Genomic DNA, 56,839 nt, shown 5'->3' on the forward strand with positions numbered 1-56,839 from the left:
CGGGTCGCGGCGGCGTGCCGCCCACTTCCCAGCGCACGTCGTAGTCGCGCCCGAGCACCGCGCGCACCGCCGACCGGACCGCCTCCAGATTCCGCGGATCGGACAACCGCTGCGCCAGCGGGGCGTGCTGATGCGCGAACACGATGACGTCGCCCTCGACCCGAGCGACCGACGCACCAGCGAGCATCGCTTGCACGGCCGCGCCGAACTCCCGCACCTTGGCCCGGATGTCCGCCCAGGCGGCTTCCACCTCACGCAGCAGCTCACCTGGGGCGGCCGGCGGCGGTTGCGCGGCTGCTTGCGGTGCCGGGCTCACCGGCGATGGTTCGGCCTGCGCGGCATGAGACTCCCGCGCATCAACCCGGTCGTCGCCGCGACCGCGTGACGCGCCAGTCCCTTCGCCGACACCGGCACGCCGTGCATCGGTTGGATCGACAGCTCCTGAATCTTGCCCAGCCGCCGGATCGACCGTCTCGGCGCCGCGTGCGAAATCCAGGTCAGCAGGCACGAAACCAGGCGAACCAGTCAGGTCGTCACGGGAAATCTCCCGTGCGGCAGCGGGTCCCGCACCGGGCGAAGCGGGTTGGACGTTCCCCGTCGCGCCGTGCGCAGGCGCGCCATGCCCTGATCCGGGCCTGCCGCCGGACATGGAATCGGTCGGATCTCCTGCCGTCTCTTCCGGAGCGCCAGGGACACCCGGCGCTGCGGCCGGATTCGACCCGCCCGGGATCGGGAACGCCGACACCTCGTCGGACTCGGCAGGGGGCGCCGGTGCGGCAGCCGACGCGATCCGGTCTGCCGCACCATCCACGCCCCTGATCGACGCCCCGGATTCCGCACGGCCGGACAACCCGTCACCCCGCGAGGGCTCCACCTCACCGGCGGGCGCTGGGCGAGTGGATGCCGCGTCAGCGGCGCGCGCGTCGCCTCCAGGCGCCGCGGCAGTGGAACGGGCCGCATCGGAAGCCGGGCCCTCCGCCAGTGCGTCACCTGCAACGGGCGCCGACCGAGTTGCGCCGCCGGCGTCGGCGACCGCACCTCCAGTGGACACGACATCGCCACCGCCGGTTTGCGCCGGGTCACCAGTGGACGACACATCACCGGCTGCCCTTGCCTCCCGCGAGCTGGGTGCCGACCCGGTGTCGGAGCGACCACCCCCACGGCTCCCGCGGATCGCAGCCAGCGCCTCCGCCCCTCGGCGACGCGGCGGTTCGGACGGCGACGCACCCGCCTGCGCGGGCTGGGACGAGGCGGCGGGCGGTGCCGAGGAGGCCGCAGGCGCCGCACCGAAGGAGCCACCGGCCAACCCCCGCTCCAGCCGTTCCAGTCGCTGTAGCGTGGCGGACTCCGCATCCGACACCGAGGGCAGCAGCATGCGGGCGCAGACCACCTCGAGCAGCAGTCGCGGCGCCGTGGCGCCGCGCATCTCGCCGAGCCCTTCATGCAGCAGTTCGGCGTAACGGGTCAGGGTGGCCGGGCCGAGGCGCTCGGCTTGATCGCGCATCCGGTCGAGCACGTCACCGGGGCCGGTGACCAGACCGCGCTCGGTGGCATCGGGCACCGCGCGCAGCAGGATCAGATCGCGGAAACGGTCGAGCAGGTCGACGGCGAAACGGCGCGGATCGTGGCCCGCCTCCATCACCCGGTCCACCGTGCCGAACAACGCGGATCCGTCGTCGGCGGCCAGTGCCTCGACGGCGTCATCGATCAGCGCCACATCGGTGACGCCGAGCAGTGCGACCGCCCTGGCGTACGTGACCCCCTCGGGGCCCGCGCCGGCGAGCAGTTGGTCGAGGACGCTCAGGCTGTCGCGCGGGGAGCCGCCACCCGCGCGAATCACCAAGGGGTACACCGCTTCGTCGACCGGCACCTGCTCCTGCTCGCAGATCCGGCCGAGCAGGCCGCGCATTGTGGCGGGCGGCAGCAGGCGGAACGGATAGTGGTGCGTGCGCGAGCGGATGGTCGGCAGCACCTTGTCCGGCTCGGTGGTCGCGAAGATGAAGATCAGATGGGCAGGCGGTTCCTCGACAATCTTCAGCAGCGCGTTGAAACCCGCGGTGGTGACCATGTGCGCCTCGTCGACGATGAACACCCGGTACCTGGACTCGGCGGGCGCGTAGAAGGCGCGATCACGCAGCTCACGGGTGTCGTCGACGCCGCCGTGGCTCGCCGCGTCGAGTTCGATCACGTCCAGGTTGCCCGGACCGCCCGGGCCCAGCGCCACACACGACGGACACGCACCGCACGGCGTCGAGGTGGGGCCCTGTACGCAGTTCAGCGATCTGGCGAGAATGCGGGCCGAGGAGGTCTTGCCGCAGCCGCGTGGACCGGAGAACAGGTAGGCATGACTGATCCGCCCGGTGTCGAGCGCGGTACTCAGCGGGTCGGTGACGTGCTCCTGACCCACCACCTCAGCGAACGTTGCCGGTCGGTACTTCCGGTACAGAGCCACGGCCAGAGGTTACCGGCGCCCACCGACAAACGACATGCCCGCCCGGTACGACGGATTCCAGGCCGTAGATGTGATCTATGTCACAACATGCCACGCGCCTTCTTCGGCAACCAACTACTCCCCACTAGATGGCAATGATCTAGCAATCGCATATGCGGCATGGGGCAATACGGAAGTCGGTCGCCAGATCACCCCTCCTGACCACGAAAATATGGACGCACACCCCGATTGACGCCGACTTTCCGGAGATAACGAATCCGTCACCATGAGTGACACGATGCAATCCGCTGGCTAACGTGGCTGTCGGCAACTTCGGTAGCCAAACCTTCATCAGGTTGGTGACCCCGGCCGGTCCCTCATCCCGACCGGGGCACAACCAAAGCTCGGCCCACGGGTGACCAGCGCCAATTCCCACACTTCCACCGGAGGAACTTCCACCGTGCCGTCGTGTGACGACATCGCCACAGCCTGGCTGTCCAGCACCGATTTCGCCGGCGACCACTCCGCCGTAGCTCTGTTGAGTCGCGCGATCAGCCCGCAGGATTTCGCGATCAAGCGTGATTCACTGCCGGTGACCGCTGCGGCCGATCCGGCCACTTCCGCCGCCATCCTGGAACTCCTCGAACGCGGCCAGGTCCCCACCATGGCCGCGATCCGCACCCTGACGGCGCAGAACGAGATGCGCCGCGAGGCCGAACGCATCGAACGCCTCGGCCGTCGCGCGCAACGCAGCATCGACGACTTCGGCAGGGCGCTCGCCAAACTCGCCGACGCGCACTGGACCACGTACGGATACGGACCCACCCGCCGCGACGTGCTGTGCAGCGAGCAGATCATGACGCTGATCCGCACTCGCGTCGGCGATATCGCACCATCGGCGGTCAAGCATCTGTGGCTGATCGAACGGGCACAGCGCGCCGGCTGGATCGCCTCCAACGCCAACCCGCGATCCCTCTGTGCCGCACGGCGTTTCTACGCCGCCCAGTACGGCAATCGGGTATCGCTGCGCCCGGTGAACACAATCGGCACCGCCATCGCGACCTACCTCGCCGACTATCTGGCCGAGCACGGCCGCCCACCGCGGTGGTCGGTGGTCGCACAGGAACTGCGGGACGACCGCGGCCGCCGGATCTTCCACAACACCGCCGATGCCCGTGCGCAGCAGCTCTGGCTGACCACGGCGGAATGGGTCGCCATGCGCGACGATCTGCCCGTGCCCGGACGCCGGGGCCTGCGGGCGATCCGCAAGTCCCGCGGCTGACCTCCGGCTCGTCCAGCGGCCTCGACAATGCTTGGTTAGCGGCGTTACCCTAACGCCGTTAACCTACGAGGAGAAGCCGCGATGCTGACCCGGATAGCCCGATTCACCACCCGCTCCCCGCGCGTCGTGCTCGCGACCGCGTTCGCCCTCGCCGTGCTGTTCGGCGTCTTCGGTGCGACCGCGGCCACCCATTTGAAGTCCGGCGGCTTCACCTCCGACGACGCCGAATCCGCCCGGGTCACCCAGCTCATCGCCGACAATTTCGGCGGCGCCGCACCCAACTTCGTGCTGCTGGTCAGCTCGGACGCGGGCGCCGACGATCCGGCCACCAAAGCGACGGGCATCGGACTGGTCGATGCGCTGAAAGCCCGCTCCGGGGTGCAGGGCGTCCAGTCGTACTGGACCGCACCGCCGTCCCTGGCGAGCGCCCTGCGGAGCACCGACGGCAAGAGCGCCTTGGTCATCGCCTACCTCGATGGCGATGAATCCCAGATGCAGCAGACCGCGGGCGAGTTGGAGCAACAGCTCGCCCGGGACACCGGCAGCGTCACCGTGCGCCAGGGCGGCATCGCCTCGATTTATCACGACGTGACCGAGCAGACCACCCGGGACCTCGCCTTGGCCGAGGGCGTCGCGATCCCGCTGTCGATGATCGTGCTGATCCTGGTGTTCGGCAGCCTGGTCGCCGCCGCTCTTCCGCTGGCCATCGGCGTGTTCGCCATCCTCGCCACACTGGCGATCCTGCGGCTGTTCACGCTGTTCACCGACGTCTCGATCTACGCGCTCAACATGACGACGGCAATGGGCCTCGCGCTGGCCATCGACGCCAGCCTGTTCATCGTCAGCCGCTTCCGGGAGGAGCTCGGCAACGGCCTCGACACGACCGCGGCCACCATCCGGTCCGTGCAGACCGCCGGACGAACCGTGCTGTTCTCCGCGCTGACCGTGGCGCTGTCGATGGCCGTGCTGAGCGTGTTCGACCTGTACTTCCTGAAGTCCTTCGCATACGCGGGTGTCGCGGTCGTCGTCGCGGCGGCGGCCGCCTCGATCGTGGTTCTGCCCGCCGCGCTGGTGTTGCTCGGCCCTCGGGTGAATTCCCTCGATCTGCGGGTTCCGCTGCGGCGCCTGTTCCGCCGCGGCGCGCCCGAGTCCGGCCCGCGGGCGCCGGAGGACACCGGCTGGTATCGCATGGTCAGCTGGGTGATGCGGCACGCGGCGCCGGTCGCGATCGTCATCATCGCGGTGCTGCTGGCGCTCGGCGCTCCGTTCCTCTCGGTCATGTTCGGTTATCCCGACGACCGGGTGCTGCCGACCAGCGCCTCCAGCCGTCAGGTCGGCGACGCACTGCGCACCCAGTTCCCGCAGGCCGACCCGGTTGCCAATACCACGATCGTGCTGGACGGATACCGCGGCGACACCGCCGCGATCGGCACCTATGCCGCCGAGCTGTCTCGGGTCGACGGCGTACCGGCGGTGCTGTCCAGTGCCGGGATCTACGTGTCCGGGGCCCGCCTTGCCGCGCCGCCACCCGGCATGGCCAACGACACCGGGACATATCTGAGTATCGCGACCAAGCTCGATCCTTTCTCGCCGGCCGGTGACCAGCAGCTGCAAGAGATCCGGGCGATCCCCGCACCGGGCCCCGCGCTCTACGGCGGCGCGGCCGCGGCCAACGCCGACTCGCTGCACGCACTGGCCGCCCGGCTGCCGCTCGCCCTCGCGCTGATCGCGCTGACCACGTTCATCGTGCTGTTCCTGTTCACCGGCAGCGTGGTGCTGCCGATCAAAGCCCTTGTGCTGAACACTCTTTCGCTGGCCGCGGCATTCGGCGCGATGGTGTGGGTCTTCCAGGAGGGCCACCTGTCCTGGCTGCTCGGCTTCACCCCGGTCGGCTATCTTGTGCCGACCATGCCGATCCTGATGTTCTGCCTGGCCTTCGGCCTCTCGATGGACTACGAGGTGTTCCTGCTGTCGCGGGTGCGCGAGGAATGGCTGGCCACGCACGACAACACGCGCGCGGTCGCCATCGGCGTGGCCCGCACCGGCCGGATCTTCACCGCGGCCGCCGTGCTGATGGCGATCGTGCTCGGCGCCCTGGTGACCTCCAAGGTGTCGTTCATGCAATTGCTCGGCCTCGGCCTCACGCTCACCGTGCTCGCCGACGCCACGATCATCCGCGGCCTGCTCGCGCCCGCACTCATGCGGCTGCTCGGCAAGGCGAACTGGTGGGCGCCCGAACCTTTGGCGCGCCTGCACGCCAAGATCGGGCTGACCGAAGGCGAGGAGACCACCTCGTCCCGCACGCTGGAAACCGCGGGACGGACATGATCGGTGGCCGACGTCCGCGATCGCCGCGCGGTTCCGGAGCCCAGCTGCGCGAGGAGATCCTGCGCGCCACCGCCGAACTGCTCGCCAGAACCGGCCATGCCGACGCTGTCTCGATCCGGGCGGTGAGCAAGCTGGTCGGGGTGAGCGCGCCGTCCATCTATCGGCACTTCGCGGACAAAGACGAGCTGATCGAGGCCGTCGTGGCCCAGGTCTTCGAGGACCTGGCCGAGGCGATGCGGGCGGCCACCGATCCGGCCACCTCACCGGTGACCCAGCTGCGCGACCAAGGCATGGCCTACGTCCGTTTCGCCCTCGCCCATCCGGAGCAGTACCGGCTGGCGACCGCGCCCACCGAGACCTCGGGCGCGGTGGACCAAGTCCTCACCAGCGGAGCGTTCCAGCATTTCGCGGCCACCGTAGGCAAGTGCATGGACGACGGAACGATGGCGACCCGCGACCCGCTGCCCGTCGTGCTCGAGCTCTGGTCGGTTGCCCACGGCATCGCCTCGCTACTGATCGCCAAGCCTTTCCTGCCCTGGGGCGACGCGGAAGCGGTCGCCTCGCGCGTGATGAGTGCCGCGTGCATCGGCTACAGCGTGTTCGACCTGGTCGGCGCGGATCCACCCACACCGGACGCGGTCACCGCCTGGGTGCAGCACCTTCGCCAGGATCCGATCCCGGACTGACCGAACCTGCCGCGTTCCAGCCCGCGCGCAGATGTTCGGGGCGGTACGCCGTTGGATCGGCGGAAATCAGCTCACCGAGTTCGCCGACGCGGTGAACGTATTGCACTGTGCCGCACGGTTCTTGTCCAGCCCCGTCTCGAACCACTGCCCGCCGTTCTCGGACGAACCGTGGTCGCGCATGTCGCCCGCCTGGTCGCCACGGCCGTAGGCATCCCTGCGCGCGAGGGTGAGCTGCGAATCGGTCAGCGAGCCGCCCTCTGACGAGGACGAGATGTACATGCCGTCGAAGCAGTTGGCCTGCAGCTCGACTCGGCGCGACAATTCCAGCCCCTTGGCGCTGCGGGGGCCCACGTCGGCGCGCTCGCTGTTCGCCCGGCGCAGGATGCCCGACATCGCCTGTATGTGATGTCCATACTCGTGTGCGAAGACCGACAGATAGACCACCCAGTTGTCCTTGAAGTAGTCGGTCTGCAGCTGGCTGATCGGCATGTAGATGGTCTTGTTCGCCGGGCAGTAGAACGCGGCGAAATTGCTCGTCGAGCCGGTGCACGGCGTGGTGATGCCGGACGTGGTGGCGCTGACGTTCAGCGTGGGTGGCTGGAACGGCAGATTCGCCTTGCGCAGCACCGGCTTCCACGCCGCCTCCAGGCACGACGCGGCGCTTTCGAAGAACTTGCGCGCCGCGTCCACCTGGGTGCCCCACGGGGAGTAGTCGCACCGCGCCGGGAGCAGCGTCGCGTTGGGGTCGGTCAGCAGCGGGTTGGCGCCGGTCTCCGAGGGTCCGGTCGAGCCGTCCGCCTGGGGGTCGAAGGTGAAGCTGGGCTGCGGGCCCGACGCGTCGCTGTCGCCACGTCCGACGGAGATCGCGTTGCGCACCAGTCCGCCCGCGACCAGGAACACGATCACGACCAGCAGCACCACCCAGCCGCCGCCACCGCGTTTGCGCGGCGGCGGATACGGCGGACGTCCAGGCGGACCATAGGGCAACGGCGGCGGAACTTGTGGGCGATGACCCGGCGCACCATACCCGGGCGGCGGGCCATACCCGGGCGGCGGGCCATATCCAGGAGCCGGGGCATATCCCGGCGGAGCGCCGTAGGCAGGAGGCGGGCCATAACCCGGCTGCGAGCCCACGGGCGCACCATAGCCGGGCCGCGGCGGAACCGGGCGCCCGCCATGCGGGACCGGCCCGTGTCCGTACGGTGGTTGTGTCACGCCCCCGAACCCCTCGTCTCAGTGTTAGCCGACAGCCGCTGACGCAGAATAGCAAGCTGTCTAGAGTAGGCAGCCATGCTGACTTTTCGGGGGGCCGCCGTAGGCGCGCTACTACTCGCCTCCGCGGGATTGCTGGCGTCGGCCCCGGTGGCCCACACGGAGCCCGCACCGAACGGTGTGACCATCACCGCCGATCTGAAGCTCAACCGCGAGGGCGTCCTCGAGGTGGTCGAGCAGGTGGCGGTGCCGCCGGACGGCTCGTTCCGGATGTCACTTCCGCTGCGGCTGAAGGTGAGCGACGACGCCGAGCGCGTCTTCCAGGTCACCGACGTGGATACCGAGGGCGCCGGCACCGCGACGGTGGCGAACGACCAGTTCACCATCGAGGCGAAGCCGGGCGAATCCACCTTCAAGTACTCCGTGCGGAACACCGTCAGCGATGCACCGGGCACCCAGGTGTTCCGCTGGCTCGGCGTGCTCAACGCCGATATCGCCGCGATCAGCGCGACGCTGATCAGCCCCAGCTTCGAAATGGGCATCGTCGACTGCAAACTCGGCCCGCCCGGCAACACCCGGCCGTGCGCCGATGTCAAGGTCGAAGCCGACGGAGTGCTCTTCCTGGAGCAGACCGACCTGCACAAAGGCGATGCGATCGATCTGACCCTGCAGCTGCCGCCCGGCACCGTGCCGAGCAACGCCGATGTGCGCGACAGCGGCGCAACGGGGCCCTTCGCGATCACCGCCCCGGTGCTAGTCGCGTTCGGCGTCCTGCTGCTCGCTCTGGCCGGCCTGGCCGCGTTCGTACTGCGTGCCCGTCGCCAGGACGCGGCCGCGGGCAGCGGTTCGGAGACGATCGACCCGTTGTTGCGCGAGAGCGATCGCGTGCAGTTCACCTCGCCGGACGGCGTGCTGCCCGGCGAGGCGGGCCTGCTGCTGGACGGGCATGTCGACCCCATCGATATCGCCGCCACCGTGGTGGATCTCGCGGTGCGCCGGTACATCCGGCTCGCTCCGCTCAGCGACCGGGACTGGCGGATCACCCGCGTGAACGCCCCCGACGACCAGCTGCGCGACTACGAGAAGGCGGTCTACCAAGCGCTGCTGCCCGCGGGGACCGATGTGGTGACGCTCGCCGAACTGCGCGCGCCGGGCCGGGTCGCCGCCGGGCCGGTACGCGCCGCGCTGCTCGCCGACGCTGTCGCTCGCGGCAACTTCCTGGATCGCCGCCGCCCGGGCCCCGCCGTGTGGCTGGGCGGTGCGCTGGTCATCGCGGGTATCGCAGCGACCGTCGCGCTCGCCCTGACCGTAGGGCACGCCCTGGTCGGCGTGGCCATCGCCCTCGGCGGCGTCGCGACCTTGCTGCTGCCGAAGTATCTGCCGGTCCGCACGGCTCGCGGATTGGAGCTCACCCGCCAGATCCGCGCGCTGCAACGCGGGTTGGAAGCGACGCGGCGCGAACAGATCCCGCCGATCGACCAGGAGACGGTGTTCTCCCGTGCCCTGCCGTTCACCGTAATCGGCGGGCGAGTCGACAACTGGATCCGCGTCTTCCGCGACCTCGATCCGTCAGCCGACGCGCAACCCGGCCTGTACTGGTTCGCCGGCTTCGAGCGCGAGCGCAACCTCCAGCGCTTCGCGAGCCACTTCCCGTTCTTCATCACCGCGCTGGAAGGGCTGTTCGCGAGCGCGGGCGATCCGCACCGCTGACGTTGGGCGAGCACCCTCGAAAAGGGCGACCAGCCACGCGGCCGGTCGCCCTCTCTCGTATCGCTCAGTCGCTCGATGCGGTACGCCGGATGGCGGCGAGCGGATCGGCGTAGAGGACGCTCAGCGAGGTCACCACCGCGGCGAATTCCTGTACCTTCCCGCCGAATCCGCTGATCCGTATATCGGTCGGCGGCAGCATGGAGCCCCGGTTGAACGCGCGAGCCACATGGGCGACCGCGGGCCGGTAGGCGGTGAAGGCTTGGCCGCCGAGGACGACCCGATCCGGGTTGAGCATGTCGCGGACCATGGCCACGGTATGCCCGAGGATGGTGGCTCGTTCTGCCAGCAGTTCACGCGCTGGTTCCGAACCCGCCTCCGCTGCCCGGTACAGGTCGGCGATGGTCGAGCCCGCGGTTCCGTTGTGGGCCGGGATGATGCCGCGACCAACCGCCCTGGAGTGCAGCGAGCGATCGCCCACCGTCGCCTCCAAGCAGCCGCGACGTCCGCAGGCGCATTCGACGTTCGAGCCGGTGGGCAAGTGCGCGATCGACCCGGGGCCGTTACTCGGAGTGTGCACGCGACCGTCCAAAGTCACCGCGACACCGGCGGTTTCGCGCACATAGAAGTACAGGCTGCTGCCGCGCTCGACCCGGGCCTGGTCCTTCGGTTCGCCGGTGGGCAACAGCAGCTCGGATGCGGCCATTGCCTCGACGTGCGGCGCCACCGACACCGGCAGCTCCAGTACCTCGCCGAGCACCGAACCGAGTTGTGCGGCACGCCATTCCAGCTTCGGATGGTCGACGACACCGGTGAGCGGGTCGACCCGGCCGCCGATCGCGACGCCGGCCCACAACGCCTTGCGCCGATGCCAGCGCTGCAAGAACGCTTTCGCGCTGCGGGCGACGGTGGTAGTGGCGAACTCCTGCCCGGTCTGCGGGGTGGCGATGGCCAGCCCGCCGAGAATGCGGCCGCGCAGATCGGCGGCCACGATCTTGGTGACCGCGGCGCCGATGTGAATGCCGATGGTCAGGTAGGCGTCGTGATCGATCTCGAACGGGACGCGGGGGCGCCCGACCGCACCCGAGGCCGTCAGGTCGGGGCGCTCGCGCAGCAGCCCGGCCGCGAGCAGCGCGGAAACCTGGCGGTTGACCGTCGCAATACTCAAACCCGTTGTACGCGCGGCATTGTCTCGGGAAACGGGGCCGCCGGTCGCGGCGCGCAGCACTGCGGCCGCCGGATTGTCGCCGATACGGAGCTCGGGAGCGACCACGGGCCGCTGAACTCGGACACGACCGCTGGCAACCCTGGAAGCGGACCGATCAAGGGTAGGAAGGGACATTGTGCAGATCCTTGCTGAAGTCCCGCTATCCAACGGGACTTGCCTACATGGGCGGCGAGGCAGCAAATGAGCAGGAAAAGCGGCTCAGTTGCAGCAAGAAAGGCGACACAGTTCGCGCGTCAAAGGCAGCCGCAGACCCAGCGCGGCGGTCACATAAGTGACTCGCGGGAGGTTCCATCGGCTGGCAGACATGTCATCGAAATTAACACCGACATCCGGGACGCACCAACCCCCGACTCGCCGTTGTGCGCGCACGCACATTGTTTCCCCAGGTCGTCAGCGCACGAAAAGGACCCCGATCCGCCGAGAGGCCCTCGGGGCGGGGTCTTTTCACGCGACGGACTACTTCGGCGCGATGAACGGCTGATTGATCGTCGTGAAGTATTGGATCGCGGCGCCGATCGCCACCGGAGCGGTGATCAGAATCTGGCCTGCGAGGGTACCGAGCGCACCGACCGCGACGATGCCGCCGAGGCAGCCGATGGCGGCGGCCGGGATGAACGCGCCGAACAGGCCGACGATCGCCGCGGAGGCGACGGTCGCGCCGGCGATGCCGCCGAGCACGCAGCCGACCGCCCCGCCCGCCAGGCCGCCGACGAGCGTGCCGATTGTCGCGCCCGCGCTGATCGTGCTGGTCAGACGGGTCCAGGCGGCGACCTCACGGTCGTACTCGGTCTTCCACGGCGCCTTGTCCTCGTACGGCAGGGCGACCGGCTTGTAGACCGCGTGCTCCCGATCGAAGATCGGGGTCAGGGTGGCGCTGCGGCCGGAAATCTGTGCGGCGATCGGGAACTCGAAATCGTCGAACTGAAACCGCAGCGGTGTGGCCGCCACCACGCTACCGTCGGAAGCCTTCACCTTGAACAGTTCGTCCTCGACGACCAATGAACCCGCGTCGGTTTCGATGATCGACTGGGCATCGGTCGCGTGCGCGGTGAAATTGATCGTGCTCTCGGCGGTTTCCTCCGCCGGTGCGGCACCAGCCGTCCCCGCGGCCACTCCGGTCGCCACGGTCACCAGCGCCGCGAGCACGGCGAGCTTGCTCATCCTCATGTCCTGCAATCCCTCATCTCAGGTGGAGCCGTTCCAGCCGAAAGCATCGGGCACAAACTCCGGAAGAACGAGGGAAAAACGCAGGTAGATTTCAAAGAGGCAACCTGCGAGTTACGTCCGCTTCGCTAGGTCGTTTTGGCGGCCGCTTTCGCCTGCTTTTTGAATTCCCGCACCTGCGCGAGGGATTCGGCGTCGGTCACGTCGGCAACCGATCGGCGCGAGCCCTCCTCGCCGTACGCGCCCGCCGCCGCGCGCCACCCCTCGGGGCGCACTTCGCGCTGCTTGCCGAGCAGCGCCAGGAAGATCTTGGCTTTCTGCTCGCCGTAGCCGGGCAGATCCTTCAGGCGGCGCAGCACCTCCTTGCCATCCGGGTCGCCCGCGGTCCAGATGTTCTCGGCCTCGCCGTCGTAGTGCTCGATGACGTAGCGGGCCAACTCCTGGGCCCGCCGGGCCATGGAACGGCCGTAGCGGTGGATGGCGGGCGGCGTCGCGGCGAGGTCCTCGAACTCCTGCGGATCGGCCTCGGCGATGCGGTGGATGTCGAACCCGCCCATCCGGTCGGCGATCTTCTTCGGGCCGCGGAAGGCGTGCTCCATCGGGTACTGCTGGTCCAGCAGCATCCCGAGCAACGTGGCGAAATGGTCCTCGGTCAGAAGCTTGTCCGCCTCGGCGTCCTGCGCCAGACACAGCGTGCGAGACATCGCCTACCTCCTGCTCGGTGTACTCCGGACCGGTTCGATCATCCCACCAGTGCCGACGCCCCGGGAACGCCCCGTTCATCGACCATGCGGAGTGATGCGAGTCACATGCCGTACGCGCGGGTAGACGACACGCCGCGTAGGCTCCAGGCCATGCCTCAGATGACGGCGACCCCGACAGACACGACGGCAACGGCCAGGGACGGACACGGGCCCATGAACACCTACGGATTGCGCCCAGATCGGTTCGACCGAGCAGGTCAGGACCAGCTTGTCGACGTGCGCGACCTGCAGGCCGCGCTACCCGGTATCCGCCGCTTGCGCACCTGGGCGCATGAAGCGCTCGCGCTGCGCCCCGGCGAACACGCCGTGGACATCGGCTCCGGCACGGGCACAGAAGTCATCGACTTCGCCGAAGCCGTCGGCCCGAACGGCAGCGCGGTCGGCGTCGAGCCCGACCCGCACCTGCTCGCGTCCGCGGAACGCCGGGCCACCGAGGCGGGCTCGACCGCCAAATTCCACTCCGGCGACGCCTACGGCGTGCCGTTCGGCTCGGACAGCTTCGACGCCGTGCTGTGCGAGCGCGTCTTCCAGCATCTGACCGCACCGGCTCGCGCCGCCAACGAGATCGCGCGAGTGCTGCGGCCCGGCGGACGCGTCGTGGTGGTGGACAGCGACTGGGGCACGGCGATCATGCACCCCGGCGACCGGCGGGTCGTGCGCGAGGTGATCGACACGCTCATATCGGCGACCACCAACCCGCTGTCCGGCCGCCGCATCCCCGGCCTGCTCACCAGGGCCGGTCTGGTGATCGACGACATCAGCTCGCAAGCCCTGGTGCAGAACCGCAGCGTCGGCGCCGGTTCGCTGGTCACCAGGATCTCCGCGATGGCGGTCGCACGCGGCGCGATCACCGAGCCGGAGCGCGATCGACTGCTCGCCGACCTGGAGGCCGGCGCGGCCAGTGGCGACATCCACCTCTCGGTCACCATGTTCGCCGTCCTCGCCCACAAGCCACGCTGAACCGGGCCGATGGCCGTCGACGTCCTGACCGAAATCGAGATCGACCGCTCACGCGAGCTGGTCGCGACCTTCGCCGGCGACCCGGCCCATGCTCCCACCTGGTACTCGCGCATCCGCAGCGCCACCTGGCAGACGGAGCCGCCGCTACGGGTCGGTTCACGGATCGCATTCGTCGCCCACTTCCTGGGGCGTCGGCTGGCTTACACCTACGAGGTCGTCGACAACGTGCCCGGCGAGCGGCTGGTGATGCGCACCTCGGAGGGCCCGTTCCCCATGGAAACGACCTACACCTGGGCAGACACCCCGGAGGGCGGCACCCGCATGACGCTGCGCAACCGCGGCGAGCCCAGCGGGTTCGGGAAACTCGTCGCGCCGCTGCTGGAAGCGGCGATCCGCCGGGCGAACCGTGCCGACCTCGCGCGACTCAAGATGCTGCTGGAGACCGGGTAGGTGGGCTGCCTCGCCTTCGCTTCTGCGGCTACCTCAGGCTTCGCTATCCATACGTCAGCAGGTCGGCGACATCTGGGTGCGCCGCGGCTAGACCTTGGTCGAACGTGACGAGTCGTCCCTGCTGCGAACGCGCAAGCTGCGCGAGGTACGCATCGGTTACCTGACGATGTCCAACGACCGCATCCATTCGAACACGAGCGAAAGGGACTGAGTCAGGCCAGAACTCATGGCGATCATGTTCGGTGACTCCGGCCAGGATTTCTACGGCCGTACGCGCGCTTTGCCCTTCACGGATCAACAAACGCAACAGGCTGCCCTGAGTTATGGGACAGGTGGCGAAGTTGCCATCCGAACCGCCGAACCAGCTCTCCGCCGCATCATGATGCGCATGATCGGTGATTACCAGCGCTATGAGGACGTTGGCGTCGAGCAGGGCCGTCATTCATCCTCCAACGACCGGACGTCCTCCGAGGTGATCACCTTGCCGAGTGCGATCGTGCGCAGGCCGGTCTTCGAGCTTCTTACCTGCTCACCAGCACTGGTTTGCCCCAGCCCGCGCCGGATGAGAAAGGCGACGGTCTCACTCAGCGTCCGGTGCGTGTCACGGGCAATCGACACCGCCTGCCGGTGCAGGTCCTCGGGAAGATCGATCGTGGTGCGCATACACGCATCATAACATCATGATGCAGAATGAGGCCCGGCCAATCGCGCCGGGCGCCGCTGAGTGCGATTTTTGTTCCGACTACTTGCCGAGCAGCTTCTCGGTGGCCGCGAGCAGCACGCAGGTGGCCAGGCCGTCCATCGCCTTCTCCAGCTCCGGCAGCTTCGGGAAGCTGGGCGCGATGCGAATGTTCTTGTCCTCGGGGTCTTTGCGATACGGGAAGGCGGAGCCCGCCGCGGTCAGCGCGATGCCCGCGTCCTTGGCGAGTGCGATCACCCGCGCCGCGGTGCCCTCCAGCACATCCAGGCTGATGAAGTAGCCGCCCTTCGGCTCGGTCCACGACGCCACCTTGGACGCGCCGAGGCGGTCTTCCAGGACCTTCAGCACCAGTGCGAACTTCGGCTCCAGGATGGCGCGGTGCTTCTGCATGTGCGCGCGCACGCCGTCGGCGTCCTGGAAGAAGCGCAGGTGGCGCAGCTGGTTGATCTTGTCCGGGCCGATGCTCTTCTTCGCCGCGTGACTCAGATACCAGCCCAAGTTGGCCGTCGAACCACCGATGAAACTCACGCCTGCACCGGCGAAGGTGATCTTCGAGGTGGAGGCGAACACCAACGGCCGGTTCGGGTTTCCGGCCGCGGCGGCCATGCCGAGCACGTCGAGCACCGGGGCCGCGGTGTCGGTGAGCGGGTGCACCGCGTAGGCGTTGTCCCAGAACAGCCGGAAGTCCGGCGCCGCGGCGGGCATCGAAACCAGTTCCCGGACAACCTCTTCGGAGAAGGTGACGCCGGTCGGGTTGGAGTAGTTCGGCACCGCCCACAGACCTTTGATCTGCGGATCGTTCGCCAGCAGTTCGGCGATGGCGTGGACGTCGGGGCCGTCGTGGCGCATCGGGATCGGGATCATCTCGAAGCCGAGCGCCTCGGTGATGGCGAAGTGCCGGTCGTATCCAGGGGCGGGGCACAGGAACTTGAGTGTGTCCTCGGCGGCCCAGCGCCGCTCGGAGTCGTTGGTGCCGTAGAGCATCGCGTAGGTGATCACGTCGTGCATCAGCTCGAGGCTGGCGTTGTTGCCCGCGAGCAGGTTGTCCACCGGGATGCCGAGCAGCTCACCGAAAATCGCCCGCAGCTCCGGGAGACCGTGCAGGCCACCGTAGTTACGGCAATCGGTGCCGGTGCCGTCGCGGTAATCGCCCTCGCCGGGCAGGTCGAGCAGCGCGGCGGACAGGTCGAGTTGTTCCGGGGAAGGTTTTCCCCGGGTCAGGTCCAGCGTCAGCTTCTCGGTCCGGAGCGTCGCGTAGTTCGCGGTCTGGGTGTCGTGCTCGTGCACGAGTTCCTCATGGCTCATCAAACCGATCTGCGTTTGCCGGGGCATCCTGGGCAGCCTTTCAAGCAGCGAAGGGACGATGGGTTGGCCGGACCGATGTGCGGCGGCGACCGAACGTGTGTCATGCAGACGCACGTGCATCCGCGGACGGTGTTCACGTTACCCGTGCGCTGCCCGGAATTGGAGGCGTTATCCGACGGCGGATCCCCCGTCCGCGCGAGCCCTCTGAAAGGGGACCCCGCGCACCCGGCAGAGCCCGTTGACCCTTGCTGCCTTCCGGCCCTGGGGGAGTTCACAGGATGCGCGCCGCGCGGGATCCGTCGGCCAGTGTACCGGCTCCTGTCCCAACCCCCATCCCCCGGGTCTGCCACCTGGCCTGACCAGGCGCTTCACTCAACCCCCCGCCCCCTATTTGGCGACCGGCCGGGGCCTACCGGTATGCTGCTCCACGGAGGATTCGCCTAGTGGCCTATGGCGCTCGCCTGGAACGCGGGTTGGGTTAACGCCCTCAGGGGTTCAAATCCCCTATCCTCCGCCACGGCAAACGCCCCTGATCACACGATACCAGCTGGTCAGGGGCGTTTTGCATCCCAGCCCATCCTCAGTGGCGATCCTTCAGCTCCATCGACCGTAACGTCTGGTCAGGGCGCCTTCCGGAGCGGCGACAGTCGTTTCCGCAGGTAGACGGCGCATTGACCGCGTCGACAAGTCTCGGGACAGGGGATCATCTCCCCTGATCTATCCTCGGCGCCGGTGACAATCCGCGTTGGAGCGTCGCGGTGGCGATCTCGATGAAGTCGCGGAGTAGCTTCTCGCGTCGGTCCGCGACGACGGCCAGGCAAGTTTCGACCCCTGGGGCGTCGGTCACGCGAAGGTGGACGAGGTCGGGTCGGACATAGGACTGCGCGACGCTCAGCGGAACCAGCACGATGCCGTGCCCGGACGCGATGAGCTCGAACTTCTCCTCGAGTGACAAATTGCGCCTCGTCGGTGCGTCGAGCATCCGCTCGCCGTCGAGGTCCGCCCGGGTGAGCTTGTGGCGGCCGGCCAGCGGGTGCGTTGCGGGCATGGCGGCGACCCTTGGCTCGTGCCCGACCGGGACTACCCGTAACCCCGACTCGTCGAACGGCCTTCGCAGATAACCGATCTGAGCACGGCCGTCTCGAAGCGGCGCGTCCCGCTCCCACCAGCGCGCCGGGACGACGTCGGTCTCGACGTCCGGGTGGCGCGCGGTGAACGCCCGGATCGCCCCCGACACACGCAGTCCCGGGGAAAAAGCGATCACGAGCCGTTGGACGCCGTGATCGACATCGCGCACGCGCCGCACCGCCGCGTCGACGGACGCGAGAATCCCCTGCGCCTCCTCGTAGAGTTGCTTGCCGGCGGCGGTCAGCTCCACGCTGCGGGTGGACCGCACGAGCAGCGTGCAGTCCAACTCCTGCTCGAAAGCCTTGATCTGCCGGCTCAGCACCGGTTGAGCGATATAGAGCTGTTCCGCCGCGCGGCCGAAGTGCCGTTGCTCAGCCACCGCGACGAAGTAGCGGAGCTTGCGCAGATCGAGATCCATACCTTCAAGGTATCAATCGCCGGGAAGGGTATTGGACGGACGCAGGTGGACGCCCCGAGACTCGAAGCATGATCGTCATCACCGCCCCCACCGGCAACATCGGTGGTCGACTTCTGGACCTCCTGCTCGACGAAACAACCACTCGCAGTGAAGAATTGCGCGTCATCGTGCGCGACCCCGCCAAACTCTCCGACGCGGCCCGCGCCCGCGTCGACGTCGTCACCGGCTCACACGGTGACGCCGACGTCGTCGACCGGGCCTTCGCAGGCGCGGACGCCGTCTTCTGGCTGGTCCCACCAGATCCGGAGGCACCGAACTTGGACACGATGTATTCCGAGTTCACCCACGCCGCCGCAAAGGCATTCACTACCCTGCCCGCGGCCTCAGCAGCGCACTCGCACAGGGTTACGTCGACATGATGCGCGCGAAGGACAACGGCCTCGACGACGGCGTGCAACGCACCCCGCAGACCGCGAGCGCGACGACCTTCCGACAGTGGTGCGCAACGGTCCTCGCACCGGCGGTCCACGCCTGAGCCCGGGGACCGCTGACACGAGCAACTGGCAGTTGGTGACAACCGTCGCCGGTAACGCCCCGCCGGAAGCGGTGGTCGACGGCCATGGAAGCGCCGCAAGCAGTAGTGGACGACCTGCGCGTGTTCTTCCGGAAGCTGGGGAATCCGCTCGTGGTGCCGGTCAGTCCGGCTGGTCGAGAAAGTTGGTGACGTCGATCGCGAAGCGCTTGTGCTTGATCGTGCCCATGTGACCGGCGCCGGGATAGACGATGAGGCGGGAGTTGGGGATTCCGTCGGCGGTGCGGCGGAAATTGGCGATGCTGTAGCCGGCATCTCGTTCGCCGCCGATGACGAGGGTGGGCGCTTGGATCTCGCCGAGGCGGTCGGTGAGGTCGAATCCGTCTTCGGCGTGAATGAAGGCGTGCGTGTCGGCGGGGTTCTGCGGGCGAGCCAACGGGTCGAACAACCACATGGCGGCCGCGGCGACACGGACGGCCACGGGTGAGGCGAAAGCGCTGGCCGCCAAGTGGTGCATCGCTCGGCGCCCGCGCAACGCCGCTTCGGCATACCGCAACTGGCCTTCCTTGGCGACCGGATCCAACCGGCACCCGGACGACGCGATGACGAGGCGGCGCAGGACTTCCGGATGATCGGCGGCAAGTTGCAATGCGACCGAACCACCCGACGAAATGCCGAGCACGTCCACCGGCTCGCCGAACTCGACATGCAGCGCATCCGCGTGCTCGGCCGCGATCTCGCCCATCGTGGTGCCCTCGTGCATGCCGGGCGCCCGGCCCACCGCGTAGACATGGAAGTTCCGGGCCAGCGGCTCCAGCACCTTGATCTCGGAGTCACGCATCCAACCGCGCGGATTCGCGTGATCGGGAGTGAACCACCGGAGAAACACCAAGGGCCGACCGGAACCTATCGCGAAGTACGGCATGCCGTGCTTCAACACACCCTCGGTAACCTCGAGCTCTGCCCGTCCGGCTCTGCCCACGATCCGCTCCAAATCTGCCGAGAACCATCCGCCGAACCGACGCTATCGGAGCGCACCGACTTCCGCGACAACCTCCGTCGTTCCACCCTTGGTTGCCGCTGAACGCAACAGTGAACCCCTCATCGCCGCCAGCAGAGGAGCAGATCTGTCCTCCGCTGAAACGGGATCGCCACTGCTCGCGCGATCCCGCTCCGGCATCTCCGCTCTCTATGCGGTCTTGTCGAAGCGCACGGAGAGCGCCTGCACGCCCGCCGGAGCCCGCCAAATGAGGTCGACTATCGCGAGGTCATTTCCTGCACTGCACGAGGAATCGCTGAACAGGTAGGCCGAGTCGGAGGTGCCGTTCTCGAACCTCACCGCACCACCTTGAAGCTGCAGACAGGTGCCGCTCGCCGGACGATCGACGTGGATGAGCTGTCCGTCCGGGGTGATGTAGGAGAACCTGCCGACTGCCGCATGCGCACCGCCGGGCGTCAACGCAAGCAACGCAAGCGCCGCTGCGCCCGCGAAGACCGCTTTCCTGAGCCAGTTCGACAATCCCATGATCTTCCCTCTCCCTTGCCGCCACTCGGCCGAAGCCGACACTTTCCTCCCACAGAGTCTTCCATCACACCGCATTTCAGATCTGTGACTCCGTGGACCTTGCGAGCTTCGACTGTTGAATACCGAGGCGACGATCCGAGCGATGGCGGGCGCGCCTGATCCCCGAGGAAGTCCGCCGCATTCGTTGACCGAACGTCGACGCCCGTCAACTGGCTGTGTATACGTCCGCGGCTTCGCGTGCGATCTCCGGTGGCGCGGTCGCGATAACTGCGTTGAGGGCGCTGCGAGCGGCCTCCAGCTCACGGATGCTGGAGCTGATGCGTTCGCGTTCGCGGTACAGGTCGATCAGCAATTCCGGGCAGTCGGCGATGAGCCGTCCGCCGTCGGAACCCATGCAGGGCAGCAGATCGGCGATGGTGGTCGTGGACAGGCCGGCGGCGAGCAGATTGCGAATGTGCAGGACGGTCGCGACGTCCGATTCGCGGTACTCGCGATAACCCGACGCCTGCCGGCTCGGTCGAAGAAGGCCCTGCTCCTCGTAGTAGCGCAGGAGCCGCTGACTGACCCCGGTTCGCCGTTGCAACACTCCGATTCGCATCGAAACCTCCCGAGCACACTTGACCCTCACATAGATGTGAGACTTTAGCGTAACCGGCATGACCGATCGAGAACCGTTGCATGAAGCACGGATCCAGCCCCTGCCCGCCGGTCCACGCCAATGGATCGGTCTCGCTGTGCTCGCCTTGCCCACCTTGCTGCTGGCCATGGACGTCACCGTGCTCTATCTGGCCATGCCGCATCTCACAGCGGACCTGCGGCCCACCGGCATCGAGCAACTGTGGATCGCCGACATCTACGGGTTCATGATCGCCGGATTCCTGATCACGATGGGCACCATCGGTGACCGTATCGGCAGGCGCAAACTGCTGATGCTGGGTGCGACCGCGTTCGGCGCCGCCTCCGTGCTCGCCGCGTTCGCGTCCAGTCCCCTCCTGCTGATCGGCGCACGCGCGGTTCTCGGCATCGCGGGGGCCACCCTGATGCCCTCCACCCTGGCGCTGATCAGCAGCATGTTCCCCGACGCCAGGCAGCGCGGGATGGCGATCGGCGTGTGGGCCACATGCCTGTCCGCCGGGATGGCTGCCGGTCCGATAATCGGCGGTGTGATGCTCGAGTCGTTCTGGTGGGGTTCGGTCTTCCTGCTGGGCGTGCCCGTGATGGCGCTGCTGCTGATAACCGCTCCCGCGCTACTGCCGGAATACCGGGACAGCGCGGCGGGCAGGGTCGACCTGCCCAGCGTGGTTCTGTCGCTGTGCGCCATCCTGCCCGTCGTCTACGGCATCAAGAAGCTCTCGGAAGCGGGCCCGTCCGCCATGCCTGTTGCGGCGATCGTGACCGGCGGCGTCTTCTGCTGGATCTTCAGCCGCAGGCAACGCGCGCTCACCGAACCACTCCTGGATCTGCGCATGTTCCGCGACCGGTCGTTCTGCGCGGCGCTGCTGATATTGCTCGTCAGCCTTGGCTTGGTCGGCGGAATCTATCTATTCATCACGCAGTATCTGCAATTGGTCCGCGGGTTGTCTCCGCTGGGAGCCGGATTGTGGCTGTTGCCCTCGGCATTCGCGCTGATCGTCACGTCGATCCTGACGCCGGTCATCGCCCGCAAAATCGAGCCCGGTTACATCGTCGGCGCAGCCCTGGCCATCGCGACGATCGGCTACCTGATGCTCGCCTTCGTCGACAGCGCGGGGGGACTGCCGATGCTGGTGGCGGGTTTCGTTCTGGTCTACATCGGCACCAGCCCGCTGATGGTGCTCGGCACCGACCTGGTCATCGGGACCGCCCCGCCGGAAAAAGCAGGCTCGGCAGCGGCGATGTCGGAGGCCAGCATGGAGTTCGGCGTTGCCGTTGGCGTCGCCGTCCTGGGTGTCCTCGGCACCACGATCTACCGCGCCGAAGTCGCCCGTACCAGTCCCGCCGGGATTCCGATCACCGCTGACAACGTGGCCGGGAATTCTCTTGCCGGTGCCAGCGCCGCCGCGGCGGACCTTCCCGGGCAACTCGGCGACGCGCTGCTTGCTTCGGCCCGCGAAGCGTTCACGAACGGTCTCAACACCACTGCCCTCAGCTGCGCCGCAGTCGCCGCTCTACTCTCCATCGCGGCCGTTGGATTGCTCCGGCACACGCGCTCCGGGGAAGGCAAGTCCGAGGACGCGGAGCCGAAAGCTCCTCGACTTGCGGATGATCCGTTAGCGGACCTCGGCGGGTAGCGGGAACAGACTCGGGTTCGGGTTCCTCGGCGATTCTGAATCGTGCGATCGAGACTGTGCGACTTCCGATTACGATGCGATGATCTCCCCGTGACTCAGTGGCTTCCACTCTTCGGTTCCCTCATCGTCGCCGTTGCGGCATTGGTCGGCGTGCTGGTCAACAACCGCACGAATCGCGCCGCGCTCACCGCCGCGGACGAGCGGAACCGGGTCACGCTCGATGCCGCGCAGCGGAATGTGGAGCTGACGAACGCGGCGGCGGAGCGCCGGGAACACGACAAGTGGCGGCGGGAATCCGTGCTGACCGCCGTCTCTTCCGTGCTGGCGATCTCCAGCGAGGTCCGTCAGCAGTTGATGCACTGCGACCGCTGGGCGGACGACGAGCTGGATCGGATCGGTGCGGAGCTGCGCCAAACCATCGCCGGTTCGGTGGGTTTCATCAGCAGCCTGCGCGTGGTGGCGCACCGGAAGCTGCCCAATCGCTGTGCGGATCTGATGCGCACGCTCAGCGCGGCGCTGAACATCACCCTGCAGCGCAGGGGCATCGAACTCGACGGCGAGGCCACCGGCGCGGAGATCTCGGAAATCCAGGCGCTGTGGTCGCGGGCGATCGAGAACACGGTCGAGGAAGAACGCTCCGTGATCAGCGCGACGCGGATCGAACTCGAGATCAAGGTCTCCAGCGAACTCGCGCATGCCGCGCCCCAACCGGCCCTTGCCCGAGCCTGATCCTCGCGTGCGGAGCCGGTCCGTCACTCACAGTGCGGCGATGACTTCTTTCATGCCGGAGCGGAGCAGGTCGGCGTAGGCGTCGACATCAGCTATGACCTCGGAGTCGGCGTGCACGGAGACGGTGACGGTGTCGCCGAGGCCGTGCACACCATGGGTGAGATGCATAACAGAGCCCAGAGCCGGGAAGCCTGCGGTGAACCGGACCTGGCCGCCGCCGAAGGCGAGATCGGCGGGACCGCGGTCGACGCTGGAGACGACGGTGTGACCCGCGATCGAGTCGGGGACGGTGTCGACCGGATAGCGGTCGACGTCGCGGCGCAGCAACGGCGCCGGGATGGCCGCGGTGACCCGATCCTGCGCGGACAGCAGGGGGTGCTGAGCGCGCAGCCGTCGCTCGGCGAGCGCGGCGGCGATCTTGTCGGCGCGCAGGCGCAGGTCCGGCTCGTCGGTGAACAGGTCGACGCCGAGACTGCGGTAATTGTTGCGCGGGTGGATGCCACGCTCGGTGGACGACTCCGGCAGGGCCATCGGCACCTGTGCGCCCAAGCGCCGCGCGGATCCTTCTCGATCGGCCAGATAGCGAACGAGCGCCAACGACACCGCCGTCAGGACGACAACGGTCACGGTGCGACCGGGTACCCGCAGGTCTTCGGCGGAGAATACGAGCATGCGTACCGCATGCCGCGAGATCCCCTCGGCCACGGGCCGATTCACCGGGCTCGGCGGGAAACCCGCTCCGGGTGGGGGAAGTCGGCCGCTCTCGGTCAATTGCGCGAGTTGCTGCTGCGCCCGAAAGGCTTGGTGACCCCGGACCGCGGTCGACGCCAGCCGAACCGGCACACGCAGCAGGCCTAGAGCCGAATCGACCAGTACACCGCCACCTCCAGGTACCAACCTCGCGCGACGACCGACCCGAGACACGACATCCTCGTCCAGGGCGGACGCGCTGAACAGCGCACGCGCGATCGCCGAGGCCCGCCGTCCATCGGCAAGCGCATGCGACATCTGCAGCACCGCCACCAGGGCGGGACCGTTCCCCGGCCCTGGCGCATCGACGATCCCGCGGAACACATGCAATCGCCACGGACGCACTGCGGCATCGACACCGGTGCCGAGTACATCGCCGAGCGCATCCAGCAACCGCGACCAATAAGGCTCAGGCAGTTGGTGTTCCACGAATTGCTGGGCGTCGAATTCGCAGGGGGTCCAGGACGGGTAATCGATGTCCGCGGGCAGTTCGCGCAGGCGCACCCGCAGGTCTGCGAGCCGTTCGCTACGTTCGGCGACAGCGGCGCGCAGTTTTTCGGTCGGTTGTCCAGAATCCGCGAAGCAATACAGCAGAAACAGATCATTGCGCGTGCGCCGGGACAACCAGTACATCGCCGCGTCCTGCGGTGCCATCGCGCTCACAAGTAAAACGATATCGACTCGCTTGCGACCACATCCGGCAAGCCCGGAGTAAGTGTGCACGATCTTGTTCCACAACCGGCCGGAAAACCCCATCGATTCCACCGCCAAGCTCTGCTACCGTCTGTAGTAGGAACAGATACCACTCTCACCCACGGCGGGGTGTCGGCCATGGCTACAGATCTAGCTCGCACAATCGCTATGCAAGCCCATGAGGCGGACGAGCGGTACAGGGCCGCCGCGTTCATGAAGCGCTCGATCAACAAGGTCTTCCCGACGCATTGGTCGTTCCTACTCGGCGAGATCGCGCTCTACAGCTTCATCATCCTGCTGCTATCCGGCGTGTATCTGACGTTGTTTTTCGACCCCTCCATGGCGGAGGTCGTCTACAACGGTTCGTACCAGCCACTACGCGGCGTCACCATGTCGCGGGCGTACGAGACGGCGCTGAACATCTCCTTCGAGGTGCGCGGCGGCCTGTTCGTCCGCCAAGTACACCACTGGGCGGCGCTGCTGTTCGCGGCCTCGATCATCGTGCATCTGTTCCGGATCTTCTTCACCGGCGCCTTCCGCAAGCCCCGCGAGGCGAACTGGGTGATGGGCTCGCTGCTGCTGATCCTGGCGATGTTCGAAGGCTTCTTCGGCTACTCACTGCCCGATGACCTGCTGTCGGGCACGGGTCTGCGGGCCGCGTTCTCCGGCATCACCATCTCGATCCCGATCATCGGTACCTGGATGCACTGGCTGATGTTCGGTGGTGACTTCCCCGGCGACATCATCATCCCGCGCCTGTACATCGCGCACGTGCTGCTGTTCCCCGGGATCATCCTGGCGCTGATCGCCGCCCACATCGCCCTGGTGTGGTACCAGAAGCACACCCAGTTCCCCGGCCCCGGCCGCACCGAGAACAACGTGGTCGGCGCCCGCATCGTGCCGGTGTTCGCCGCGGACCAGGGCGCGTTCTTCGCCTTCACCCTGGCCGTCGTCAGCATCATGGGCGGCGTCTTCCAGATCAACCCGATCTGGAACCTCGGCCCCTATAACCCCTCGCAGGTGTCGGCGGGCTCGCAGCCGGATTTCTACATGATGTGGACCGACGGCATGGCCCGGTTGATGCCGCCGTGGGAGATATACATCGGTAACTACACCGTGCCCGCGGTGTTCTGGGTCGCGGTGATCATGACCTTGGTGTTCGTCCTGCTGATCAGCTACCCGTGGATCGAGAAACGGCTGACCGGCGACCGGGCCCCGCACCACAACCTGCTGCAGCGCCCGCGTGACGTGCCGGTCCGCACCGCGATCGGCGCGATGACGATCGCGTTCTACGTGGTGCTGACGCTGTCCTGCGTGAACGACATCATCGCCTACAAGTTCGACATCTCGCTGAACGCGACGACTTGGGTGGGGCGGATCGGGCTTCTGCTCGCGCCGCCGTTGGCCTACTTCCTCGCCTACCGCATCTGCCTGGGCTTGCAGCGCAGCGACCGCGCGGTGCTGGAGCACGGCGTGGAAACCGGTGTGATCAAGCGCTTGCCGCACGGCGAGTACATCGAGATCCATCAACCGCTCGGCCCGGTGGACGAGCACGGTCACCCGATGCCGCTGGAGTACCAGGGCGCCCCGGTCCCGAAGAAGATGAGCAAGCTCGGCGCTGCGGGCAAGCCGGGAACCGGCAGCTTCCTGCGCGCGGATCCGCGCCAGGAGAGCGAGCGGCACTTCGCGACCGAACACGAAGAGGAACGCAAGCAGCTCGCCGTGCTGCGCAAGGTCCAAGAGCGGGCGAACGGAAACGGATCCGCCCATTGATGATCGGACGGCGCCGAAACTCGTCCACGGAAAACCGCGAAGGCCCCGAGTCCATGCGACCCGGGGCCCGCTTTGCCTGGCTCAGGCTGCTCCAGTGCGGTTTATCCGCGCCGGAACTCCCCCGCCGAGAGCCCCACTAGGAACGCATCCCACTCGCTCGGCACGAAGGCCAAGACCGGGCCACATCCGTTGTCCTTGGTGTCACGAACCGCGACATCGCCGTCCCCGAGGAAAGCGACTTCTACGCAGTTTCCATCCGGGCCGCTGTATGTGCTCTTGCGCCACACAGCGCCCGCCCAATCAACTTCCACGGCACTAGCTCCTTTGCTGCGTCGAGAGCGAGATAGATTTCTCCTGACATTGTTCCAGCTAGCCTCGGCACTCGGCTGAAAGCCGAATCCCGAAGTGCACCCTTGGTAGAGCGCACTTTCCCGGTGCGTTGATATCGCACATGGAGTTCGAGAGGAAATTAACCTCGCGCGGGGCCTCTCCCCGCGGGCCAACACTAGCAGGTCCATCGAAAGTTTGCCCGCCTCTTGTCTATTCAATCATCGTAGCCACACACGTTTGCGAAGGAAGAGAGTTGCGGGAACATTGCCAGGCACTGGCATTCATTCTTCGCACTGGCGTACCACAATCTTTTTGACGGATGTGATTGCTCTGTTATCGGCCGACAATTCGGCGACCGCCGCGACCCGCGTCGACGGCGCCGCCGCAGCCGTGCATGATGGAACCTATGGTCGAACGCGATCGCGACGACGCAGGTCGCGCCCGTAATGCTCGCCCGCGCGACCGCCTCGGGCGCCCGCTGCCGCCGGGCGGCACCGGAGTCGCCCGAATTCCGGATGATCTAGATCTGCCACCCCAGCAAACCTTGACCTTCGCCCAGCAACTGCTGGACGACGGACTGGCATTCAACGCACATGAGGTTTTAGAGGCCGCATGGAAGAACGGGCCGTTCGCCGAGCGGATGCTGTGGCAGGCGCTGGCGCAGTTCGCTGTCGGTCTGACACACATACAACGTGGAAATCCCAAAGGCGCGCGTACACTCCTCGCCCGCGCAGTGTCCCGATTGACCGCCTATACCCCGGAAAAAGATAGTGTTCCCTACGGTATCGATCGCGCCGGACTGGTCGCCCACGCAGAATCTCTGCTCGCCGCGCTGGAGGCCGGCGCAGAACTGTCGGAGGCCGACCTGAGGCCGCGTCTGCGCGGCTGATCGCCTCGCTCCTACCATGGCAGGAGTGCGCATGTCCTCGTTCACCAGCCGAGCCCGTGGCTGAGCCGGGCGCGGGCCGGTACGCGCCGAGCCCGTCCGGTGATCTGCACCTGGGCAACCTCCGCACGGCGCTGCTCGCCTGGGCGTTCGCCCGCTCCACCGGCCGCCGCTTCCTGCTCCGGATCGATGATCTGGATCGGGTGCGCCCCGGCGCCGAGCGGCGGCAACTGGAGGACCTCGCCGCGATCGGCGTGGACTGGGATGGCCCCGTGGTACGCCAGTCCGAACGGCTGCCGCTCTACGAGGCGGCCATCGATCGACTCACCGCCACCGGACTCACCTACGAATGCTATTGCACCCGAAGGGAAATCCAGAAGGCGGCGACAGCTCCGCACGGGCCGATGGGTGGCTATCCAGGCACCTGCCGCGCGCTGAGCGCGTCCGAGCGCACCCGCCTGCGCGCCGAGGGCCGCGCTGCCGCGCTGCGCCTGCGTGCGACGGCTACCGAGTTCGAGGTGAACGACGACCTGCACGGCCGCTACCGCGGCCCGGTCGACGACGTGGTGCTGCGCCGCGGCGACGGCGTTCCGGCCTACAACCTCGCGGTTGTGGTGGACGACGCGGCACAGGGCGTCGACCAGGTGGTACGCGGCGACGATCTGCTGCCGTCGACACCGCGACAGGCATACCTCGCGACGCTGCTCGGTCTTCCGGTGCCGCGGTACGCCCACGTGCCGCTGGTGCTCAACCCAGACGGACGGCGGCTGGCGAAACGGGATGGCGCCGTGACGCTTACCGACCGGCGGCATCTCGGCAACACGCCCGAGGAAGTCGTCGCGGCACTCGCCGCTTCGCTCGGCTACACCGCGACCTCGTCCTCCGAGCTACTCTCGCATTTCGACCCGCTATCACTACCGCGCGAACCGTGGACACTCGACGTGAATGGGTTGTTGCAACGCAGCGGATGTCCGTAACGTACGCACTGGTCCAACTACTGATCAATCGACGAGGACAAATAACTATGACAAGCGGTGGGTACGACCCCAACCAGTATCCGCAGGGCGGGCAGCCGTATGGGCAGCCGTACCCGCAGGGTGGCGACCAGTACGGTCAGCCCCAGTATGGACAGCAGCCGCAGTACGGTCAGCAGCAGCCGCCGCAGTACGGCCAGCAGCCCCAGTACGGCCAGCAGCAGCCGCCGCAGTACGGCCAGCAGCCCCAGTACGGCCAGCAGCAGCCGCAGTACGGGCAGGAACCCTACGGCCAGTACCCGCAGCAGCCCGGTTTCAACAACTACGGCGGTCAGCCGGGTGACCTCGGCACCCGCATCGGTGCCCGCGTCATCGACGCGATCATCCTGCTGATCCCCTACTTCATCCTGTACGCCCTGGTCAGCGACTCCTTCGGCCTGACCATCGGGCTCAGCCTGGTCTGGACCCTGGTGCAGCTCGGCTACTTCGTCGGCCTGGAGACCTCGCAGGGCGCCACGCTCGGCAAGAAGATCCTCGGCCTGAAGGTGGTCGCACCCGGCGGCACCGGCAATGTGGACGCGGTCACCTCGCTGAAGCGCAACCTGTTCATCGCGGCGAACATCATTCCGTGCGTCGGCGGCCTCGTGTCGCTGGGTCTGGTGATCTACATCATGATCACCATCTCCCAGGACCCGAACAAGCAGGGCTGGCACGACAAGTTCGCCGGCGGCACCCAGGTCGTCAAGGCCGGATAAGCCGTCCGAAATGCGCAGGGGCGCACCCATTCGGGTGCGCCCCTGATGCTTTTCCAGCCCGGCGACTACGCGCTGGAAAACCCGACGACGATCACGACGACGAAATACAGCAAGCCCAGCACGAACGCGCCGATACCGATCCAGATGCCCGCGAGCGCCATGCCGCGCCCCTCCTGGCCGGACTGCTTGATCTGATTCAGCGCGACCACGCCGAGGATGACGCCGATGATCGAGCCGAGCCCACAGGTGACGAACCCGACCAGGGACGAGATCAGCGCGCCGATCGCGACGCCGTTGGTGCCCTGCACCGGAGCGCCGTAGGGCTGGTAAGGACTCTGGTAGCCGTAATTCGGCTGCGGATACGGCTGCGCGGGCTGCTGGTAGGACGGGTACTGCGGTTGTGGCGGCGGCGTCATCGGCTGTGACGGCGGCTGCACCGGGTACTGCGGCGCCGACGGATAACCCGAAGGCTGCTCGGCGTTCGGGTACTGCGGCAGCGAACTCTGTCCACCGGACTCCGGCGACACACCTTGGCCGCCGTACTGCTTCCACCACTCGTCGGAGTCCCCGGGATTCGTCATTGCTACAGCGTATTCCACAACCTGGTTTGATGATGCGGGTGAGTGAGTCGAATACCACTGAAGAACACGGGTCTGGGCGCCCCGCGTCGAACCATGCGGCATTTGCCCAGGTGGCGCGGGGATACTACACACCGATCGTGGCCCTGTTCACCGCGACGCTGATCATTTCCAACATCTGTGCCACCAAGGGGGTGGAGTTCCTCGGCGATCACTCGGTGTCGCTGGGTCCGCTGCAAATCCTGCCCATCGCCACCGACGGAGCCTTCTTCCTGTTCCCGCTGGCCTACATCCTCGGCGACGTGCTGAGCGAGGTGTACGGCTTCCGCGCCACGCGGCGTGCCATCTACTACGGCTTCGCCGCCCTACTGCTGACGGTCGTCTGCTTCGCCATCGCGATCCGGCTGCCCGCCGCAGGCTTCTATGAGAACCAGGAGGCGTTCCGTACGGTTCTCGGGACGACGCCCCGGCTCGTCATCGCAGGCTTGGCCGGATACTTCGTCGGACAGCTACTGAATTCCGCGACCCTGGTGCTGATCAAGGAGCGGACCAAGGAGAAGTATCTGTGGGCCAGGCTGATCGGATCGACCATCGTCGGCGAGTTCGCGGACACACTGATCTTCTGTTCGATCGCCGCGGGCGCCATCGGCATCGACACCTGGCAGCAGTTCGTGAACTACGTGATCGTCGGCTTCCTCTGGAAGACCATGGTCGAAGTACTGGTGCTTCCGATCACCTATCGCGTGATCGCATTCCTGAAGAAGCACGAACCTACTTACGCCCCAATGGAAATCACCCCACTGCAAGCCTGAGCTGTGTTTTGTGGCTCGTGTCCGAGCGACCGCCGCTTGCGACTTCGTCGCTTGCGCGGCGGCCACTCGGACGCGAGTCGGATCAACCACCATTCCGCCGCCAGCGGCCCAATACTTCCGCTTTGTGCTCGTCGAAGTAGCCGCCCTCGATGCTCTGCCGGATGCGGTCGACCAAGCGCACTGTGAACCGTTCGTTGTGGATCGTGCACAGCGTGGCAGCGAGCATCTCCTTGGCCTTGAACAGGTGGTGGATGTAGGCGCGGGTGTAGTTGGCGCAGGTGTAGCAGTCGCAGGACTCGTCGATCGGAGTGAAGTCACGCCGGAAGCGGCTGGTGTTGATGTTGAACCGGCCGGTGTCGACATAGATCGCCGCGTTGCGAGCGACCCGGGACGGGTTGACGCAGTCAAAGGTATCCGCGCCGTTCTCGATGGCGGTGAAGACGTCCTCCGGCTCGCTGATGCCGAGCATGTGCCGGGGCTTGTCCTCGGGCAGCTCGTCACAGCACCAGCCGACGATGGCGCCCAGATTGTGCTTCTCCAGCGCGCCGCCGATGCCGTAGCCGTCGAAACCCGTTCCCGCGTTGCCCCGGATCGATTCGAGGCCGCGACAGGCCTTGCGGCGCAAGTCCTCGTATTGCGCGCCCTGGATGACGGCGAACAGCGCCTGATATGGGCGGTGCGCGCGTGCGGCGGTCAGCCGCTCGTGTTCATCGATGCAGCGCTGCGCCCACTCGTGCGTGCGCTGCACCGACTGCTCCTGGTAGGCACGGGTGTTGAGCAGCGTGGTGAGCTCGTCGAAGGCGAACATGATGTCGGCGCCCAGCTGGTGCTGAATGCCCATGGACACCTCGGGGGTGAAGCGGTGCTCGGAACCGTCCAGGTGCGAGCGGAAGGTGACACCGTCGTCGTCCACGGTGGCCAGCCGTTCCTTGCCGGGTGCGATCACGTCGTCGCTGCGCACGTCGACGGCCTCCATCGCGAGCACCTTCTTGAACCCGACGCCCAGCGACATCACCTGGAAACCGCCGCTGTCGGTGAAGGTCGGCCCCGGCCAGTTCATGAACGCGCCGAGCCCACCCGCTTCGTCCACGATGTCGGCGCCCGGTTGCAGGTAGAGGTGATAGGCGTTGGCCAGCAACGCCTGGGCCCCCAGGTCGCGCATGGTCTCCGGCAGCACCGCCTTGACCGTCGCCTTGGTACCCACCGGGATGAACGCGGGCGTGGCGATCGAGCCGTGCGGCGTACCGATCACACCGGACCGGCCGTGCCGCCCGTCCAGACGCGTACCAACGGTGAAGGAGAACGATTCGGGACCGGACACCCCGCTATCCTCGCAGTTCCCCGGACACCGCCCACACCAGGCCACCAGCAGCAAATTACACAGCCGCGGCGAACTGGGCGTTGTAGAGGCGGTAATACGCCCCGCGCTCCTCGAGGAGGCGTTCGTGGGTGCCGTGTTCCACGATCCGGCCCGATTCCATGACGACGATCAGGTCGGCGTCGCGGATGGTGGACAGGCGGTGGGCGATGACGAAGCTGGTGCGGTCCCGGCGCAGCGCGGCGGTCGCGTGCTGCACCAGCAGTTCGGTGCGGGTGTCCACCGAGCTGGTGGCCTCGTCCAGGATGAGGATGGATGGTTTGGCCAGGAACGCGCGTGCGATGGTGATCAGCTGTTTCTCGCCCGCGCTGACGCCGGATCCCTCTTCGTCGATGATCGTGTCGTAGCCGTCGGGCAGCGCGTGCACGAAGCGGTCCACGTAGGCGGCGCGTGCCGCGGCGAGGATGTCCTGTTCGGTGGCGTTCGGGTTGCCGTAGGCGATGTTCTCCCGGATGGTGCCGCGGAACAGCCAGGTGTCCTGCAACACCATGCCGATGCGCGAGCGAAGGTGGTCGCGGGTGATCTGGGTGATGTCGACCCCGTCGACGGTGATGGTGCCCGCGTCCAGTTCGTAGAACCGCATGAGCAGGTTCACCAGCGTGGTCTTGCCCGCGCCGGTCGGGCCGACGATCGCGACCACATGCCCTGGCTCGGCCACCAGGGAGAGCCGCTCGATCACCGGCTGGTCCGGTTCGTAGCGGAACGAGACGGCCTCGAACTCCACCCGGCCCCGATCGACCGGACGGGCATCGTCCATCACCGGGTCCGGGATCTGCTCCTCGGCGTCGAGGATCTCGAAGATCCGCTCAGCCGAGGCGACGCCGGATTGCAGCAGGTTGGCCATCGCGCCGAGCTGGGTCAGCGGCTGGCTGAACTGCCGGGAGTATTGGATGAACGCCTGCACCTCGCCGAGCGAGAGGGTTCCTGTCGCCACCTTGAGGCCGCCGACCAGCGCGACCAGCACGAAATTCACGTTCCCGAGGAACATGATGGCGGGCATGATCAGCCCGGAGATGAACTGCGCCTTGAAGCTGGCCTGGTAGAGCTCTTCGTTGCGCTGGTCGAACTCCTTGCCGACCTCTCGGTTGCGCCCGAACGCGGTGACCACCTCGTGCCCGGTGTAGGCCTCCTCGACCTGGGCATTCACCAGGCCGGTGTACTTCCACTGGTTGACGAAGTGCGGCTTGGAGCGTTTCGCGATCTGCGCGGTGACCACGATGGCGGCGGGCACGGTGAGCAGCGCGATCACCGCGAGCACCCAGGAGATCCAGAACATCATGGCCAGGATGCCGAGCACCGAGAACACCGAGATCAACAACTGGCTCATGGTCTGCTGCAAGCTCTGCGACACGTTGTCCACATCGTTGGTCACCCGGCTGAGCACGTCGCCGCGCGGCGCGGAGTCGAAGTAGCGCAACGGAAGCCGGTGGATCTTGTCCTCGACGTCGCTGCGCAGCCGCTTCACCGTCCGGTTGATCACGATGTTGAGCAGGTATCCCTGCAGCCAGCCGAAGACGGCGGCGCCGAGGTAGAGCACCAGCACCAGACCGAGGACCCGGGCGACCGCGTCGAAGTCCACACCCACGCCGGGCACCACGTCCATGGCACTGAGCATGTCGGCCAAAGTGTCGTCGCCCTTGGCCCGCAATGCTTCTATCGCCTGATCCTTGGTGACGCCCGGCGAGAGTTGCTTACCGACCACGCCGTCGAAGACCAGGTTGGTGGCCTTGCCGAGGATGTAGGGCCCGAGAGTGTTCAACACCACCGAGACGATGACGAGCAGCACGATCAGCCCGGCGTAGACCCGTTCCGGGGCCAGCCTGCGCAGCAGACGTTTCAGCGAGGGTCCGAATGATTTCGCTTTGGCGTCCGGCGCACCCGGACTGGGCATTCCCGGTCTCACCGCGCCTCCTCGGCACTCAGTTGCGATTCGACGATCTCCCGGTACTCCGAGCAGTCCCGGATCAGCTGCTCGTGCGTGCCGATGCCCGCCATCGCACCGTCCTCGAGCACCACGATCTGATCAGCGTCCCGGATGGTGGCGATGCGCTGGGCCACGATGAGCACCGAGGCGTCGGCGGTCTCGGGTTTCAGCGCCTCCCGCAGCCTGGCGTCGGTGGCGACGTCGAGTGCGGAGAAGGAGTCGTCGAACAGGTACACCCTCGGCTTCTTCACCAGCGCCCGCGCGATGGCGAGCCGTTGACGCTGGCCACCGGAGACCGTCGTCCCGCCTTGCGCGACCGGCGTCTGCAGCCCGTGCGGCATCTCCCGGACGAAATCGGCGGCCTGCGCGATTTCCAGGGCGCGCCATAGTTCCTCGTCGGTGGCGTCCGGATTGCCATAGCGCAGATTGCTCGCGATTGTTCCGGAGAACAGATACGCCTTCTGCGGCACGAGCCCGATTTGCGAGCGCAAGAGCTCGAGATCAATGTGACGGACGTCGGTGCCGCCCACGTAGACCGCGCCGTCGGTGACGTCCATCAGCCGGGGAATGAGGTTGACCAATGTGGTCTTGCCCGAACCGGTGGAGCCCACGATCGCGGTGGTCGTGCCCGGCCGCACCTGGAACCGAATGGCTTTCAGCACCGGCTTCTCCGCGCCAGGGAAGGCGAATTCGGCGAACTGGAAATCCACCACGGCCGGGTCGTCGGTGAACGGCTGCGGCAGTCGCGGCGGATGGACCGAGGATTCGGTGTCCAGCACCTCGCCGATCCGGTCGGCGGAGACCGCGGCGCGCGGCGCCATCATGGCCAGGAACGAGGCCATCATCACGGCCATCAGGATCTGCATGATGTAGGACAGCAGTGCGGTGAGCGAGCCGATCTGCATGTGCCCGGCGTCGATCTCGCGTCCGCCGAACCAGATCACCGCGACGGCGGTGACATTGCTGATCAGCATCACGGTCGGGAACATCAGCGCCATCAACCGGCCGACGCGCAGCGCGGTGTCGGTCAGTTCGGTGTTGGCCAAGCCGAATCGCCAGGTCTCCTGCCGCTCCCGCACGAACGCCCGCACGACGCGGATACCGGTGATCTGCTCGCGCAGCACCCGGTTCACCTCGTCGATCCTGGCCTGCATGTCGCGGAAGCCGGGCACCATCTTGGAGATCAGCACGGCCATGGACAGACCCAGGGCGGGCACCGCGATCAACAGCAGCCAGGACAGGCCGAGATCCTCGCGCAACGCCATGACGATGCCGCCGACGCACATGATCGGCGCCATCACCAGGATCGTCGCCGACATCACGATGAGCAGCTGAACCTGCTGAATATCGTTGGTATTGCGGGTGATCAGCGAGGGCGCGCCGAACATCCCCACTTCCCTGGCGGAGAACGTGCCGACGCGGTGCAGCACCGCGCCGCGCAGGTCTCGGCCCGCGCCCATCGCCGCCTGCGCGCCGAGATAGACCGAGGCGGCCGAGGCGACGATCTGCACGCCGGTCACGGCGAGCATCCACACACCGGTCGTCCAGATGTAGCCGAGATCGCCCTTGGTGACGCCGTTGTCGATCAGATCCGCGTTGAGGCTCGGCAGGTACAGCATCGCGATGACGGAAATCAGCTGCAGCGCAACGACCCCCGCCAGCTGGGCGCGGTAGGGGTGCAGATACGTGCGGAGCAGTCTGATCAGCATGATGAATCGCAGGCTACCGGCAATCGGTGCGATGCGTCGCGGGGTTTCCTGACCAGCATGAATGCCCTTCCGTGCGGCGTTATCTTCGCGCCCAGGCGCCCGGGTCCTCGGTGAGCGTCTCGACGAATCCGGGCAGCCGGTCGCGCGCGATGTCGTCGATGGTCACGTTCTCCAGCACCGCACGGATGTTGACCCGCAGCGCGATCCACACCCGTTGCAACGCCTCGGCCGAGCCGGAGTAGCGCACGTCCTCCGGCCGCGCCCCGCGCACCGAGGCGAGCGGGCCCTCGATCGTGCGGATCACGTCGGCGATGGAGATCTCGGACGCGGGCTTGGCCAGCCAATAGCCGCCGTCCGGACCGCGTCTGCTGATCACCAGATCGGCGCGGCGCAGCTCGCCGAGCACCGACTCGAGCACCTTGGGCGGGATCCGCTGGGCGGTGGCGATTGCCTCGGCCTTGACCGCCGGAGCGGCCTGCACCACAGGTGCGCCGCCCCCGGCTACAGCGTGATTCAGCGGCGGCGCACTGGCGATCTCGAGCAGCGTCCGCACCGCGTAATCGATCTTCGCGGTGATGTGCACAGCGGTGACTCCTGGCGTCCGGAGGTGGGTAGCTCGAATCTACGCGGCGCCACCCGCGCCGAGCACACAGGTTGCCGCGTCCAGCAGTGCCGACTCGACCAGGGAGTCGTCCGCGCCCGGCACCAGTTCCTTGGAGATCAGTGCGACGCCGATCACCTCGAGTGCCGCGCAGGCGCGCAGCTGCGCCTCCGCGGTGGCCTCCGGCCCGGCCAGCCAGGTGCGCAGGACCTGACTGGCGTCCATCAAGTCCGGGTAGCGGTCGGCCATGGCGTTGATGATCGCCACCGTGTCTCGTACGACCAGCGCACCCGCGTCGCGGTGATGGATAAGACCGCGCAGATAGGTCCGCAGAACCTGGCGGATGCCGTCCGCGTCGTGCTGCATATGGTCGAGTTCGTCGGTCACCGAACGCATGTGATCGACGATAGGATCGATGATCGCCAAGAGCAGGTCGAGCTTCGAAGCGTAGTGATAGTAGAGCGACGCCTTTGTGATTCCTACCGCATCGGCGACCTCGCGCAGGCTCGTCTGCTCGAATCCTTTTGCCGCGAACAGCTTCACCGCGGCGTCGCGAATCGCAGCTTTAGTGCCTCCACCTGGGGAAACAGCGCCGGGTGTGTCACGGACAACCATTCGAGAATCCTCTCATCACTCGCGCGCCGGGCGAACGCCACCCGCAAAATAGAGGTTGAACCTCCGCTTCCTTCCTAGGTAGTCTACCTACCGCACGGTAGGCAGAAAGCGTCAGTGGAGGCGGGGACATGCAGGGCGTCCCGCGAGTGCTGTCTACAGGCAGACCCAGCACGGTCCCAGTCATCGCTAGGAGTAACCACTCGTGTCCGTTTACCTGTATAGATGGGGAAAGTTCGCTTTCCGCCGGAAATGGATAGTCCTTCCCGTCTGGCTCGTCTTGTTCGTGCTCCTCGGTGGCCTGGGCGCACAGCTCAGCAAGCCGATGACCAACGACTTCACCATGCCGGACCTGCCATCCGCCCGTGCCAATGACATCCTCGACAAGCACTTCCCCGGCGCGTCCGACGCGTTCAAGTTCGACGCGGTCACCGGCATCTATGTCGTCGCCGCCCCCGAGGGGCAGAAGCTGACCGACCCGGCGAACCGTACGGCGCTGGAAGCGTTTATCGCCAAGCTCGGCCAGTTCGACATCATCGACCACGGCAAGCCGATCACCAACCCGGTCGAGGCGGCCGACAAGATGGGCTGCCTGGCCACCCCCGACCCGGCGCAGTGCAGCGGCGCACCGCTGAACGTGCTCAGCAAGACCGCGCCGGAGACCGTGGCGGTGATCAACGCCCCGTTCACGATCAAGAAGTTCACCGACGTCACCGACGAGAATCGGGCCGCCGCCTACGACGTGGCCGCCGACGCCCGCAATGCCGGGCTCACGGTCGAGCTGAGCGGCTCGATCGCGCAGAAGCAGGAGGCGCCCAGCGGCAAGTCCGAGATGATCGGCATGGCCGTCGCACTGGTCGTGATGATCGTGGCGTTCGGCGCCATCGTCGCCGCGTTCGTGCCGATCGTCACCGCGATCATCGGCCTCGGCGCGGCCACCTCGCTGATCATGGTCGGCACCTCGGTGATGGAGGTGCCCAGCTTCACCACATTCCTCGCCTCGATGATCGGCATCGCGCTGTCCATCGACTACGCGCTGTTCATCGTGTCCAGGTACAAGCACGAACTGGCGGTGCAGGATTCGCCGGAGGAGGCCGCGGGCACCGCGCTCGGCACGGCCGGTTCCGCTGTGGTGTTCGCCGGCCTGACGGTGATCATCGCGCTGGCGGGCCTCGGCATCGTCGGCGTCGAGTTCATGACCTTCATGGGCCTGGGTGGCGCGATCGCCGCCGGTTTCGCGGTGCTCACCGCGGTCACGCTGATGCCGGCGCTGCTCGGCGCGTTCGGCCGCTTCCTGTTCAAGCCGAAGCTGCCGGTGGTTGCCCAGCACGACCCCGAGGACGACACCTCGGTCACCAACGGCATGCGCTTCGGCAGACTGATCGGCCGGGCGCCCTGGGCCGCGCTGATCCTGAGCGTCGCGGTGCTCGGTGCGCTCGCCGCGCCCGCCGCCGGACTGAACCTCGGCCTGCCCGGCGACGACAGCATGCCGAAGACCTCCACCATCCGTAAGGCCTACGAGCTGCGCACCGAAGGCTTCGGCGAGGGCAGCAACGGCGTGCTGAACGTTGCCGCGGACCTGAGTGGCGTGCCCGCCGAGAACCGGGAGGCGGCGGTCAAGGCGCTGCGCGACAAGCTCGCGTCCTACCCTGACATGGACTACGTGACCGAGCCGCAGTGGAGCGAGGACCAGCAGGGCGTGCTGCTGGACGGGGTGCCGAAGTCCGGACCCAACAACCAGGCCACCAAGGACCTGGTGCGCGATGCCAGGAACGCCGAGGACCAGCTGAAGGCCGAGTACGGCATCGAATACGGCATCACCGGCACCACGGCGATCTACGCCGACGTGGACCACGTGCTGCTCAGCAAGATCGTGCCCTACCTGGCCATCGTGGCAGGCGCGGCGTTCGTCCTGCTGATCCTGGTGTTCCGGTCGATCCTGGTTCCGCTCACCGCGGCGCTCGGGTTCCTGCTCTCGATGGGCGCGACTTTCGGCGCGACCGTGCTGATCTTCCAGGAAGGCAAGCTCGGCCTGATCGAGGACCCGCATCCGCTGGTCAGCTTCCTGCCGATCATGCTGATCGGCCTGGTGTTCGGCCTCGCGATGGACTACCAGGTCTTCCTGGTGACCCGGATGCGTGAGGAGTTCGTGCACGGCAAGTCGGCCAAGGACGCGGTGGTCTCCGGCTACCACCACGGCGCGCGCGTGGTGACCTCGGCGGCGATCATCATGATCTCGGTGTTCGGTTCGTTCTTGATGGAAAGCGATGTGACGGCGAAGTCGTTCGGCTTCGCGCTGGCGGCGGGCGTGCTGCTGGACGCGTTCATCGTCCGTATGGTGCTGATCCCGTCGCTGCTGGTGCTGATGGGCAAGTGGTCGTGGTGGATGCCGAAGTGGCTCGACCGGATCCTGCCCGACATCGACGTCGAAGGCTCGAAGCTGCGTGAGCTGCAGCGGCGTTCGGCCGAGACGGCGAAGGTGCCGGTCGGCGTCAGCTGATCCGGTAATTATTCGCTCGGCCCCGCACCCCGGACCTGGGGAGCGGGGCCGAGTTCGTTCCCGGTTCGAGTCCGGGTTGGCATACGGGTACCGACGTCGGTGGAAGCCGATCCGTCCGAGGCGGGCGATTATCGGCTGGGCTCCGGGAGTTCGCAGGTGCCGACCTTCGGATTCACACCCACGTAATTGAGTGGTCCGGCCAGCGACGTCACGGCGATCGTGCCCCATCCGGCGCAGTCGATCGGGGGCCCGCTGTCGAAATTGTGCCGCTGAGCGGCCGCGAGCAGCCCGATGGCCAGCCACATCAGCAACAGGAACCCGAGAATTCGGGAGCCTGTTCCGCGCCTGGCCGGCATGCGAGGTTCCTGGTCGCGCATCGCATCGGTTCCTTCCGTGCTCCCCGAGAGCGGGATACCCGGAATTTCCGACAGCTACCTTTTCAAACCGCTGGCCGAGAGGCAGCACAGGATTCTCGGCACAGGTTCAGTTCACGCAGAGCGCGTCATGGGTGGAGGTACGCTGCCCGGCATCGTCCGGCTCGGGACACAGGGGACCCGGCTATTGCCGGCCGGGTGGCGTACCCACCCGGCCATCGTTGGACAACTTCGGTCGACTGAATCACGGACTCGGTTGCGGCACATTGCAATCCGCGATCTTCGGGTTCACGCCCAGGTAGTTGAGCGGTCCCGCGATGACCGTGACGACGATCGTGCCGAAACCGGCGCAGTTCACCGGCCCACTGTCGAAATAGTTGCGTTGTGCCGCGGCGACCACGCCGATCAGCAACCAGATCAAGACGATGACACTTCCGATTCTCATTGTTCTCTCGCGCATCATTCCCGCGCGGACTGTCCGACGGCGCATTCGCGTCACGTCCATCCCGCACTTCCGTACCGGGCGTATACCCCCGATCGCACCGAATATCCGGCCCCGGAAAGACATTTCTCGAGCGGTTCGGCGCCGGACACCCTCGAGGACCGCTGGTAGCTTCGGTATGCATGGCATCGGTTCTGCAGTGGTCGATTCCCGGCTGGGTGATCCTCCTCGTGCTCGTCGCGGTCTATGAACTGACCGTGAACAAACGACGCAAGCGCCGCCGCAGCACCCCCATCTCCGGCACGTTCACCGATGAGTTCACCGCGATGTTCTACGGCACCAAGCGACTGGAGCTCGACCATCGCGAATCGGTGTCCATGCTGCGTGACGAGCAGGAGCAAGGCGCGCCCCCGCTGCTCGGCCTCGACCTCGACCGCCGCACGGTCGTCCTGCGCAAGGACCAGGGCGGGTGAGCGAGTCGCCTTGCCGCGCCTGCGATCACAGGCGCGGCCGACCAAGGTATGTCAGTGCGCCCTGCCGGGCCGAGCGCGGAGGCAGCGGAAGCCGTAAACCGAGCAGGCACGGCGACGGTCGGCCAGAATGAGTCCATGCGAGGCTCGATGGGTGAGAAGTGGCGGCGGTTCGGCGAACATCTCGAGTCCGCGCCGGGACGGCTGTCCAGCGAAGTCCGGCGGGTCCTGCGGGCCAAAGCCGCGGGCGGGGCCGAGTCGGGCGAGGACGCGGCGCCGGAGTTGGCCACGTTCGCCGATCTGGTGGCGAACCGGTCCTACCGGGTCACCGAGCAGACCATCGCGGCGCTGAAGGCGGCCGGGCACAGCGACGACGAGATCTTCGAAGCGGCCGCGGTCGCCGCCTACGGGGCGGCCGATCGCCGCTACCGGGCGGCGCGCCTGGCCTGGGAGGGACGCTGAAATGTGGCTCGAAGCAGTGAAATCCGGACACGACCGGCCGACCAAGTTCGTGCTGTGGACGATGCGGCGGTTCAGCGGCGTCGAGGTGCCCGCGGTGCTGAAGGTGCTGTTCTATCGGCATCGGTTCTTCGGTTCGCCGCTGTCGGATCTGATTCAGGACGCGATGCGCGGACCGTCGTACTGGACCGTCGCCGAACGCGAGATCTTCGCGACGCAGACCTCCCAGTCCAACGAGTGCCCGTTCTGCGCGACCTCGCACGAGGCCATCGCGGGCGCGTACGTCGATGCCGACGTGGTGACCCGCGCCTTGGCCGATGGCGCCGATTCCCCGCTGCGCCCCGAAGCGCGGGTCATGCTCGGCTTCCTGGCGAAAATGGCCCGTGATCCGGACGGGCTGACCGCCGAGGACGCCGCGCTGGTGCGTCTGGCGGGCGTTTCCGAGGAAGCGTTCGAGGAGGCGGTCTGGGTGGGCACCTGCTTCAACGTGATCAACCGGATGATGAACACCGTCGGAGCCGGTCCGCTGGACGGGAAGCAACGCCCCCTGAGCGCACGATTCATCAAGCTCGTCGGCTATCGCATGCCACCGCCGGTGACGTTGTTCTCCCGCGGCGTCTGACTCCATTTCCGCCGATCCGCTGCCGCGCCGGATTGATTTGTGTTCTCCTCGTGGAGTGAGCCAAGTCCACTTGGGGCACATTTTTCATATCGCCGGTAGTCCCGTTACCGGCGAAGTTTCCGACGCGCTGGTCGCGGTGCCGGACGGGGCGCTGGTAATCGACGACGGCGGGCGCATCGCATACTGCGGAAGCAGAGCCGATATTCCGGCCGGCTACCGCGCCGAAAAAGTGTTCGATCACCGCCCGGGATTCCTTCTGCCGGGGTTCGTCGACACCCATATTCATTTCCCGCAGACCTTCGCAGGCGACGCGTACGGCGGCGGTCAACTGCTGGAGTGGCTCGAACGGTGCATCTATCCCGCGGAATCTCGTTACGCCGAACCAGAATTCGCACAATTGGCGGCCATGGAATTCTGCGAGCGACGCGTCGCGGCGGGCACCACGGCGGCGATGGTCTTCGGCTCGGCCTTTCCTCATGCGCAAGACGCACTGTTCGCCGAGACGCAGCGACGCGGCCTGCGAATGATCAGTGGCCGCGGCATCCAAACGACAGGGGAGAAGTCTGCGGCGCCGCTGATCACCACCGAGGACGATGCCATCCGGCTGACCAGCGAAGAAATCGACAGATGGCACGCGGCCGATACCGGCGATGTCGGCACGGCATTGCTCCATGTGGCGGTCGTACCCCGTTTCTCGCTCGCGGTCACCCGCGAGACATTGAAAAACCTTGGTGAACTGTACGATTCGGTGCGCGACCGTGGTGTCTACTTCCACAGCCACCTCAACGAGAACAACCGTCCTGGAACCGGGGAGGTCGACAGCACCAAGCAGGCGTACGACGTGGCCACCTACCTGGACACCTACGACGGGAAGTTCCTGCCGGGATCGGCCGAGGGCGGCAAGAGCCTGCTCGGTAGGCGCAGCATCCTGGCCCACTGTGTGCACTGCCAGGACGTGGAGCTGCGGCGGATGGCCGAGACCGGCACGTCGATCGCGCACTGCCCGGTGTCTCAGCAGTTCCTCGGATCCGGCACGATGCCGTGGAAACGGACGATCGCTTCGGGCGTCACGGTGGCTGCCGGCACCGATTTCGGTGGCGGCGACGAATGGCTGATCCCGCAGGTGCTGTCGGCCGCGTTCAAAGTGCACATCTCCGAACCGGGCGAAGACGGGGTGTCGATGCATCCCGCGGAAATGCTCTTCACCGGCACGCTGGCGGGCGCGCGGGCCCTGGATATGGAAAGCCGGTTCGGAAACTTCGACCTCGGCAAGGAAGCCGATTTCGTCGTCGTCGACCCGGCTCGTGTTCCGTCGCTGGAAAGCGCGCTGGCGCAGGGGATTCGTTCCGAAGACTCTGCTTTGGCACGGGATCAGACGTTGTTCGCACTGCTGATGGGTCTCCGCGAGCCCGCGATCGCCGAGGTTTACGTGCGGGGTCGCCGCATCGACCTCCACTAGAAGCCGTCCATGAACGCCGCCGCGACCGCCGTCACCTTCTTCCACCATCCCGCTGACGACGTGGGTTTCCAATCCTGGCTGGCACGGACGGCCAAAATTGCGGAAACCGCCGAGGGATTCGTGGATTCCGCCATTGCGGTGACCGAAGATCCCTGGCTGGAGCCGGGTTTCAGCGTCACTTTTCGATCCGAGCAATCGCTGCACCACTTTCTGGACTCGCCCGAGCGAGCACGCTCGCTGAGCGAAGGCGAGTCGCTCGGATTTCGCCGCAAGAGCTCCGACCTGATCATCGTCGAAGGAGAATCGCCGCCACCAGGGATCGGTGTATTCCGGCACCGCGTTGCCGGCGGCAAAGAAGCCGAATTCGCGGCGACCGAAGCGCGACTTGTCGCGGTGAGTTCCGAGTTTCCGGGATTCGAGGGCGCCGCCCTCTTCCCGTCCGGCGAGAGCGGGAGCTGGTTCTCGGTGCTCCGGTTCCGGACCGGAGGCCAGCTGGCGGATTGGATGCGCTCGAAAGAGCGCGCCGCCGCCTTGCCGGAGTTGCGCGCGAAACTGACCGAGGACTTCACCGTGGAGGCACAAACCACGCCGTTCGGGTCTACGGTGCGCACGGTCGACGGCAAGACCAGGATGACGCCGACATGGAAGATCGCCATGCTTGTGCTGCTGGTGCTGTATCCGACGGTGATGACGCTGTCGCGATTCCTGGGCCCGGTGCTGGACCGGATGGGAGCGCAGCCGTGGCTGGCGATGTGGCTGAGCCAGATCGTCAGCGTCGGACTGATGAGCTATTTCCTGTCACCGGCGGTCGCGGCCCGATTCCGGCGCTGGCTCGATCCGATCGACGGTGCGGGTTTTCGGGTCAGCGCCGCCGGTGCCGCGGTCATCGTCGTGCTCTACGCGCTGACGCTGCTGCTGTTCGCGTCGGTGAAATGGCTGCAGTACTGGGACTACGACCTGTGAGCCGTCAGGACAGGTCGAGGTGCCGGTTCATCGACATCGCCGCTTGCGCCAACTCGGGCAGCTCGAGCACCGTGACGCCTGCCTGCTGGAGCTTTTCCACGCCGACGCAATTCGCGACGAACGTCGACGGCTCCCGCCACGCGATCACCACCACCGGGATACCGGCCCGCAGTATCCGGTCGGTGCACGGCAGACGGGTCTTGGTGCCGCGCTCCGAGCACGGCTCCAGCGTGCTGTAGAGCGTGGCCCGCGCCAATCGGCGGTCATCGGCGTCGAGCTTGTTCAGCGCCGCCTCCTCGGCGTGCTCCTTCGGATCGGTCTCACGGGAGTATCCGGCCGAGATCTCCGCGCCATCGGCGACGATCACCGCACCCACCGAGAACGCGCCCTCCACCACCGGGCACAGACGCGCGAGCCCAATGGCCCGCCGCATCCAGTAGTGATGGTCGAGTCCGGTCACCCCATGACCTCCTTCGGCTGACAGCACCTCGTCCGGCAGAGCAACCCTCTCACCAGTGTGAACAGGTGAGAGGCAGAAAGAACCCTAACGGGAGGTTATTCGAACTCTATTCAGCCCGACGTTGGGCGGAGGCCCAACAATATGCGAGGGTCGGGCGACGAGCGGGGGCCCAACAATGCGCGGGGGTCCGGTGATGAGCGAATGCCCAACGATGGGCGAAGGCCCGGCGATGAGCGGGGCCCGGCGATAAGTGAAGGCCCGGCGATGAGCGGACGCCCGGCGATGGGCGAAGGCCCGCCGATGGGCGGGGGCCCGGCGATGGGCGGGGGTCCGGCGATGGGCGGACGCCCGGCGACAAACGGACGCCCGGCGACAAACGGACGCCCGGCGACAAACGGACGCCCGGCGACAAACGGACGCCCGGCGATGAGCGAAGGCCCGGCGATAAGCGGAGGCCCAACGATGGCCGGGGGTCAACGATGGGCCGGGGGTCCGGGGGCGAAGCCCTCCGGGCGGGGTGTGGGGGTTGCACCCCCACAGATATGGCGAAACGAGCCCGGCCCATGCTCTCCATGGGCATGGGCCGGCTACGAGTGAAGCGGTGGCGGAGGGATTTGAACCCTCGGAGGGGGGTTACCCCTCACACGCTTTCGAGGCGTGCTCCTTAGGCCGCTCGGACACGCCACCGCCGACAACCATACCGGACCGTCCCCGGATCGCTAAATCGCGAGGTGAGCTGCGATAACGCCGGGCTCAGCGCTGGGCACGGAAGAACTCGTCGAGCAGCGCCGCGCACTCGGCCTCGAGCACGCCTCCGCGCACCTCCGGTCGATGATTGAGCCGACGGTCCCGCACCACGTCCCACAGCGAGCCGACCGCGCCGGTCTTCGGCTCCCAGGCACCGAAGATCAACCGGCCGATCCGGGCGAGCACCAGCGCGCCCGCGCACATGGTGCACGGTTCCAGCGTGACGGCGAGGGTGGCGCCCTCCAGCCGCCACCCGTCGCCGTGGACGGCGGCCGCGCGGCGCAGCGCCAGAATCTCCGCATGCGCCGTTGGATCACCGAGCGCTTCCCTGGCATTGGCCGCGCGGGCGAGTTCCCTTCCGGCGGAATCGAAGACGACCGCGCCGACCGGGACGTCCCGCTCCCCTGCTGCGGCCGCGGCGTCGAGGGCGACGCGCATCATGTCCGCGTCAGAGGGAATCGGGTCGTCCGGGAGAACTCCCACGTCAGCGGGGCAGTTTGTCCAGCACCGCGGAGAATTCACCCGCGAAGCCGAGCCGCTGGGCGATCATGCCGAGTTGCTCGTCCGGGTAGAGGTCGGTCTCGGCGAGGATGACACTCAGCACCGGTTCGGGCAGGCCGAGATCGGCGAGCACACCGAGGTCGCCCTCCTCCCACGGCTCGACGTCGTCGAGCTCGTCCGGGTCGATATCGGGGATGTCGACGTTCAACGCCTCCAGGACGTCGGCGGCGATGTCGTAGTCGATCGCGGCCGTCGCGTCCGACACCAGCATCCGGGTGCCGCTCGGCGCGGGCCGTAGCACGATGAAGAACTCGTCGTCGATGTCGAGCAGCCCGAATACCGCACCGGAGCTGCGCAAAGCCTTGAGTTCGTTTTCCGCGGCGGACAAATCGGTGAGCGCGTCCCGGCTCAGCGGGCTGCATCGCCACTTGCCTTCCTCGCGGACAACCGCCACTGCGAACCCTTCCACGTCGTCGTAATCTTCCGACGCCGCCCTGTTCGTGCCCGAGCGCTGTGCTGCCATGGCCGCAACGGTAGTCGGCTCGAGCTGAAATGTTGAAGTCGTATGCCAATCTGTTCCGGTGACTTCGGCGAAGAACGCACCCGTATGTGTCCTCGGGACGGGCCTGATCGGTGGGTCGTTGCTGCGCGCGGCCGTCGCCGCGGGCTATGACGGCTGGGGATACAACCGCTCCGCGGCGGGTGCGCAGGCCGCGCGCGCAGACGGATTCGACGTCACCGAAAACCTCACCGCCACGCTGCGACGCGCCGCGGAGACGGACGCGCTGATCGTGGTCGCGGTGCCGATGCCCGCGGTGGAGCACATGCTCTCCGCGATCGCCACCTACGCGCCAGGGTGCACGCTCACCGACGTGGTGAGTGTGAAGGCGCCGGTCGCGGCGGCCGTGCGGGCGCACGGTCTGACCGACCGGTACGTCGGCGGTCATCCGATGGCGGGCACCGCCGAATCCGGGTGGGCCGCCACCGATCCGGGATTGTTCCGCGACGCCGTGTGGGCGGTCGGCGTAGACGAGGGAACGCATGCCGAACCGTGGAGCCGCGTGGTGCGGCTCGCCCTGGATTGCGGCGCGGTGGTCGTCCCGGTCCTGGCCGAGGAGCACGATCGCGCCGTGGCCCGCATCTCTCACCTTCCGCATGTACTCGCCGAGGCGTTGGCCACGGCCGGCGCCGCTGGCGGCGAGCTCGCGCTGGGCCTCGCGGCCGGATCTTTCCGCGATGGAACCCGGGTCGCGGGCACCGCCCCCGACCTGGTCCGGGCAATCTGCGAACCGAATTCCACCGCGCTGCTGGAAGTCCTGGACGAAACACTCCGAATTCTCGGCGCGGCGCGCGACAGCCTACGCGCGAAGCAATCCCTCGCGGACCTGGTCGAAGCGGGGCACGACGCGCGCCAACGCTACGAATCGGCGCGGCGCTGGGAGATCACCGATGTCCGGCCGGGTGCCTCCAACTGGCTGGAGGACTTGCGCGCGGCCGGGATGCGCGGCGGTGTCATCACCCGGCTTTGACCGGCGCGGCCGGATCCCTGTCCGGCCAGGCGACCACACGAGGGGTCGCGTGGAGAACTTCGGTCACATGGGACAAGCGACCACCTTGATCAGGCGTGAGCCAGATGATCTGCCCGCGGAACGGAAGGTTGCCGTGAATGAGCACAACGACATTCTGTCGTTTGGGCCAGGGTCGACGGTGGGCGCAGCATCTTTGGTCGAGGTGCTTGCCCGATCCCGGCGACCACAACCGGCTGGAGGACCGGCGTGCCGGGCGGGAGCGCCGCGGCGTCCTGACCAGCTCCCGTGACCGGCGCGGTCAGATGCGCTCGGCCAACCCCGGGTAGTCCAGTAGGAAGCCGTCGGGGTCGACCGTGACGGTCGCGCTGGAGACCGGGGAGAGCACGCTGATGCCGTCGGCCGCGCTGCTGTAGATCAGCGTGGCCTCCTGGACGAGCAGGTCGGGCAGGCGGACGTAGACCACTGGGACCTGCACGTCCTCGACCGCGTGCTGGAGGTCGTAGCGACGGATCGGCAGGGTGTTGAAGAACGGGCTGAGCACCACGTCCACGTCGAGCGCGCCGGCGAAGGTGGAGCGGACATGGTTGCCGCCCGCGTCGATGAGCCAGTAGTTCTCCTCGTCGCGTGCGATCGAGGCGTGCCGCTCACCGGCGGCCGTGGTGGTACGCAGCGAGAGCCGCTTCGTCGCGCCGTTCTCGTCGGTGACCAGGTCATATGAGGCGCTGAACGCGGGATGTTCCGCGCACGCGCCGCCGATCATGCGCCCGGCGGCGCGGATGCGGTTGCCGTTGAGCGTCACCCGCACCGACTCCATCCGCGACGCGTCGTGGGCGCGCCAGGTGAGGATCGCCGGCCACCGGGATTCCTGCGGGCTCTCGGCGCGGCTCTCGGGGTCGGAGGCTTGGGTTGTCACGTATCTACCGTAAGCGACATTTCAGCCCGCATCCGCATACCTCGCGCATCACACCAGCGACTCCTGCCACGCGGCGTGCAGGCCTGCGAACCGGCCGGTACCCGCGATCAGCGCGGCTGGTGCGCCGTCCTCGACGATCCGGCCCGATTCCAGCACCAGCACCCGGTCCGCGATCGCGACCGTGGACAACCGGTGCGCGATGATCACCGCGGTGCGGCCACGCAGCACGGTCTCCAGCGCCCGCTGTACCAGCCGCTCGCTCGGGATGTCCAGGCTCGAGGTGGCCTCGTCCAACACGATCACGGCAGGATCGGCCAGGAACACCCGCGCGAACGCGACCAGCTGCCGCTGACCTGCTGAGAGCCTGCCGCCGCGTTTGCGCACGTCGGTGTCGAAGCCCTCGGGCAGCGCCCGCACGAAGTCGTACAGCCCGACCGCACGCGCCGCGGCGAACACCTCCGCGTCGGTGGCCTCGGGCCTGCCGAGCCGGATGTTGTCGGCCACCGAGCCGGAGAACAGGTAGGACTCCTGGGTAACCATCACGATGTTGCGCCGCAGCTCGGCGTCGGACACATCGCGCAGGTCGACGCCGTCCAGGGTGACCGTGCCGCCGGACGGGTCGTAGAACCGCGTCAGCAGCTTGGCCAGCGTCGACTTGCCCGCCCCGGTCGCGCCCACCAACGCGATCACCTGCCCGGCCGGAATGTCCAGCGTGAACTCGGGCAGCACCGGTCGGGAATCCGCGCCGTACCCGAACCACACCTGGTCCATCCGCACCGCGCCGGAAGCCTTCCCCAACACAACCGGCTTCGCGGGCTCCGGCACCGAAGGCTCCTCCTCCAGCACGCCCGAGATCTTCTCCAGCGCCGCCGCGGCGGACTGGTAGGCATTGAACACCTGGGCGAGTTCGTCCAGCGGACCGTAGAACTCGTTGAGATACAGCAGGTAGGCCGCGAGCACGCCGACCGCGAGGTCGCCCTCGATCACCCGCCACGCGCCGACCACGATGATGGTCACCGTGGTCAGGTTGCCGAGCAGTTTGGTCAGTCCGGCGTAGTCGCCCATGCCACGCATGGCCGACGTGGTCGCCGCGCGGAATTCGGCGTCCTCGATCGCGAGCACCGACTCGTTGCGCTGCTCGCGGCCGAACGCCTGCACCGCTCGCATGCCGCCCATCGACTCGACGAACTGCACCACTACCTTGGCGATCGCGCCACGGGTGCGGCGATAGCCCGCCCGCTGCCTGCGCTGCGCCCAGCGGGTGACCAGCGCCAGCGGGACGAAACCGGCCAGCACGATCGCGGCGAGGACCTGGTCCAGGTAGATCAGCAACGCCGCGATGGTCAACACCGAGAGAATCGCGCTGAGCGCCTGGTTGAGCGCGCTCTCCAGCAGATCCTGCAGGGTCTCGATATCGCCGGTGAGCCGGGCGACCACCTTGCCCGAGGTGTACTTCTCGTGGAAGGCGACGCTGAGGCGCTGCATATGCGTGAACGAGCGCACCCGCAGGTCGAACAGCACGCTCTGGCTGAGCCTGCCGGACACCCGCAGGAAGGAGAAGGTGGTGAGCACGCCGACCAGCACCGACCCGAGGTACCCGGCCACGGACCAGGCCAGCGGCGCCCAGTCGCCTGCGACGCCCCGCGCGATGCCTGCGTCCACACCGTGCGCGACGAACAGCGGCGCCGACACCATGGCGATGTTGTCCACCACGATGAGCACCAGCGCGAGCGCGGCCAGCTTGCGGTAGGGCCGGACCAGGTCGAGCAGCAGCCGCCGGGACCGACTGGCCAGCACGAGGTTTCCGGTCTGGGTGACCTCCTTGTCCTCGCTCGCGATACCGCGCCAGTCGGCCGCCTCGTCCTTGCGGCCCGAATCATCCTGTAGTGCTCCGTCTTCCGAAACTATCGTCTCGATGCTCATGGCTACTCACCTCCCATCAGTTCTCGGTACCTCTTGCTGGTCCGCAGCAGCTGGTCGTGGGTTCCCTCGGCGACGATCCGGCCGTCGGCGAGCACCGCCACCCGATCGGCCAGCGCCGCCGTGGACGGACGGTGGGCGACCAGCAGCGTCGTCGCATCGGCCAGCACGGTGCGCAGCCGCGCCTGCACCCGCTCCTCGGTCTCGACATCCAGCGCGGACAGCGGGTCGTCGAGCACCATGATCCGGCTGCGCTTTCGCGCGCCGGTGAGCACCGCGCGGGCCAGCGCGAGTCGCTGGCGCTGGCCGCCGGACAGACTCAGGCCCTGTTCGCCGATCCTGGTGTCCAATCCCCACGGCAGGTTGTCCACGAATTCGGTCGCCTGGGCGACCTCCAGTGCGCGGCGCACATCGGCGTCGGTGGCGGACGGATCGCCGAGCGCGACGTTCTCCCGCACGCTCGCCGAGAACAGCACCGGGTCCTCGAACGCCACCGATACCAGCGAGCGCAGGTCGGCGACCCGCATCGTCGCGATATCGATGCCGTCGACGGTGATCGCGCCACCGGTCACGTCATACAGGCGCGGGATCAGGTTGAGCAGCGCCGTCTTCCCGCTGCCTGTCGCGCCGACCAATGCCACCGTCTCACCGGGACGCACCTTCAGCGAAATGCCCTCCAGCACCGCCTTTTCCGCGTCGGGAAAGGCGAAACGGACGCCCGCCAAACGCAGTTCGCCTACGACGCGCTCCGGCAGATCGACCGGCTCGGCCGGGTCGGTGATATCGATCGGAGTGTCGATGATCTCCCAATACCGGTCGGCGGCGGTGCGCGCGTCGTTCAGCTCGGCGAGCAGGAAGCCGGTCCAGATGATCGGCCACTGCAGGAAAGTCGCCAGCGTGATGCCCGCGACCAGGGTGCCGAGCGTCATCGTGCCGTGCGCCACCGCGTAGCCGCCGTAGCCGAGCGCGAACGCGATGGCCAGCTGCGGCAGACTCACCATGCCCGACCACAGCGTCGCGTCCAATCGCACTTTCAGCATCTCGGTCTGCCGCAGCTCACGCGCTTGGGCGGTGAACCGGCGGCCGAAGAACACGCCGCGGCCGAACGCCTTCAGCACCCGCACGCCCTGCGCCGACTCCTCGGCCGTGGTGGCCAGGTCACCGGCCTGATCCTGGGAACGCCGCGAGGCCACCGAGTACCGGCGCTCGAAGCGAACGCAGATGACCACCAATGGGATCGACACAATCGCGAAGATCAGGCCGATCTGCCAGCTCAGCGCGACCAGCGTGACGAGCCCGATCGGGATGATCACGGTGTGGACGAGCAGGAACGGCCCCGCGAAGGATACGAAACGCCGCATGGTGGACAGGTCATCCACCGCACGCGACAGCAGCTGACCCGACTCCCACGCGTCGTGCCTGCCGATCGACAGCGCCTGCAATTGGCGGAAGATTTTGGCGCGCAGGGTGATTTCGAAGCGCGTTGCCGGCGCGGCGATCAGCCAGCGGCGGCCCCACACGCCGACCGCCTCAGCCAGACCGAGCACCAAGACCACGGCCACCGGACCGATAGCGCCCGCGAGATCGCGATGCGCGACCGGGCCGTCGATGATCCGCGCGATCATCAGCGGAATCACGATGGACGTCAGGCTCGCGAGCAGCGCGAGACCACTTGCGGCGAGCAGCATCCCGACGTGCGGGCGCAGGTACGGCCAGAACCGCCGCAGCGAATGCCCGCGGCCCGCGGCGGCGGATCGCTCGGCTCTGTCGGCCTCCGGTTCGGCCGATGAAATGTCCACTGCGACAGACAAAACTCCCCCTCGTGGTGTATGACTGGCGGCGCGGAACGGGCCCCTCGGTGATGTTCGCATCGAGGTCCGACATCTCAGGGTCGCATCGGAGCCTGCGTCGGCCAACCGATTTTCCGGCCGTTCCCCTGCGTGCAACCTCGCATCCGCGCTGGATGACGCAGTCGGGGGAAGAACGTGGCTCATCCACCGAGCCAACAACCTCGAGTTACCTCGAGGTCAAGGCATGGGGACCTAGACTCGGTAGCGTGCTGATCGTCGCTGGATACCTGCGCGTCACCGATCGCGATCACTACCTCGGCAACTGCCGCGAGGTGGTGCGGCTGGCGCGCGCCACGGAAGGATGCCTGGACTTCGATCTCGGCGCGGACCTGATCGAGCCCGATCGAGTCAACGTCTACGAGCGCTGGGCGACCCGCGCCGCGATGGAGCGCTTCCGCGGCACGGGCCCCTCGAGCGACTTCGCCGCCCAGATCGTGGGCGCCGACATCCGGGAATTCGAGTACCACACCGAAATCCGGATCTAGTCGGCGGCACGGCGCGGATCACGGACGGACATCCGCCGGCCGCGCCTCCTAGGCGACGACCACGGACTCCGACTCCCACTCCTGCGGCGCGTCCGGGAACGCCTGCTGCTGGTGGCCGCCACGCAGCGTGCCCTCCAGATAGGCCGCGCGGCATGCGCGGCGCGCGATTTTGCCGCTGGACGTGCGCGGAATCGAACCTGCCGGCACCAGCAGCACGTCGCGCACCGTGACGCCGTGGCGTCGCGCGATCGCGGCGCGCACGGTGTCGGCGACCGGCTCGGGCTCCAGCTTGCCCGCGCCGGTATTGCGTTCGGCGACGATCACGAGTTGCTCGGAGGTGTCCCCGGCGTCGAACGTCAGTCCGGAGTGACTGTCCTGCTCGAAGACCAGCGCGGGCAGTTCGTTGGCCGGGACCGAGAACGCCGCCACGAAGCCGGGGCGCAACGCCTGGCTCGATTCCTGGGCGGAGAACTCCAGATCCTGCGGGTAGTGGTTACGTCCGTCCACGATGACCAGATCCTTCACCCGGCCGGTGATGTACAGCTCGCCGTCGAGATAGGCGCCGAGATCGCCGGTGCGCATCCAGTTGGCGTCTCGCGGCGTGCCCTCCGCATGGCTGCCTTCCGGCAGCCGCGCCGCCAGCTTGGCGCGGAAGACGGACTCGGTCTCCTCGGGGCGGCCCCAGTATCCGGTGCCCATGTTCTCCCCGTGCAACCAGATCTCGCCGATCTCACCGTCACCTCGCTCGGTGCCGTGCTCGGGATCCACGATCGCCGCCCACTGCGACAGCGCGACGTAACCGCAGGACACCTGGGGTATGGCGTTGTCGGCATCCGGCGCTACCTCGGCCATCCGCCCGGCGCTCAGCTCGGCGCGGTCGACGTAGACGGCCTTCGCCTTGTCCTCGGCCTTGGTCGCCGACACGAACAGCGTCGCCTCGGCCATGCCGTAGCACGGTTTGATCGCCGTCTCCGGCAGCCCGTACGGCGCGAACGCCTCGTTGAACTTCTTCATCGACGAAACCGACACCGGCTCGCTGCCGTTGATCAACCCGATCACGTTGGACAGATCCAATTTCTCGCCCGGCTTCGGCTTCCCGCGCGCCGCCGCGTGCTCGAACGCGAAGTTGGGGGCAGCGGCGAAAGTCCCGGCACCGTCGGAGGCCGCGGCCAGTTCTTTGATCCAGCGATAGGGGCGGCGCACGAACGCGCTCGGCGACATGATCGTGATGAACCCGCCGCCGATGGTCGGCAGGATCACGCACAGCAGACCCATGTCGTGGAACAGCGGCAACCAGGTGACTCCGCGCGAATGCTCGGTCACGCCGATGGCGTCGATCATCTGCAACAGGTTCGTGCCGACAGCCCGGTGGGTGATCTCCACGCCGGCGGGCGTCCGGGTCGATCCCGAGGTGTACTGCAGGTAGGCGACGCTGTCGATGTTGATATCCGGCCGCACCCAGGACGCGCCGACGCCGTCCGGGATCGCCTCCACCGCGATGATGCGCGGACGCTCCGGCGCCGGTAGATGACGAAAGAATTTCCGCACACCGCCCGCCGCGGAACCAACGGTGAGGATCACGGCGGGTGCGCAGTCGCCCAGTACCGCGTGCAGCCGGTCGGTGTGGCCCTGCTCCTCCGGATCGAACAGCGGAACCGCGATGTTGCCCGCGTACACCGCGGCGAAAAGCGAGACGACGTAGTCGAGCCCTTGCGGAGCGAGAATCGCCACCCGGTCGCCCGGCCGCGTCACCTGCTGCAACCGGGCCGCCACCGCGCGAAGCCGCACACCGAATTGGCGCCAGGTGAGTTCGAGGTATTCACCGTCGCGTTCGCGGGAGTAGTCGATGTAGCGGTAGGCGAGGTCGTCGCCGTTCTCCGTGCAGTGCTTGTCGACGAAGTCGATCAGGGTCTTGTCCCCCCTGATTTTGATATTGCCCTGATCGTCCAGATAGTCGTCGAAGGTTTCGTCGATCATCGCCTTATCCTTTTCCAACGCACAGGCGCTCAGGCCGTGCAATGACACCGAACACAGGTCGATAACGAAGCGTCGGGAAGGCTAGCAGGTGTCCCGGCCACCCGCGGTCAGTATCGGCCGAAGGCGAGCGCGACGTTGTGCCCGCCGAAGCCGAAGGAGTTGTTCACGGCGTAATCGATATGGCCGGGCCGGGATTGGCCGCAGACGACGTCCAGATCCACGTCGGGGTCCTGGTGGTCCAGGTTCAGCGTGGGCGGCACGATCGCGTCACGCAGGCTCAGCACGGTGATCACCGATTCGAGCGCGCCGACCGCGCCGATGGAATGGCCGAGGGCGGATTTCGGCGCGTAGACCGACGGGTGGTTGCCGAGGGCCTTGTTGATCGCGCGCGCCTCCGCCGTGTCGCCCACCGGCGTGCCCGTCGCGTGCGCGTTGACGTGCGTGATGTCGTTTCGGGTCAGACCCGCTGTCTGTAGCGACCGAGTTATCGCGCGCGCCGCGCCGGAGCCCTCGGGATCGGGTGCGACGAGATGGAAGCCGTCAGAGGTGATTCCCGCGCCGAGCAGCCGTGCGTGGATGGTCGCGCCGCGCGCCTTGGCGTGCTCTTCGGTCTCCAGCACCAGCAACGCGCCCGCCTCGCCGAAGACAAAGCCGTCGCGGTCGGCGTCGAACGGTCGCGACGCGCGCTTGGGTGCCTCGTTGCGGGTGCTCATGGCGCGCATCATCGTGAACGCCGCGACCGCGAGGGCCTGGATCGAGCCCTCCACCCCGCCGGTGACCACCATGTCGGCCTCCCCCATGACGATCGTCTTCCAGGCGTTGGCGATGGCCTCCGAGCCCGACGCGCACGCCGATACCGTCGTCGACACACCGGCGCGCGCGCCGATCTCCAGCGCCACGCACGCCGCGGCCCCATTCGGCATCGCCGCCTGCACGGAGTACGGCGAAACCTTGCGGTAGCCACCGTTGTTCAGCTTGTCCCGCGCGGCGACGATCGCCTCGGCGCCGCCCAGACCGGTGCCGATGGACACGCCGAGACGGTTCTTGTCCACCTCCGGGCTCCCAGCGTTGCGCCAGACCTCACGAGCGAGCGCGATGGCCATCTGCTCCACATAAGCCAGCCCGTGCGTCTCGCCTTTGCCGAGGCACATGGCGGGCGTGACCTTCAGATGACCGCCGATCCGCACCGGCAGCTCGAACTGGTGGACGAAGCCGTCGTCCAGGAGATCGATGCCGCTCTCACCATTGAGCAGACCCTTCCACGTGGAGTCCACGTCACCGGCGATGGACGTGGTCGCCGCGAGACTGGTGACCACGACAGGGGGGAAATTCCCGTTCTTGGTGGAAGCAGTCGGCATGTTCGCTCACTTTCCCTAGCGTCGCTTGAGAAACGTCGTCGAGCAAGAGCACTGCGCGAGCGCGCCACCAGGATCGTGCGGCGGCCCGCGCCCATGGCACTGGAGCGCAGGCGGAACGACCGATCATCACGGCATCACGCGACCGGTCCTGTGATTATTGGAAACAACCGCACCGATAGCACTGCGTGACACGCGGACCGTACCAGGTGCCCTCGACGTTGGTCGTCGTTGTTCGTCGATCGCCTCGGACGACTCGAGTACCCTGCTTCCGGGCACCGGACGCGCGGGCGGCGGCCGGTGTGGACGCGAGAAAGGGAAGGTCGTTGACGGGCGCGCGGATGGTCGGGCTGTTCGCCGGAATCGGCGGACTCGAGCTCGGTCTCGGAAGACACGGCTGGCACACCGAACTGCTGTGCGAGATCGAGCCCGGCGCTCGAGGCGTGCTCGCAGCCCGCTTCCCCGATGTGCCACTGCATTCCGACATCACCCGCCTGCGCGCCATCCCGGCGGGAACAGAGCTGGTCGCGGCGGGATTCCCGTGCCAGGACCTGTCCCAGGCCGGACGCACCGCCGGCATCACCGGCACCCGGTCGGGTCTGGTCGAGGAGGTGTTCCGGCTGGTGCGCCGCAAACGCGGTCCGCGCTGGCTGCTGATCGAGAATGTGCCGTTCATGCTGCAGCTCGGCCGTGGCGCGGCGATGCGGCACATCACCGGCGCGCTCGACGAACTCGGTTACACCTGGGCTTACCGGGTGGTGGACGCGCGGGCGTTCGGATTGCCGCAGCGGCGGCAACGAGTGCTGATGCTGGCCTCACGCACCGAAGACCCGCGCCGGGTGCTGTTCGGCGAGGACGCCGGTCCGCGCACGATCGGCGATCCCGCGCTCGATCCGTGCGGGTTCTACTGGACCGAGGGGGTGCGCGGGCTGGGCTGGGCGGTGAACGCGGTGCCCACACTGAAGGGTGGATCGGCGCTCGGCATCGCGAGCCCGCCCGCGGTGCGGCTGCCGTCCGGCGAGATCGTCACGCCCGGCATCGCCGACGCCGAACGCCTGCAGGGATTCGATCCCGGCTGGACCGCACCCGCGACCGAGGTGCCCGGTGTGCGGAAGGGGCATCGCTGGAAGCTGGTCGGCAACGCGGTGAGCGTGCGGATGGCGGCCTGGGTCGGGTCACGGCTGGCCGCGCCGCTGGAGCCGATCCCCGGCGATCAGCG

General features: G+C 67.4%; 53 protein-coding genes, 2 tRNA genes and 1 other RNA gene. 24 read left to right on the forward strand and 32 right to left on the reverse strand.

Annotated elements, in window-relative coordinates; translation table 11 throughout:
* A partial coding sequence (locus tag NA4_RS39215; RefSeq protein ID WP_157129102.1) for a DNA polymerase III subunit gamma and tau occupies window positions 1-2,452 on the reverse strand: 2,452 nt, incomplete at its 3' end.
* 439 nt (window positions 2,453-2,891) lie between these two features.
* Here NA4_RS39215 and NA4_RS17680 point away from each other — a divergent pair.
* The 3 genes from NA4_RS17680 (at window position 2,892) to NA4_RS17690 (ending at window position 6,727) form a co-directional block, all read left to right on the forward strand.
* Window positions 2,892-3,713, forward strand: a complete 822-nt coding sequence (locus NA4_RS17680) for a hypothetical protein (RefSeq protein WP_067470911.1) — start codon at window positions 2,892-2,894, stop codon at window positions 3,711-3,713.
* An 81-nt stretch (window positions 3,714-3,794) separates the two neighbouring features.
* Window positions 3,795-6,041, forward strand: a complete 2,247-nt coding sequence (locus tag NA4_RS17685; RefSeq protein WP_067470832.1) for an MMPL family transporter — start codon at window positions 3,795-3,797, stop codon at window positions 6,039-6,041.
* Window positions 6,038-6,727: a TetR/AcrR family transcriptional regulator gene (locus tag NA4_RS17690; protein ID WP_067470834.1), complete on the forward strand. Its 690-nt coding sequence runs from the start codon at window positions 6,038-6,040 to the stop codon at window positions 6,725-6,727. The genes NA4_RS17685 and NA4_RS17690 overlap by 4 nt, the downstream gene beginning before the upstream one ends.
* A 66-nt stretch (window positions 6,728-6,793) precedes the next feature.
* On the opposite strand, the gene NA4_RS17695 is transcribed toward NA4_RS17690, so the two are convergent.
* Window positions 6,794-7,861, reverse strand: coding sequence for a neutral zinc metallopeptidase (locus tag NA4_RS17695; protein ID WP_245671446.1), 1,068 nt, complete (start codon window positions 7,859-7,861; stop codon window positions 6,794-6,796).
* Between the two features lie 156 nt (window positions 7,862-8,017).
* Here NA4_RS17695 and NA4_RS17700 point away from each other — a divergent pair, with 156 nt between their 5' ends.
* On the forward strand, window positions 8,018-9,649 hold the full coding sequence (locus NA4_RS17700) for a DUF2207 family protein (RefSeq protein ID WP_067470839.1): 1,632 nt from the start codon (window positions 8,018-8,020) through the stop codon (window positions 9,647-9,649).
* 64 nt (window positions 9,650-9,713) lie between these two features.
* On the opposite strand, the gene NA4_RS17705 is transcribed toward NA4_RS17700, so the two are convergent.
* The 3 genes from NA4_RS17705 to NA4_RS17715 form a co-directional block, all read right to left on the reverse strand.
* Window positions 9,714-10,988: an ROK family transcriptional regulator gene (locus NA4_RS17705; protein WP_067470841.1), complete on the reverse strand. Its 1,275-nt coding sequence runs from the start codon at window positions 10,986-10,988 to the stop codon at window positions 9,714-9,716.
* A 342-nt stretch (window positions 10,989-11,330) separates the two neighbouring features.
* Window positions 11,331-12,041 carry a DUF8020 domain-containing protein gene (locus tag NA4_RS17710; protein ID WP_067470914.1) on the reverse strand — a complete coding sequence of 237 codons (711 nt, stop codon included), beginning with the start codon at window positions 12,039-12,041 and terminating at the stop codon, window positions 11,331-11,333.
* 125 nt (window positions 12,042-12,166) lie between these two features.
* Window positions 12,167-12,742, reverse strand: a complete 576-nt coding sequence (locus tag NA4_RS17715) for an HhH-GPD-type base excision DNA repair protein (protein WP_067470843.1) — start codon at window positions 12,740-12,742, stop codon at window positions 12,167-12,169.
* A 213-nt stretch (window positions 12,743-12,955) separates the two neighbouring features.
* Here NA4_RS17715 and NA4_RS17720 point away from each other — a divergent pair, with 213 nt between their 5' ends.
* A complete protein-coding gene (locus NA4_RS17720; protein WP_067470845.1) occupies window positions 12,956-13,762 on the forward strand; it encodes a methyltransferase domain-containing protein in 807 nt (268 codons plus the stop codon).
* A gap of 9 nt (window positions 13,763-13,771) precedes the next feature.
* Window positions 13,772-14,212, forward strand: a complete 441-nt coding sequence (locus NA4_RS17725) for an SRPBCC family protein (protein WP_067470847.1) — start codon at window positions 13,772-13,774, stop codon at window positions 14,210-14,212.
* Window positions 14,213-14,255: 43 nt separating this feature from the next.
* On the opposite strand, the gene NA4_RS39220 is transcribed toward NA4_RS17725, so the two are convergent.
* From NA4_RS39220 to ffs, 4 genes are all read right to left on the reverse strand, one after another.
* Window positions 14,256-14,654 (reverse strand): TA system VapC family ribonuclease toxin, encoded by a 399-nt coding sequence (locus tag NA4_RS39220; protein WP_084497191.1) that lies wholly within the window; start codon window positions 14,652-14,654, stop codon window positions 14,256-14,258.
* Entirely contained in the window at window positions 14,651-14,875 is a 225-nt protein-coding gene (locus NA4_RS17730) for an antitoxin (RefSeq protein ID WP_067470849.1), read from the reverse strand. The genes NA4_RS39220 and NA4_RS17730 overlap by 4 nt, the downstream gene beginning before the upstream one ends.
* 79 nt (window positions 14,876-14,954) lie before the next feature.
* Window positions 14,955-16,244: an aspartate aminotransferase type Ic gene (locus NA4_RS17735; RefSeq protein WP_067470852.1), complete on the reverse strand. Its 1,290-nt coding sequence runs from the start codon at window positions 16,242-16,244 to the stop codon at window positions 14,955-14,957.
* A 179-nt stretch (window positions 16,245-16,423) separates the two neighbouring features.
* Window positions 16,424-16,518: signal recognition particle sRNA small type (gene ffs, locus NA4_RS17740), an RNA gene on the reverse strand.
* 128 nt (window positions 16,519-16,646) lie between these two features.
* Between ffs and NA4_RS17745 the strand changes: the two genes are divergently transcribed.
* Window positions 16,647-16,734 (forward strand) — tRNA-Ser (locus NA4_RS17745).
* Window positions 16,735-16,920: 186 nt separating this feature from the next.
* Here the strand turns inward: NA4_RS17745 and NA4_RS17750 are convergent.
* Complete coding sequence (locus tag NA4_RS17750; protein ID WP_067470854.1) at window positions 16,921-17,763, reverse strand: LysR family transcriptional regulator; 843 nt, start codon at window positions 17,761-17,763, stop codon at window positions 16,921-16,923.
* Between the two features lie 68 nt (window positions 17,764-17,831).
* Between NA4_RS17750 and NA4_RS17755 the strand changes: the two genes are divergently transcribed.
* Entirely contained in the window at window positions 17,832-18,182 is a 351-nt protein-coding gene (locus NA4_RS17755) for an NAD(P)H-binding protein (RefSeq protein WP_067470855.1), read from the forward strand.
* A 276-nt stretch (window positions 18,183-18,458) separates the two neighbouring features.
* Here NA4_RS17755 and NA4_RS17760 read toward each other — a convergent pair whose 3' ends face one another.
* The 3 genes from NA4_RS17760 to NA4_RS17770 form a co-directional block, all read right to left on the reverse strand.
* Window positions 18,459-19,277 (reverse strand): alpha/beta fold hydrolase, encoded by an 819-nt coding sequence (locus NA4_RS17760; RefSeq protein WP_245671447.1) that lies wholly within the window; start codon window positions 19,275-19,277, stop codon window positions 18,459-18,461.
* Window positions 19,278-19,484: 207 nt separating this feature from the next.
* Window positions 19,485-19,820 (reverse strand): hypothetical protein, encoded by a 336-nt coding sequence (locus NA4_RS17765; protein WP_067470857.1) that lies wholly within the window; start codon window positions 19,818-19,820, stop codon window positions 19,485-19,487.
* A gap of 205 nt (window positions 19,821-20,025) precedes the next feature.
* Window positions 20,026-20,418 (reverse strand): MerR family transcriptional regulator, encoded by a 393-nt coding sequence (locus NA4_RS17770; protein ID WP_067470918.1) that lies wholly within the window; start codon window positions 20,416-20,418, stop codon window positions 20,026-20,028.
* 58 nt (window positions 20,419-20,476) lie between these two features.
* On the opposite strand from NA4_RS17770, the gene NA4_RS17775 reads away from it, so the two are divergent.
* Entirely contained in the window at window positions 20,477-22,090 is a 1,614-nt protein-coding gene (locus tag NA4_RS17775; protein ID WP_067470859.1) for an MFS transporter, read from the forward strand.
* A gap of 90 nt (window positions 22,091-22,180) precedes the next feature.
* Window positions 22,181-22,819, forward strand: coding sequence for a hypothetical protein (locus NA4_RS17780; protein ID WP_067470861.1), 639 nt, complete (start codon window positions 22,181-22,183; stop codon window positions 22,817-22,819).
* A 27-nt stretch (window positions 22,820-22,846) separates the two neighbouring features.
* Here the strand turns inward: NA4_RS17780 and NA4_RS17785 are convergent, their stop codons facing one another.
* Window positions 22,847-24,223, reverse strand: a complete 1,377-nt coding sequence (locus NA4_RS17785; protein ID WP_067470863.1) for a wax ester/triacylglycerol synthase domain-containing protein — start codon at window positions 24,221-24,223, stop codon at window positions 22,847-22,849.
* A gap of 177 nt (window positions 24,224-24,400) precedes the next feature.
* Between NA4_RS17785 and qcrB the strand changes: the two genes are divergently transcribed.
* Window positions 24,401-26,035 (forward strand): cytochrome bc1 complex cytochrome b subunit, encoded by a 1,635-nt coding sequence (gene qcrB, locus NA4_RS17790; protein WP_067470864.1) that lies wholly within the window; start codon window positions 24,401-24,403, stop codon window positions 26,033-26,035.
* Window positions 26,036-26,136: 101 nt separating this feature from the next.
* On the opposite strand, the gene NA4_RS40480 is transcribed toward qcrB, so the two are convergent.
* Complete coding sequence (locus NA4_RS40480; protein WP_067470865.1) at window positions 26,137-26,346, reverse strand: DUF397 domain-containing protein; 210 nt, start codon at window positions 26,344-26,346, stop codon at window positions 26,137-26,139.
* Between the two features lie 425 nt (window positions 26,347-26,771).
* On the opposite strand from NA4_RS40480, the gene NA4_RS17800 reads away from it, so the two are divergent.
* From NA4_RS17800 to NA4_RS17810, 3 genes are read left to right on the forward strand one after another with little or no spacing between them, the layout of a single operon-like run.
* A complete protein-coding gene (locus NA4_RS17800; protein ID WP_067470866.1) occupies window positions 26,772-27,254 on the forward strand; it encodes a DUF309 domain-containing protein in 483 nt (160 codons plus the stop codon).
* Between the two features lie 56 nt (window positions 27,255-27,310).
* Window positions 27,311-28,228, forward strand: coding sequence for a tRNA glutamyl-Q(34) synthetase GluQRS (gene gluQRS / locus NA4_RS17805; RefSeq protein WP_067470869.1), 918 nt, complete (start codon window positions 27,311-27,313; stop codon window positions 28,226-28,228).
* 47 nt (window positions 28,229-28,275) lie between these two features.
* Window positions 28,276-28,980, forward strand: coding sequence for an RDD family protein (locus tag NA4_RS17810; protein ID WP_067470871.1), 705 nt, complete (start codon window positions 28,276-28,278; stop codon window positions 28,978-28,980).
* Window positions 28,981-29,045: 65 nt separating this feature from the next.
* On the opposite strand, the gene NA4_RS43270 is transcribed toward NA4_RS17810, so the two are convergent.
* A complete protein-coding gene (locus tag NA4_RS43270) occupies window positions 29,046-29,561 on the reverse strand; it encodes a DUF4190 domain-containing protein (protein ID WP_084497197.1) in 516 nt (171 codons plus the stop codon).
* 32 nt (window positions 29,562-29,593) lie between these two features.
* Here NA4_RS43270 and NA4_RS17820 point away from each other — a divergent pair, with 32 nt between their 5' ends.
* Window positions 29,594-30,370 carry a queuosine precursor transporter gene (locus tag NA4_RS17820; RefSeq protein WP_067470922.1) on the forward strand — a complete coding sequence of 259 codons (777 nt, stop codon included), beginning with the start codon at window positions 29,594-29,596 and terminating at the stop codon, window positions 30,368-30,370.
* A gap of 82 nt (window positions 30,371-30,452) precedes the next feature.
* Here NA4_RS17820 and tgt read toward each other — a convergent pair whose 3' ends face one another.
* From tgt to NA4_RS17845, 5 genes are all read right to left on the reverse strand, one after another.
* Window positions 30,453-31,691: a tRNA guanosine(34) transglycosylase Tgt gene (tgt, locus tag NA4_RS17825; protein ID WP_067470873.1), complete on the reverse strand. Its 1,239-nt coding sequence runs from the start codon at window positions 31,689-31,691 to the stop codon at window positions 30,453-30,455.
* A 55-nt stretch (window positions 31,692-31,746) separates the two neighbouring features.
* On the reverse strand, window positions 31,747-33,639 hold the full coding sequence (locus NA4_RS17830; protein ID WP_067470875.1) for an ABC transporter ATP-binding protein: 1,893 nt from the start codon (window positions 33,637-33,639) through the stop codon (window positions 31,747-31,749).
* A gap of 8 nt (window positions 33,640-33,647) precedes the next feature.
* On the reverse strand, window positions 33,648-35,381 hold the full coding sequence (locus tag NA4_RS17835) for an ABC transporter ATP-binding protein (RefSeq protein ID WP_067470877.1): 1,734 nt from the start codon (window positions 35,379-35,381) through the stop codon (window positions 33,648-33,650).
* Window positions 35,382-35,460: 79 nt separating this feature from the next.
* Window positions 35,461-35,964: an RrF2 family transcriptional regulator gene (locus tag NA4_RS17840; RefSeq protein WP_067470879.1), complete on the reverse strand. Its 504-nt coding sequence runs from the start codon at window positions 35,962-35,964 to the stop codon at window positions 35,461-35,463.
* A gap of 39 nt (window positions 35,965-36,003) precedes the next feature.
* On the reverse strand, window positions 36,004-36,597 hold the full coding sequence (locus tag NA4_RS17845; protein WP_067470881.1) for a TetR/AcrR family transcriptional regulator: 594 nt from the start codon (window positions 36,595-36,597) through the stop codon (window positions 36,004-36,006).
* A gap of 202 nt (window positions 36,598-36,799) precedes the next feature.
* On the opposite strand from NA4_RS17845, the gene NA4_RS17850 reads away from it, so the two are divergent.
* Window positions 36,800-39,094, forward strand: a complete 2,295-nt coding sequence (locus NA4_RS17850) for an MMPL family transporter (protein WP_067470883.1) — start codon at window positions 36,800-36,802, stop codon at window positions 39,092-39,094.
* Window positions 39,095-39,222: 128 nt separating this feature from the next.
* On the opposite strand, the gene NA4_RS17855 is transcribed toward NA4_RS17850, so the two are convergent.
* Entirely contained in the window at window positions 39,223-39,450 is a 228-nt protein-coding gene (locus NA4_RS17855) for a hypothetical protein (RefSeq protein WP_067470924.1), read from the reverse strand.
* Between the two features lie 262 nt (window positions 39,451-39,712).
* Window positions 39,713-39,913, reverse strand: a complete 201-nt coding sequence (locus NA4_RS17860; protein WP_067470885.1) for a hypothetical protein — start codon at window positions 39,911-39,913, stop codon at window positions 39,713-39,715.
* A gap of 179 nt (window positions 39,914-40,092) precedes the next feature.
* On the opposite strand from NA4_RS17860, the gene NA4_RS17865 reads away from it, so the two are divergent.
* From NA4_RS17865 to NA4_RS17885, 5 genes are all read left to right on the forward strand, one after another.
* Window positions 40,093-40,383, forward strand: a complete 291-nt coding sequence (locus NA4_RS17865; RefSeq protein WP_067470887.1) for a DUF6191 domain-containing protein — start codon at window positions 40,093-40,095, stop codon at window positions 40,381-40,383.
* 135 nt (window positions 40,384-40,518) lie between these two features.
* Window positions 40,519-40,842: a hypothetical protein gene (locus tag NA4_RS17870; protein ID WP_157129103.1), complete on the forward strand. Its 324-nt coding sequence runs from the start codon at window positions 40,519-40,521 to the stop codon at window positions 40,840-40,842.
* 1 nt (window position 40,843) lies between these two features.
* A complete protein-coding gene (locus NA4_RS17875) occupies window positions 40,844-41,461 on the forward strand; it encodes a carboxymuconolactone decarboxylase family protein (protein WP_067470891.1) in 618 nt (205 codons plus the stop codon).
* A 55-nt stretch (window positions 41,462-41,516) separates the two neighbouring features.
* A complete protein-coding gene (locus NA4_RS17880) occupies window positions 41,517-42,920 on the forward strand; it encodes an amidohydrolase family protein (protein WP_067470892.1) in 1,404 nt (467 codons plus the stop codon).
* A gap of 9 nt (window positions 42,921-42,929) precedes the next feature.
* Complete coding sequence (locus tag NA4_RS17885) at window positions 42,930-43,883, forward strand: antibiotic biosynthesis monooxygenase (protein WP_067470894.1); 954 nt, start codon at window positions 42,930-42,932, stop codon at window positions 43,881-43,883.
* Between the two features lie 4 nt (window positions 43,884-43,887).
* Here NA4_RS17885 and NA4_RS17890 read toward each other — a convergent pair whose 3' ends face one another.
* From NA4_RS17890 to NA4_RS17905, 4 genes are all read right to left on the reverse strand, one after another.
* Window positions 43,888-44,343 (reverse strand): deaminase, encoded by a 456-nt coding sequence (locus NA4_RS17890; protein ID WP_169811062.1) that lies wholly within the window; start codon window positions 44,341-44,343, stop codon window positions 43,888-43,890.
* 599 nt (window positions 44,344-44,942) lie between these two features.
* Window positions 44,943-45,030, reverse strand: a tRNA-Ser gene (locus tag NA4_RS17895).
* Between the two features lie 66 nt (window positions 45,031-45,096).
* Window positions 45,097-45,531, reverse strand: a complete 435-nt coding sequence (locus tag NA4_RS17900) for a nucleoside deaminase (protein WP_067470896.1) — start codon at window positions 45,529-45,531, stop codon at window positions 45,097-45,099.
* A 43-nt stretch (window positions 45,532-45,574) separates the two neighbouring features.
* On the reverse strand, window positions 45,575-46,114 hold the full coding sequence (locus NA4_RS17905; RefSeq protein ID WP_067470898.1) for a tRNA adenosine deaminase-associated protein: 540 nt from the start codon (window positions 46,112-46,114) through the stop codon (window positions 45,575-45,577).
* Window positions 46,115-46,172: 58 nt separating this feature from the next.
* On the opposite strand from NA4_RS17905, the gene NA4_RS17910 reads away from it, so the two are divergent.
* Window positions 46,173-47,120 (forward strand): prephenate dehydrogenase, encoded by a 948-nt coding sequence (locus NA4_RS17910; RefSeq protein ID WP_067470900.1) that lies wholly within the window; start codon window positions 46,173-46,175, stop codon window positions 47,118-47,120.
* A gap of 298 nt (window positions 47,121-47,418) precedes the next feature.
* On the opposite strand, the gene NA4_RS17915 is transcribed toward NA4_RS17910, so the two are convergent.
* Genes NA4_RS17915 through NA4_RS17925 form a run of 3 tightly spaced genes read right to left on the reverse strand, consistent with a single transcriptional unit; the run spans window position 47,419 to window position 51,824 of the window.
* Entirely contained in the window at window positions 47,419-48,033 is a 615-nt protein-coding gene (locus tag NA4_RS17915; protein ID WP_084497195.1) for a putative glycolipid-binding domain-containing protein, read from the reverse strand.
* 48 nt (window positions 48,034-48,081) lie between these two features.
* The gene (locus tag NA4_RS17920) at window positions 48,082-49,956 is read right to left on the reverse strand and encodes an ABC transporter ATP-binding protein (protein ID WP_067470902.1); all 1,875 of its coding nucleotides are present in this window, start codon (window positions 49,954-49,956) and stop codon (window positions 48,082-48,084) included.
* A 2-nt stretch (window positions 49,957-49,958) separates the two neighbouring features.
* Entirely contained in the window at window positions 49,959-51,824 is a 1,866-nt protein-coding gene (locus NA4_RS17925; RefSeq protein ID WP_084497196.1) for an ABC transporter ATP-binding protein, read from the reverse strand.
* A 185-nt stretch (window positions 51,825-52,009) separates the two neighbouring features.
* Between NA4_RS17925 and NA4_RS17930 the strand changes: the two genes are divergently transcribed.
* On the forward strand, window positions 52,010-52,288 hold the full coding sequence (locus tag NA4_RS17930) for a putative quinol monooxygenase (protein WP_067470907.1): 279 nt from the start codon (window positions 52,010-52,012) through the stop codon (window positions 52,286-52,288).
* Window positions 52,289-52,336: 48 nt separating this feature from the next.
* Here NA4_RS17930 and fadD32 read toward each other — a convergent pair whose 3' ends face one another.
* Window positions 52,337-54,265, reverse strand: coding sequence for a long-chain-fatty-acid--AMP ligase FadD32 (gene fadD32 / locus NA4_RS17935; RefSeq protein ID WP_373862800.1), 1,929 nt, complete (start codon window positions 54,263-54,265; stop codon window positions 52,337-52,339).
* 107 nt (window positions 54,266-54,372) lie between these two features.
* Window positions 54,373-55,623 carry a KasA/KasB family beta-ketoacyl-ACP synthase gene (locus tag NA4_RS17940; protein WP_067470909.1) on the reverse strand — a complete coding sequence of 417 codons (1,251 nt, stop codon included), beginning with the start codon at window positions 55,621-55,623 and terminating at the stop codon, window positions 54,373-54,375.
* 338 nt (window positions 55,624-55,961) lie between these two features.
* On the opposite strand from NA4_RS17940, the gene NA4_RS17945 reads away from it, so the two are divergent.
* A partial coding sequence (locus NA4_RS17945; RefSeq protein ID WP_174552961.1) for a DNA cytosine methyltransferase occupies window positions 55,962-56,839 on the forward strand: 878 nt, incomplete at its 3' end.

It is taken from the genome of Nocardia amamiensis NBRC 102102 (genome assembly GCF_001612745.1).
GTDB classification, from domain to species: domain Bacteria; phylum Actinomycetota; class Actinomycetes; order Mycobacteriales; family Mycobacteriaceae; genus Nocardia; species Nocardia amamiensis.

What these genes read in the sequence shown, in the direction of transcription:
- NA4_RS17685 (WP_067470832.1), top strand. Translation starts at nt 3,795, where the DNA reads ATGCTGACCCGGATAGCCCGATTCACCACCCGCTCCCCGCGCGTCGTG.
- NA4_RS17690 (WP_067470834.1), top strand. Translation starts at nt 6,038, where the DNA reads ATGATCGGTGGCCGACGTCCGCGATCGCCGCGCGGTTCCGGAGCCCAG.
- NA4_RS17700 (WP_067470839.1), top strand. Translation starts at nt 8,018, where the DNA reads ATGCTGACTTTTCGGGGGGCCGCCGTAGGCGCGCTACTACTCGCCTCC.
- NA4_RS17705 (WP_067470841.1), bottom strand. Translation starts at nt 10,988, where the DNA reads ATGTCCCTTCCTACCCTTGATCGGTCCGCTTCCAGGGTTGCCAGCGGT.
- NA4_RS17710 (WP_067470914.1), bottom strand. Translation starts at nt 12,041, where the DNA reads ATGAGGATGAGCAAGCTCGCCGTGCTCGCGGCGCTGGTGACCGTGGCG.
- NA4_RS17715 (WP_067470843.1), bottom strand. Translation starts at nt 12,742, where the DNA reads ATGTCTCGCACGCTGTGTCTGGCGCAGGACGCCGAGGCGGACAAGCTT.
- NA4_RS17720 (WP_067470845.1), top strand. Translation starts at nt 12,956, where the DNA reads ATGAACACCTACGGATTGCGCCCAGATCGGTTCGACCGAGCAGGTCAG.
- NA4_RS17725 (WP_067470847.1), top strand. Translation starts at nt 13,772, where the DNA reads ATGGCCGTCGACGTCCTGACCGAAATCGAGATCGACCGCTCACGCGAG.
- NA4_RS39220 (WP_084497191.1), bottom strand. Translation starts at nt 14,654, where the DNA reads ATGACGGCCCTGCTCGACGCCAACGTCCTCATAGCGCTGGTAATCACC.
- NA4_RS17730 (WP_067470849.1), bottom strand. Translation starts at nt 14,875, where the DNA reads ATGCGCACCACGATCGATCTTCCCGAGGACCTGCACCGGCAGGCGGTG.
- NA4_RS17735 (WP_067470852.1), bottom strand. Translation starts at nt 16,244, where the DNA reads ATGCCCCGGCAAACGCAGATCGGTTTGATGAGCCATGAGGAACTCGTG.
- NA4_RS17750 (WP_067470854.1), bottom strand. Translation starts at nt 17,763, where the DNA reads ATGGATCTCGATCTGCGCAAGCTCCGCTACTTCGTCGCGGTGGCTGAG.
- NA4_RS17755 (WP_067470855.1), top strand. Translation starts at nt 17,832, where the DNA reads ATGATCGTCATCACCGCCCCCACCGGCAACATCGGTGGTCGACTTCTG.
- NA4_RS17765 (WP_067470857.1), bottom strand. Translation starts at nt 19,820, where the DNA reads ATGGGATTGTCGAACTGGCTCAGGAAAGCGGTCTTCGCGGGCGCAGCG.
- NA4_RS17770 (WP_067470918.1), bottom strand. Translation starts at nt 20,418, where the DNA reads ATGCGAATCGGAGTGTTGCAACGGCGAACCGGGGTCAGTCAGCGGCTC.
- NA4_RS17775 (WP_067470859.1), top strand. Translation starts at nt 20,477, where the DNA reads ATGACCGATCGAGAACCGTTGCATGAAGCACGGATCCAGCCCCTGCCC.
- NA4_RS17785 (WP_067470863.1), bottom strand. Translation starts at nt 24,223, where the DNA reads ATGGCACCGCAGGACGCGGCGATGTACTGGTTGTCCCGGCGCACGCGC.
- qcrB (WP_067470864.1), top strand. Translation starts at nt 24,401, where the DNA reads ATGGCTACAGATCTAGCTCGCACAATCGCTATGCAAGCCCATGAGGCG.
- NA4_RS17800 (WP_067470866.1), top strand. Translation starts at nt 26,772, where the DNA reads ATGGTCGAACGCGATCGCGACGACGCAGGTCGCGCCCGTAATGCTCGC.
- NA4_RS17810 (WP_067470871.1), top strand. Translation starts at nt 28,276, where the DNA reads ATGACAAGCGGTGGGTACGACCCCAACCAGTATCCGCAGGGCGGGCAG.
- NA4_RS43270 (WP_084497197.1), bottom strand. Translation starts at nt 29,561, where the DNA reads ATGACGAATCCCGGGGACTCCGACGAGTGGTGGAAGCAGTACGGCGGC.
- NA4_RS17820 (WP_067470922.1), top strand. Translation starts at nt 29,594, where the DNA reads ATGCGGGTGAGTGAGTCGAATACCACTGAAGAACACGGGTCTGGGCGC.
- NA4_RS17830 (WP_067470875.1), bottom strand. Translation starts at nt 33,639, where the DNA reads ATGCCCAGTCCGGGTGCGCCGGACGCCAAAGCGAAATCATTCGGACCC.
- NA4_RS17835 (WP_067470877.1), bottom strand. Translation starts at nt 35,381, where the DNA reads ATGCTGATCAGACTGCTCCGCACGTATCTGCACCCCTACCGCGCCCAG.
- NA4_RS17845 (WP_067470881.1), bottom strand. Translation starts at nt 36,597, where the DNA reads ATGGTTGTCCGTGACACACCCGGCGCTGTTTCCCCAGGTGGAGGCACT.
- NA4_RS17855 (WP_067470924.1), bottom strand. Translation starts at nt 39,450, where the DNA reads ATGCCGGCCAGGCGCGGAACAGGCTCCCGAATTCTCGGGTTCCTGTTG.
- NA4_RS17860 (WP_067470885.1), bottom strand. Translation starts at nt 39,913, where the DNA reads ATGAGAATCGGAAGTGTCATCGTCTTGATCTGGTTGCTGATCGGCGTG.
- NA4_RS17865 (WP_067470887.1), top strand. Translation starts at nt 40,093, where the DNA reads ATGGCATCGGTTCTGCAGTGGTCGATTCCCGGCTGGGTGATCCTCCTC.
- NA4_RS17870 (WP_157129103.1), top strand. Translation starts at nt 40,519, where the DNA reads ATGCGAGGCTCGATGGGTGAGAAGTGGCGGCGGTTCGGCGAACATCTC.
- NA4_RS17875 (WP_067470891.1), top strand. Translation starts at nt 40,844, where the DNA reads ATGTGGCTCGAAGCAGTGAAATCCGGACACGACCGGCCGACCAAGTTC.
- NA4_RS17885 (WP_067470894.1), top strand. Translation starts at nt 42,930, where the DNA reads ATGAACGCCGCCGCGACCGCCGTCACCTTCTTCCACCATCCCGCTGAC.
- NA4_RS17900 (WP_067470896.1), bottom strand. Translation starts at nt 45,531, where the DNA reads ATGATGCGCGTCGCCCTCGACGCCGCGGCCGCAGCAGGGGAGCGGGAC.
- NA4_RS17905 (WP_067470898.1), bottom strand. Translation starts at nt 46,114, where the DNA reads ATGGCAGCACAGCGCTCGGGCACGAACAGGGCGGCGTCGGAAGATTAC.
- NA4_RS17920 (WP_067470902.1), bottom strand. Translation starts at nt 49,956, where the DNA reads ATGAGCATCGAGACGATAGTTTCGGAAGACGGAGCACTACAGGATGAT.
- NA4_RS17925 (WP_084497196.1), bottom strand. Translation starts at nt 51,824, where the DNA reads ATGCGAACATCACCGAGGGGCCCGTTCCGCGCCGCCAGTCATACACCA.
- fadD32 (WP_373862800.1), bottom strand. Translation starts at nt 54,265, where the DNA reads ATGATCGACGAAACCTTCGACGACTATCTGGACGATCAGGGCAATATC.
- NA4_RS17940 (WP_067470909.1), bottom strand. Translation starts at nt 55,623, where the DNA reads ATGCCGACTGCTTCCACCAAGAACGGGAATTTCCCCCCTGTCGTGGTC.